49 protein-coding genes and 1 pseudogene (1 of these 50 only partly in view) are annotated in these 56,991 nt (G+C 72.1%); 37 read left to right on the forward strand and 13 right to left on the reverse strand.

Annotated elements, in window-relative coordinates; genetic code table 11:
* Positions 1-1,617 precede the first annotated feature (1,617 nt).
* Together ACIBBH_RS36720 and ACIBBH_RS36725 are read right to left on the reverse strand one after the other, a co-directional pair.
* Positions 1,618-2,107: pseudogene (locus tag ACIBBH_RS36720) on the reverse strand (Uma2 family endonuclease).
* Between the two features lie 161 nt (positions 2,108-2,268).
* Positions 2,269-2,949, reverse strand: coding sequence for an SGNH/GDSL hydrolase family protein (locus ACIBBH_RS36725; RefSeq protein WP_399412318.1), 681 nt, complete (start codon positions 2,947-2,949; stop codon positions 2,269-2,271).
* An 89-nt stretch (positions 2,950-3,038) separates the two neighbouring features.
* Between ACIBBH_RS36725 and ACIBBH_RS36730 the strand changes: the two genes are divergently transcribed.
* On the forward strand, positions 3,039-4,013 hold the full coding sequence (locus ACIBBH_RS36730) for a WD40 repeat domain-containing protein (protein ID WP_399412319.1): 975 nt from the start codon (positions 3,039-3,041) through the stop codon (positions 4,011-4,013).
* Positions 4,014-4,289: 276 nt separating this feature from the next.
* Here the strand turns inward: ACIBBH_RS36730 and serC are convergent, their stop codons facing one another.
* Positions 4,290-5,408: a phosphoserine transaminase gene (serC, locus tag ACIBBH_RS36735; RefSeq protein ID WP_399412321.1), complete on the reverse strand. Its 1,119-nt coding sequence runs from the start codon at positions 5,406-5,408 to the stop codon at positions 4,290-4,292.
* 101 nt (positions 5,409-5,509) lie between these two features.
* Here serC and ACIBBH_RS36740 point away from each other — a divergent pair, with 101 nt between their 5' ends.
* From ACIBBH_RS36740 to ACIBBH_RS36820, 17 genes are all read left to right on the forward strand, one after another.
* The gene (locus tag ACIBBH_RS36740) at positions 5,510-8,308 is read left to right on the forward strand and encodes an FAD-binding and (Fe-S)-binding domain-containing protein (protein WP_399412324.1); all 2,799 of its coding nucleotides are present in this window, start codon (positions 5,510-5,512) and stop codon (positions 8,306-8,308) included.
* A gap of 26 nt (positions 8,309-8,334) precedes the next feature.
* The gene (locus ACIBBH_RS36745; RefSeq protein WP_399412325.1) at positions 8,335-9,096 is read left to right on the forward strand and encodes a metallophosphoesterase family protein; all 762 of its coding nucleotides are present in this window, start codon (positions 8,335-8,337) and stop codon (positions 9,094-9,096) included.
* A 37-nt stretch (positions 9,097-9,133) separates the two neighbouring features.
* Positions 9,134-10,255, forward strand: a complete 1,122-nt coding sequence (locus ACIBBH_RS36750; protein WP_399412327.1) for a lipid II:glycine glycyltransferase FemX — start codon at positions 9,134-9,136, stop codon at positions 10,253-10,255.
* Positions 10,256-10,459: 204 nt separating this feature from the next.
* Positions 10,460-10,588, forward strand: coding sequence for a hypothetical protein (locus ACIBBH_RS36755; protein ID WP_399412329.1), 129 nt, complete (start codon positions 10,460-10,462; stop codon positions 10,586-10,588).
* 112 nt (positions 10,589-10,700) lie between these two features.
* Positions 10,701-12,779 carry an ABC transporter ATP-binding protein gene (locus ACIBBH_RS36760; protein WP_399412331.1) on the forward strand — a complete coding sequence of 693 codons (2,079 nt, stop codon included), beginning with the start codon at positions 10,701-10,703 and terminating at the stop codon, positions 12,777-12,779.
* Between the two features lie 38 nt (positions 12,780-12,817).
* Complete coding sequence (locus ACIBBH_RS36765; protein WP_399412333.1) at positions 12,818-13,768, forward strand: EamA family transporter; 951 nt, start codon at positions 12,818-12,820, stop codon at positions 13,766-13,768.
* Between the two features lie 38 nt (positions 13,769-13,806).
* The gene (locus ACIBBH_RS36770) at positions 13,807-14,001 is read left to right on the forward strand and encodes a hypothetical protein (protein ID WP_399412336.1); all 195 of its coding nucleotides are present in this window, start codon (positions 13,807-13,809) and stop codon (positions 13,999-14,001) included.
* 159 nt (positions 14,002-14,160) lie between these two features.
* Positions 14,161-14,337 carry a hypothetical protein gene (locus tag ACIBBH_RS36775; RefSeq protein WP_399412338.1) on the forward strand — a complete coding sequence of 59 codons (177 nt, stop codon included), beginning with the start codon at positions 14,161-14,163 and terminating at the stop codon, positions 14,335-14,337.
* Entirely contained in the window at positions 14,334-15,731 is a 1,398-nt protein-coding gene (locus tag ACIBBH_RS36780; RefSeq protein ID WP_399412340.1) for a glycosyltransferase, read from the forward strand. Before ACIBBH_RS36775 ends, ACIBBH_RS36780 begins: the two co-directional genes overlap by 4 nt.
* A 123-nt stretch (positions 15,732-15,854) precedes the next feature.
* Positions 15,855-16,658, forward strand: coding sequence for a TIGR03084 family metal-binding protein (locus ACIBBH_RS36785; protein WP_399412342.1), 804 nt, complete (start codon positions 15,855-15,857; stop codon positions 16,656-16,658).
* Entirely contained in the window at positions 16,655-18,358 is a 1,704-nt protein-coding gene (locus ACIBBH_RS36790) for an acyclic terpene utilization AtuA family protein (RefSeq protein ID WP_399412344.1), read from the forward strand. The genes ACIBBH_RS36785 and ACIBBH_RS36790 overlap by 4 nt, the downstream gene beginning before the upstream one ends.
* Complete coding sequence (locus tag ACIBBH_RS36795; protein ID WP_399412346.1) at positions 18,355-19,953, forward strand: acyl-CoA carboxylase subunit beta; 1,599 nt, start codon at positions 18,355-18,357, stop codon at positions 19,951-19,953. Before ACIBBH_RS36790 ends, ACIBBH_RS36795 begins: the two co-directional genes overlap by 4 nt.
* A gap of 10 nt (positions 19,954-19,963) precedes the next feature.
* The gene (locus tag ACIBBH_RS36800) at positions 19,964-21,820 is read left to right on the forward strand and encodes a biotin carboxylase N-terminal domain-containing protein (RefSeq protein WP_399412348.1); all 1,857 of its coding nucleotides are present in this window, start codon (positions 19,964-19,966) and stop codon (positions 21,818-21,820) included.
* Positions 21,817-22,977: an acyl-CoA dehydrogenase family protein gene (locus ACIBBH_RS36805; protein ID WP_399412350.1), complete on the forward strand. Its 1,161-nt coding sequence runs from the start codon at positions 21,817-21,819 to the stop codon at positions 22,975-22,977. Before ACIBBH_RS36800 ends, ACIBBH_RS36805 begins: the two co-directional genes overlap by 4 nt.
* Before the next feature lie 26 nt (positions 22,978-23,003).
* Positions 23,004-24,608 (forward strand): 4-coumarate--CoA ligase family protein, encoded by a 1,605-nt coding sequence (locus tag ACIBBH_RS36810; protein WP_399412352.1) that lies wholly within the window; start codon positions 23,004-23,006, stop codon positions 24,606-24,608.
* Complete coding sequence (locus ACIBBH_RS36815; protein WP_399412354.1) at positions 24,605-25,339, forward strand: enoyl-CoA hydratase family protein; 735 nt, start codon at positions 24,605-24,607, stop codon at positions 25,337-25,339. Before ACIBBH_RS36810 ends, ACIBBH_RS36815 begins: the two co-directional genes overlap by 4 nt.
* Positions 25,327-25,947 carry a TetR/AcrR family transcriptional regulator gene (locus tag ACIBBH_RS36820; protein WP_399412356.1) on the forward strand — a complete coding sequence of 207 codons (621 nt, stop codon included), beginning with the start codon at positions 25,327-25,329 and terminating at the stop codon, positions 25,945-25,947. Before ACIBBH_RS36815 ends, ACIBBH_RS36820 begins: the two co-directional genes overlap by 13 nt.
* Here ACIBBH_RS36820 and pdxH read toward each other — a convergent pair.
* Positions 25,937-26,611, reverse strand: coding sequence for a pyridoxamine 5'-phosphate oxidase (gene pdxH, locus ACIBBH_RS36825; RefSeq protein WP_399412450.1), 675 nt, complete (start codon positions 26,609-26,611; stop codon positions 25,937-25,939). The two genes, ACIBBH_RS36820 and pdxH, sit on opposite strands and share 11 nt — an antisense overlap.
* A gap of 183 nt (positions 26,612-26,794) precedes the next feature.
* Here pdxH and ACIBBH_RS36830 point away from each other — a divergent pair, with 183 nt between their 5' ends.
* The 3 genes from ACIBBH_RS36830 to ACIBBH_RS36840 all read left to right on the forward strand — a co-directional run bounded on the left by ACIBBH_RS36830 (position 26,795) and on the right by ACIBBH_RS36840 (position 30,462).
* Positions 26,795-27,895, forward strand: a complete 1,101-nt coding sequence (locus tag ACIBBH_RS36830) for a citrate synthase 2 (protein ID WP_399412358.1) — start codon at positions 26,795-26,797, stop codon at positions 27,893-27,895.
* A 303-nt stretch (positions 27,896-28,198) separates the two neighbouring features.
* Entirely contained in the window at positions 28,199-28,951 is a 753-nt protein-coding gene (locus ACIBBH_RS36835; RefSeq protein ID WP_399412452.1) for a GNAT family N-acetyltransferase, read from the forward strand.
* A 122-nt stretch (positions 28,952-29,073) separates the two neighbouring features.
* Positions 29,074-30,462, forward strand: coding sequence for a PAS domain-containing protein (locus ACIBBH_RS36840; protein ID WP_399412360.1), 1,389 nt, complete (start codon positions 29,074-29,076; stop codon positions 30,460-30,462).
* 15 nt (positions 30,463-30,477) lie between these two features.
* Here the strand turns inward: ACIBBH_RS36840 and ACIBBH_RS36845 are convergent, their stop codons facing one another.
* Positions 30,478-31,233: an SIS domain-containing protein gene (locus tag ACIBBH_RS36845; RefSeq protein WP_399412361.1), complete on the reverse strand. Its 756-nt coding sequence runs from the start codon at positions 31,231-31,233 to the stop codon at positions 30,478-30,480.
* Between the two features lie 227 nt (positions 31,234-31,460).
* On the opposite strand from ACIBBH_RS36845, the gene ACIBBH_RS36850 reads away from it, so the two are divergent.
* Together ACIBBH_RS36850 and ACIBBH_RS36855 are read left to right on the forward strand one after the other, a co-directional pair.
* Positions 31,461-32,153: a metal-dependent transcriptional regulator gene (locus ACIBBH_RS36850; RefSeq protein ID WP_399412363.1), complete on the forward strand. Its 693-nt coding sequence runs from the start codon at positions 31,461-31,463 to the stop codon at positions 32,151-32,153.
* A gap of 428 nt (positions 32,154-32,581) precedes the next feature.
* Positions 32,582-33,487 carry an alpha/beta fold hydrolase gene (locus tag ACIBBH_RS36855; protein ID WP_399412365.1) on the forward strand — a complete coding sequence of 302 codons (906 nt, stop codon included), beginning with the start codon at positions 32,582-32,584 and terminating at the stop codon, positions 33,485-33,487.
* 143 nt (positions 33,488-33,630) lie between these two features.
* On the opposite strand, the gene ACIBBH_RS36860 is transcribed toward ACIBBH_RS36855, so the two are convergent.
* Genes ACIBBH_RS36860 through ACIBBH_RS36870 form a run of 3 tightly spaced genes read right to left on the reverse strand, consistent with a single transcriptional unit; the run spans position 33,631 to position 36,709 of the window.
* Positions 33,631-35,217 (reverse strand): transporter, encoded by a 1,587-nt coding sequence (locus tag ACIBBH_RS36860; RefSeq protein WP_399412367.1) that lies wholly within the window; start codon positions 35,215-35,217, stop codon positions 33,631-33,633.
* Complete coding sequence (locus ACIBBH_RS36865; RefSeq protein ID WP_399412369.1) at positions 35,214-36,005, reverse strand: ABC transporter ATP-binding protein; 792 nt, start codon at positions 36,003-36,005, stop codon at positions 35,214-35,216. Before ACIBBH_RS36865 ends, ACIBBH_RS36860 begins: the two co-directional genes overlap by 4 nt.
* 38 nt (positions 36,006-36,043) lie before the next feature.
* The gene (locus tag ACIBBH_RS36870) at positions 36,044-36,709 is read right to left on the reverse strand and encodes a bifunctional DNA primase/polymerase (RefSeq protein WP_399412371.1); all 666 of its coding nucleotides are present in this window, start codon (positions 36,707-36,709) and stop codon (positions 36,044-36,046) included.
* Positions 36,710-37,146: 437 nt separating this feature from the next.
* Here ACIBBH_RS36870 and ACIBBH_RS36875 point away from each other — a divergent pair, with 437 nt between their 5' ends.
* Together ACIBBH_RS36875 and ACIBBH_RS36880 are read left to right on the forward strand one after the other, a co-directional pair.
* Positions 37,147-38,532: a transcriptional regulator gene (locus ACIBBH_RS36875; RefSeq protein WP_399412373.1), complete on the forward strand. Its 1,386-nt coding sequence runs from the start codon at positions 37,147-37,149 to the stop codon at positions 38,530-38,532.
* A gap of 199 nt (positions 38,533-38,731) precedes the next feature.
* Positions 38,732-40,330, forward strand: coding sequence for a hypothetical protein (locus ACIBBH_RS36880; protein ID WP_399412375.1), 1,599 nt, complete (start codon positions 38,732-38,734; stop codon positions 40,328-40,330).
* 65 nt (positions 40,331-40,395) lie between these two features.
* Here the strand turns inward: ACIBBH_RS36880 and ACIBBH_RS36885 are convergent, their stop codons facing one another.
* Positions 40,396-41,706: an ABC transporter substrate-binding protein gene (locus tag ACIBBH_RS36885; protein WP_399412377.1), complete on the reverse strand. Its 1,311-nt coding sequence runs from the start codon at positions 41,704-41,706 to the stop codon at positions 40,396-40,398.
* 117 nt (positions 41,707-41,823) lie between these two features.
* Here ACIBBH_RS36885 and ACIBBH_RS36890 point away from each other — a divergent pair, with 117 nt between their 5' ends.
* Together ACIBBH_RS36890 and purU are read left to right on the forward strand one after the other, a co-directional pair.
* Positions 41,824-42,324: a hypothetical protein gene (locus ACIBBH_RS36890; protein WP_399412378.1), complete on the forward strand. Its 501-nt coding sequence runs from the start codon at positions 41,824-41,826 to the stop codon at positions 42,322-42,324.
* A 47-nt stretch (positions 42,325-42,371) separates the two neighbouring features.
* Entirely contained in the window at positions 42,372-43,253 is an 882-nt protein-coding gene (gene purU, locus ACIBBH_RS36895; RefSeq protein ID WP_399412380.1) for a formyltetrahydrofolate deformylase, read from the forward strand.
* 24 nt (positions 43,254-43,277) lie between these two features.
* Here the strand turns inward: purU and ACIBBH_RS36900 are convergent, their stop codons facing one another.
* A complete protein-coding gene (locus ACIBBH_RS36900) occupies positions 43,278-44,570 on the reverse strand; it encodes a maleylpyruvate isomerase N-terminal domain-containing protein (RefSeq protein ID WP_399412382.1) in 1,293 nt (430 codons plus the stop codon).
* Complete coding sequence (locus tag ACIBBH_RS36905) at positions 44,567-45,160, reverse strand: sigma-70 family RNA polymerase sigma factor (RefSeq protein ID WP_399412384.1); 594 nt, start codon at positions 45,158-45,160, stop codon at positions 44,567-44,569. Before ACIBBH_RS36905 ends, ACIBBH_RS36900 begins: the two co-directional genes overlap by 4 nt.
* Before the next feature lie 399 nt (positions 45,161-45,559).
* On the opposite strand from ACIBBH_RS36905, the gene ACIBBH_RS36910 reads away from it, so the two are divergent.
* Both ACIBBH_RS36910 and ACIBBH_RS36915 read left to right on the forward strand, forming a co-directional pair.
* On the forward strand, positions 45,560-45,940 hold the full coding sequence (locus tag ACIBBH_RS36910; protein ID WP_399412386.1) for an STAS domain-containing protein: 381 nt from the start codon (positions 45,560-45,562) through the stop codon (positions 45,938-45,940).
* A gap of 133 nt (positions 45,941-46,073) precedes the next feature.
* Positions 46,074-46,586 (forward strand): EF-hand domain-containing protein, encoded by a 513-nt coding sequence (locus tag ACIBBH_RS36915; RefSeq protein WP_399412388.1) that lies wholly within the window; start codon positions 46,074-46,076, stop codon positions 46,584-46,586.
* On the opposite strand, the gene ACIBBH_RS36920 is transcribed toward ACIBBH_RS36915, so the two are convergent.
* Positions 46,565-48,085 (reverse strand): class I adenylate-forming enzyme family protein, encoded by a 1,521-nt coding sequence (locus ACIBBH_RS36920; RefSeq protein ID WP_399412390.1) that lies wholly within the window; start codon positions 48,083-48,085, stop codon positions 46,565-46,567. The genes ACIBBH_RS36915 and ACIBBH_RS36920 overlap by 22 nt on opposite strands.
* Positions 48,086-48,253: 168 nt before the next feature.
* Here ACIBBH_RS36920 and ACIBBH_RS36925 point away from each other — a divergent pair, with 168 nt between their 5' ends.
* From ACIBBH_RS36925 to ACIBBH_RS36945, 5 genes are all read left to right on the forward strand, one after another.
* Positions 48,254-49,447, forward strand: a complete 1,194-nt coding sequence (locus ACIBBH_RS36925; protein WP_399412392.1) for an amidohydrolase family protein — start codon at positions 48,254-48,256, stop codon at positions 49,445-49,447.
* A complete protein-coding gene (locus tag ACIBBH_RS36930) occupies positions 49,447-50,580 on the forward strand; it encodes an acyl-CoA dehydrogenase family protein (protein ID WP_399412394.1) in 1,134 nt (377 codons plus the stop codon). Before ACIBBH_RS36925 ends, ACIBBH_RS36930 begins: the two co-directional genes overlap by 1 nt.
* A gap of 7 nt (positions 50,581-50,587) precedes the next feature.
* Positions 50,588-51,451: an acyl-CoA dehydrogenase family protein gene (locus ACIBBH_RS36935; protein ID WP_399412454.1), complete on the forward strand. Its 864-nt coding sequence runs from the start codon at positions 50,588-50,590 to the stop codon at positions 51,449-51,451.
* A gap of 397 nt (positions 51,452-51,848) precedes the next feature.
* Positions 51,849-51,986 carry a hypothetical protein gene (locus tag ACIBBH_RS36940; RefSeq protein WP_361805511.1) on the forward strand — a complete coding sequence of 46 codons (138 nt, stop codon included), beginning with the start codon at positions 51,849-51,851 and terminating at the stop codon, positions 51,984-51,986.
* An 18-nt stretch (positions 51,987-52,004) separates the two neighbouring features.
* Positions 52,005-52,469 (forward strand): ATP-binding protein, encoded by a 465-nt coding sequence (locus ACIBBH_RS36945; protein ID WP_399412456.1) that lies wholly within the window; start codon positions 52,005-52,007, stop codon positions 52,467-52,469.
* A 314-nt stretch (positions 52,470-52,783) separates the two neighbouring features.
* Here ACIBBH_RS36945 and ACIBBH_RS36950 read toward each other — a convergent pair whose 3' ends face one another.
* On the reverse strand, positions 52,784-53,719 hold the full coding sequence (locus ACIBBH_RS36950; protein ID WP_399412397.1) for a cyclase family protein: 936 nt from the start codon (positions 53,717-53,719) through the stop codon (positions 52,784-52,786).
* A gap of 85 nt (positions 53,720-53,804) precedes the next feature.
* Between ACIBBH_RS36950 and ACIBBH_RS36955 the strand changes: the two genes are divergently transcribed.
* From ACIBBH_RS36955 to ACIBBH_RS36965, 3 genes are all read left to right on the forward strand, one after another.
* Positions 53,805-54,716: an SDR family oxidoreductase gene (locus ACIBBH_RS36955; RefSeq protein ID WP_399412399.1), complete on the forward strand. Its 912-nt coding sequence runs from the start codon at positions 53,805-53,807 to the stop codon at positions 54,714-54,716.
* Positions 54,717-54,888: 172 nt separating this feature from the next.
* On the forward strand, positions 54,889-56,037 hold the full coding sequence (locus tag ACIBBH_RS36960) for an acyl-CoA dehydrogenase family protein (RefSeq protein WP_399412401.1): 1,149 nt from the start codon (positions 54,889-54,891) through the stop codon (positions 56,035-56,037).
* Positions 56,038-56,049: 12 nt separating this feature from the next.
* On the forward strand, positions 56,050-56,991 hold the 5' portion of the coding sequence (locus ACIBBH_RS36965; RefSeq protein ID WP_399412403.1) for a Zn-dependent alcohol dehydrogenase. Its footprint extends 108 nt past the window's final position; the window shows 942 of its 1,050 coding nt (coding positions 1-942); it begins with the start codon at positions 56,050-56,052; its stop codon lies beyond the right edge, outside the window.

Consider the following 56,991-nt stretch of genomic DNA (forward strand, 5'->3'; position numbering starts at 1 on the left):
GGCCGAGGTGGGCCTTCCCTTGGGTGGGCTGCGTCGCGGGCCGGGGTGTGGGGGCGCGGTCGCGTCTCGCCTGCACGCCGGGTGGGTTTGGCGGCATGGGGGTGAGTGGGGGGTGGGGGTTGGGTGCGCGCTGGGTGGGTGGGGGTATGCCGGGCGGGTTTAGCGGCTTGCGGCCGGTGGGAGTGGCGGCATGGGGTGAGTGGGGGTAGGGGCTGGGTGCGCGCTGGGCGGGTTGGGGCACGCCGGGCCGGCTAAACGGCGAGCGGTCAGTGGGAGGTGGCGGTGGCATCCGGTCGGTGGCGGCACGCCCGGCGGGGATGGCGCTTGCGGGCGGTGGCGGCACGCCGGGTGGGGGCGGCGGCTTGCGGTGAGCGATCGAGGTCGCCTCCGCGATGATTGGCGGACGGTCCGGCGTCCCCAATCCCGGCAAATCCGGCACAGAGGTGGTGAGTGGCGGATTTGGGCCATGCCGATCCTCGCCCACCTGCACTTTGTCGTCCCGCCCCGGCCCCAATCCTCCTATTGCTCGGCGACCGTGGCTGGTGAGCCCCACCCACCGGCCGTGAGCCGCCGGGCTGTCCAGGCGTGCCCCTCTCATCCAGCGCGCCCATCCACCACTTACCGTGAGCCGCCGGGCTGTCCAGGCGTGCCCCTCTCATCCAGCGCGCCCAACCCCCACCCCCACTCACCGATCGCCGCCACTCCCACCCGGCGTCCGGGCGAGACGCGACCGCGCCCCACCCACCGGCCGCAAGCCGCTAAACCCGCCCGGCGTGCCCCAACCCGCCGGACGCGCACCCAACCCCCACCCCCACTCACCGATCGCCGCCACTCCCACCCGGCGTGCAGGCGAGACGCGACCGCGCCCCTCCCACCGGCCGCAAGCCGCTAAACCCGCCCGGTGTGCCCCCACCCACCCAGCGCGCACCCCACCCCCACCCCCCACTCACCCCCATGCCGCCACTCCCACCCGGCGTGCAGGCGAGACGCGACCGCGCCCCCACACCCCGGCCCGCGACGCAGCCCACCCAGGGGAAGACCCACCTCGGCCCCCCGCTCTCCCCGGGCCGCCCGCACGCTTCTCCCCCGTGCTGGAGCGAGCCGAGTCAAGGGTGGCCCGCAGGGCCATCGCCGCAGGCGACGCGAGAGCGCAGCGCAGCGGAGCGGAAGCGCCCTTTACTCGGCTCGCGCAAGCACGACACTGACAAAGAAGCGGGCGGCCCCCACGGCAACCATCTCAACAGGGCCCAGCCTCAGCACCCACCCCACACCCGGCCCACCCCACACCCCACCCAAGGGAACACCCACCAAGCCCCCGCGCTCTCAACGCCGGGTCCGGCATCACGACACTGACAAAGAAGCGGGCGGCCCCCACGGCAACCATCTCAACAGGGCCCAGCCTCAGCACCCACCCCACACCCGGCCCACCCCACACCCCACCCAAGGGAACACCCACCAAGCCCCCGCGCTCTCAACGCCGGGTCCGGCATCACGACACTGGCAAAGAAGCGGGCGCCCTCCACGGCAACCACCCCACCCACAGCCCAGCCGCAGGACCCCACCCCACCCACAGCCCAGCCCTCAGCCCGGACCCCGCAACCCGCAACCCGCTCCCACTCAGTCGCGGGGAAACTCCTCCGTCTTGAGGGCGCGGCCGACCACCGTGTCGGTGAGGTCCATGTCGTCGCCGAAGTCCACCTTCGTCTCGGTCGCGTAGTCGTCGCCCTTGGGGTGGGTGTAGAGGTGGCAGCGGCGCTGGTAGGGGTCGGCCACGAGGTACACGGGGACCTCGGCCTTGGCGTAGGCGCTCTTCTTCGGGCCGTAGTCGTTGGCGGCGGTGCCCTTGGAGATGACCTCGGCGACGAACTCGACGTCCTCGTACCGACAGCGGCCTTCTTCCGTCTTGACGGCGCCTTCGGCCATCACCGTCACGTCGGTCGCGAACCCGTTGAGGTGGCCCGGGTGGCGACATGAAGACGGTCCCCTCGACGATCTCGACCTTGTATTCCTCGGGGACGGGCATCTTCTCGAGCCGCTCGAACATCTCGTCCAGCGTGCTCGTGTGGTCGCTCTCGGCCATCGCGATCCTGTCTTCGAGGACGGTCATCGTGGCGCTCCTCCTCGGCTGCCCCCGTACGAGTGCAGCCGCGCAGTACAACGATATGCACGGTCACCAGGACGCGAAGGAGCCCGCGAAGGAGTACAAGAAGAAGCCCTCTGAGGAGCCCGCACAGGACCCCACGCAGGAGCCCAAAGACACGGGGAGTATCAGTCCTGCGAGGAGTACTCGCCCCCGACCCCCCACCCCTCCCGCATCGCCCCCGCGAACGCCCCCGCCAGCTTCCGCTCCCCGCTCTCGTTCGGGTGGGTGCCGTCGTACGTGTCGGTGTGGATGTCGTACGACTCCGGGATCGACGCCAGCAGCAGCGGCGACGTCGGCTCGTCCAGGTCCGCCGCCGTCTTGGCCAGCAACTCGTTGAACCGGGCCACCTCGTCCGCGAAGGCCCCCTCCGCCTCCGCCCGGATGTTCGGGATCACCGGCAGCAGTACCATCCGTACCCGCGGCTTCGCCTCCCGTGCCTGCGCCACGAAGCGTCGTACGTTCTGAGCCGTCTGCTCGGCGTTCGTGTAGAAACCCAGGTCGATCAGGCCCAGGGACACCAGCAGTACGTCCGCCCGGCTGGACCGCACCGCCTCGCCGATCAGTGGCGTCAGGTGGGCCCAGCCCTCGCCCCAGCCGGCCAGGTGGGCGCGGGGGAAGTCGGGGTCGGCGTAGGCGTACGAGGTCGGGGTGTCCGTCGACTTGTCGTAGAGCGTCTCGCGTGGGCCGACGAACGTGAAGGGGCCGCCGTACGTGGCACACAGGTGCTGCCACAGCCGGTACCGCCATGTGTGCTCGCCCGCGCTGCCGATCGTCATGGAGTCACCGACGGGCATGAACCTAAGCATCCGCTCATGATGGACGATCACGGGAGCCGGTGGGGTGTGAGGCCCACCACGCCCCCTCAATGGCGCAGCGGGATGGCAGGCTTGGGGCCATGCGCCGATCGCTCGCCCTGCTCGCCGGGGTCCTGCTCACGGGTGTGCTCACCGCGCCCGCCTCCGCCGCCGACGGCGACCAGGGGTTCACCATCAAGGATCCCCGGATCACCGAGTCCAGCGGCCTCGCCGCCTCCCGTCTCCACCCCGGGATCTACTGGACGCACAACGACAGCGACGACGGCCCGTACCTCTACGCCGTGGACAGCGGGACCGGGAAGACCGTCGCCACGGTGACCATGGAGGGCGTCGGCTCGCCGCGGGACGTCGAGGCCATCTCCATCGGGCCCGGCAACCAGATCTACGTCGGGGACATCGGCGACAACTTCGGCGGCAAGTGGTCCTACGTCTGGATCTACCGGTTGCCCGAGCCCAAGGTGCTGCAGGACCAGACCGTCCGGGCCACGCAGTACGTCGTCAAGTACGCGAACGGACCCCGGGACGCCGAGTCGCTCCTCGTCCACCCGAAGACCGGGCACGTGTACATCATCGACAAGAAGGAGGACGGCGGACATCTGTACGAGGGCCCGGCCAAGCTCTCCTCCTCCGGCACCAACATCTTCGAGCCCGTCGCCACCATCGACCTGTGGGCGACGGACGCGGCCTTCTCGCCCAACGGCCGGCAGCTCGCGGTACGCGGCTACCTCGGCGGCATCTACTACGACTGGAACAGCGGGAAGATCAAGCGCAAGGGGCGGCTGGACATGCCGCTGGGGCAGGGCGAGTCCGTCACCTACTCGCCCGACGGGACCAAGCTGATGTACGGCAGTGAGGGCGCCGGCAGTTCCGTGCAGGCGCAGGACGTCCCCGATGGCGCCTCGTCCGGCACGTCTCCTTCCGGCAACGGCAGTTCCGCGTCCGGCGGGAGCGGGGGCAGCGGTGCCTCCACCGACGGCTTCAAGGTCGGCGCCGTCGCCGTCGCCGCGGGAGTCGTCGCCCTCTTCGGGCTGCGCAGGCTTCGGCGCCGGGGCTGAGGCGGACACCGGCCGGATGTCCTGACGTGAGCATGGGCTCAGTCTCCTGGATGGTACGCGGTCCATGAGAGCGCTCCCTTGTACGGGCCGCGGATCACGGCCGTCAACGCCGACCACAACGGGTCACTCGCCGCGGGCGGTTCGGCGAGCTTCGGCTTCGGGGGTGCGCCCGGTGGCGGGGGAGCGCCCACCGTGAGTCGCAGCGCGACATGAGAGAAGGGCGCCCGGTGATCACCGGGCGCCCTTCACGTCGTGCCGTCGTCGTGCCGCCGGCGACTACAGCTTCTCGATCACGTAGTCGACGCACTTCGTCAGCGCCTCGACGTCCGCCGGGTCGACCGCCGGGAACATGGCGATGCGCAGCTGGTTGCGGCCGAGCTTGCGGTACGGCTCGGTATCGACGATGCCGTTGGCGCGCAGCACCTTGGCGACGGCCGCCGCGTCGATCTCGTCGGAGAAGTCGATCGTGCCGATGACCTGGGAGCGCTTGGCCGGGTCGGAGACGAACGGGGTCGCGTACTTCGACTCCTCCGCCCAGCTGTACAGGCGGGTCGAGGAGTCCTTCGTGCGGGCCGTGGACCAGGCGAGGCCGCCCTGGCCGTTGAGCCACTCCAACTGCTGGTTCAGCAGGAAGACGGTGGCGAGGGCCGGGGTGTTGTACGTCTGGTTCTTGCGGGAGTTGTCGATCGCCGTCGGCAGGGAGAAGAACTCCGGGACGTGGCGGCCGCTCGCGTGGATGCGCTCGGCGCGCTCGATCGCGGCCGGGGAGAAGACGCCGATCCACAGCCCGCCGTCGGAGGCGAAGGATTTCTGCGGGGCGAAGTAGTAGACGTCGGTCTCGGCGATGTCGACCGGCAGGCCGCCGGCGCCGCTCGTCGCGTCCACGAGCACCAGCGCGCCCTCGTCGGCACCGGCCACGCGCTTGAGCGGCATGGCGACACCGGTGGAGGTCTCGTTGTGCGTGAAGGCGTACACGTCGACGCCCGCCTCGGCCTGTGCCTGCGGGTGCGTGCCCGGGTCGGCGGAGATCACCGTGGGCTCGGCCAGCCAGGGGGCGAGCTTGGCGGCCTTGGCGAACTTGGAGGAGAACTCGCCGAAGCTGAGGTGCTGCGACTTGTTCTCGATCAGGCCGTGGGTGGCGATGTCCCAGAACGCGGTCGAGCCGCCGTTGCCGAGGATGACCTCGTACCCGTCAGGGAGCTGGAACAGCTCGGAGATGCCCTCACGGACCTGGCCGACCAGGTTCTTCACCGGGGCCTGGCGGTGGGACGTACCGAGCAGGGACGTACCGGTGGCGGCCAGCGCCTCCAGCGCCTCCACCCGCACCTTGGAGGGACCCGCGCCGAACCGACCGTCCGCGGGCTTGATGTCAGCAGGAATCTGGATCTCAGCCACGAAGCGAGGTTAGCGGCTGGGGGAAACCTGGGCGAAACGTGGTCCGTCCGGTGAGACGGCGTTTCTCCCGGCGTGGGCCGAGGGGCTGATTGAGTGGTCCCATGACAGAGCTCGAAGCGGAGCTGCGTGCCGCCGTCCGCGGCGAGGTCGGGTTCGACGTCACCTCCCGCGCGCTGGTCACCATGGACGCGTCGAACTACCGGCGGATCCCGCTGGGCGTGGTGGCCCCCAGGGACGCCGACGACGTGGCGGCGGTGCTCGAGGTGTGCCGGGCCCGCGGGGTGCCGGTGGTGGCACGCGGCGGGGGTACGTCGATCGCGGGGCAGGCTACGGGTACGGGCGTGGTGCTGGACTTCACCCGGTACATGAACCGGCTGCTGGAGCTCGACCCCGGCTCCCGTACGGCGGTCGTCCAGCCGGGCCTGGTCCTGGACCGGCTCCAGGAGGCGGCGGCCCCGCACGGCCTGCGCTTCGGCCCGGATCCCTCCACCCACAGCCGGTGCACGCTCGGCGGGATGATCGGCAACAACTCGTGCGGCTCGCACTCGGTGGCCTGGGGGACCACGGCGGACAGCGTCCGGGAACTGGACGTACTCACGGCGCGCGGGCAGCGGCTGCGGCTCGGCAAGGGCTGGTCCGGGGCGCCGGACGGCCTGCGCGCCCTGGTGGAGGGGGAGCTGGCCCGCCTGCGCACCGGCTTCCCGGAGCTGCCCCGCCGTATCTCCGGGTACGCGCTGGACGCCCTGCTCCCCGAGAAGGGTGCCGACGTCGCCCGCTCCTTCTGCGGCTCGGAGGGGACGCTCGGCGTGCTCACGGAGGCGGTCGTCCGGCTGGTCGAGGCACCACGCGCGCGTGCGCTCGCCGTACTGGGTTACGCCGGCGAGAGCGCCGCCGCGGACGCCGCCGCCGGCCTGCTGCCGCACCGCCCGCTGACCGTGGAGGGCATGGCCGCCGACCTGGTGCCGAGTGCGGCCGGGCTGCCCGGGGGCGCCGCCTGGCTGTTCGTGGAGACCGGCGGCGGGACGCCGCAGGAGGCACGCGCGCGTGCGGAGGCGATCGTCCGCGCCGCCGACGTCGTGGACGCCCTCGTGGTGACCGAGGACGCCGCCCAGCGGGCCCTGTGGCGCATCCGCGAGGACGCGTCCGGCACGGCCACCCGGATGCCTGACGGCAGCGAGGCCTGGCCCGGCTGGGAGGACTGCGCGGTACCGCCCGCCCGGCTCGGCGCCTACCTGCGCGACTTCCGGACCCTGCTGTCCGCCCACGGCCTGCGCGGCACGCCGTACGGCCACTTCGGGGACGGCTGCATCCACGTCCGTATCGACTTCGACCTGCTCACCGAGGCGGGCATCGGCCGTTTCCGCCGTTTCTCCGAGGAGCTCGCCGGCCTGGTGGTGAGCCACGGCGGCTCGCTGTCCGGGGAGCACGGCGACGGGCAGGCCCGCGCCGAGCTGCTGCCCCGCATGTACGGCGACGAACTGGTGGCCCTCTTCCAGCGCGCCAAGGGCATCTGGGACCCCGACGACCTGCTCAACCCGGGCATGCTGGTCCGCCCGGCACCGCTGGACACCAACCTCCGCTTCTCCCCCCTGCCGCGCCGCCCCGTCGACGTGGCCTTCGGCTACCCGGCCGACGGCGGCGACTTCACCGCCGCGGTGCGCCGGTGCGTCGGGGTGGCGAAGTGCCGTACGACGGTGACGTCGGGCCCCGCCGTCATGTGCCCGTCGTTCCGGGCGACCGGCGAGGAGGCGCACTCCACGCGCGGGCGGGCCCGGCTGCTGCACGAGATGCTCGCGGGCGAGCTGGTCACCGACGGATGGCGCTCCACCGAGGTCCGGGACGCGCTGGACCTGTGCCTGTCCTGCAAGGGCTGCCGCTCCGACTGCCCGGTCGAGGTGGACATGGCCACGTACAAGGCGGAGTTCCTGCACCACCACTACCGGGGGCGGCGCCGCCCGGCCGCCCACTACACGATGGGCCGGCTGCCGCTGTGGCTGCGCTGGGCCGCCCGGACGCGCACCGCGCCGCTGCTCAACGCCCTCGTCGGGGTACGGCCCCTCGCGCGGGTGGCCCGGCTGCTGGGCGGGATCGCGGCCGAGCGGGGGATTCCGCCGGTGGCGGGGGAGACGTTCAGCCGGTGGTGGAGGCTTCGCAAGGGCGGGGTCACCGGCACCGGACCTCTCGTCGCCCTGTGGCCGGACACCTTCACCGAGCACCTCTCGCCCTCCGTGGGCCGGGCGGCCGTACGCGTGCTGGAGGCGGCCGGGCTCAGGGTGGCGCCGGCTCCGCGGGGCTGCTGCGGGCTGACGTACGTCTCCACCGGCCAGCTCGACCACGCCCGCAGGGTCATGCGCCGCACCCTCGACCTGATGGACCCGGTCCTGCGGGCCTCGGCCCCCGTCGTCGTCCTGGAGCCCAGCTGCGCCGCCGCCCTCCGCGGTGACCTGCCCGAGCTGCTGCACGACGACCCGCGCGCGGCCCGGCTGGCGTCGGCGGTCGTCACCTTCGCGGAGGCGCTGGAGCGGTACGCCCCCGACTGGACCCCGCCGCCCGTGAACCGCCCGGCCGTCGGCCAGACCCACTGCCACCAGCACGCGGTCCTCGGCGACCGCCCCGACCGCCGGCTGCGCGCGGCAGCGGGCCTGACCGGCGAACTGAGTGGCGGCTGCTGCGGGCTCGCGGGCAACTTCGGCTTCGAGAAAGGCCACTTCGAGGTGTCGAAGGCGTGCGCGGAGGAACAGCTGCTGCCGTCGGTACGGCAGGCGCCGGAGGACGCGGTGGTGCTGGCGGACGGCTTCTCGTGCCGTACACAGCTGGAGCAGCTGGGCGGAGTGCGGGGGCGGCATCTGGCGGAGGTGCTGGCCGAAGCCCTGGAGGCGGTTGAAAAGGACGGGAGTTGAGCCGGCCGGTGCACGAGGATGCTCGCATGCCTCTCGACCGCGTAGCCGTCCTCTCCGACATCCACGGCGTCCTCCCCGCTCTGGAAGCCGTCCTCGCCGAGCCCGAGGTGGCCGCCGCCGACCGCATCGTGCTGACCGGGGACATCGCGGCCGGTCCGCAGCCGGCCGAGGTGATCGAGCTGCTGCGGGAGCAGGGCGAACGGGTGCTGTGGGTTGCGGGCAACGCCGACCGCGAACTGGTCGAGTACCGGCGGGGCGACCGGGAGGAGATCCCCGACCCGATCGGCCCGTTCGCGGCCGGCCGGCTCCGTGCGGAGCAGGTGGACTTCCTGGCCGCCCTCCCCACCACGCTCACCCTCGACGTCCGGGGCTTCGGCAAGGTCCTGTTCTGCCACGCCACGCCCCGCGACGACGAGGAGATCGTCCTGGTCGACTCCCGGCTCGACCGGTGGGAGGAGGTCTTCGCGGGCCTGGACGCCGACGTGCGCACGGTGGTGTGCGGCCACACCCACATGCCGTACGTCCGCCTCGCCCACGGCCGCCTGGTCGTCAACCCGGGCAGCGTCGGCATGCCGTACGGCCGCGCGGGCGCCCACTGGTGTCTGCTCGGGCCGGGGACCGACCTGCGGGTGACGCCGTACGACGTACCGGCGGCCGTCGCCCGTCTGGTCGCGGAGTGCCACTACCCCGGCATCACGGAGTGGGCCGACTACTTCCTGCACGCCCGTGCGACGGACGCGGAGGTATTGCGGGCGTGGGGGCCACGGGACGGCAGGACGGCTTCGTAGGCTGACGCGATCAGCCACCCCCTCGAAGGAGCCGCGCATGACCCTCACCCTTCGGCCGATCACCCGTGCGGAGCACCTGGCGTTCGTAGCGACCCGCCCGTCGGTGAGCCACATGCAGCTCCCGTCCTGGGGTGACGTGAAGCCCGACTGGCAGGCGGAGAGCCTGGGTTGGTTCGACGCGGAGGGGCGGATCGCCGGGGTGGGGCTGGTGCTGCTGCGGCCGCTGCCGAAGCTGAAGCGGTATCTGGCGTACCTGCCGGAGGGCCCGGTCATCGACTGGCACGCGCCCGACCTGGAACGCTGGCTGGACCCGCTGCCGGCGTATCTGAAGGGGCGGGGGGCCTTCTCGGTGAAGATGGGCCCGCCCGTCGTCGTACGCCGCTGGAACGCGGACGCGGTGAAGGCGGCGATCGCCGACCCGGAGGCGCGAAGACTGCGGGACGCGGAGGCGACGGCGTGCGAGCCGGCCGCCTTGGACCTCGCGGAACGGCTGCGCCGTATGGGCTGGCGGCAGACCGAGCCGGGCGGTGAGGACGGCTTCGCGGCCGGGCAGCCCCGGTACGTCTGCCAAGTCCCCTTCGGCGGGCGCTCGCTGGAGGACATCCACCGGGGCCTGAACCAGCAGTGGCGGCGCAACATCAAGAAGGCGGAGAAGGCCGGCGTGAAGGTCGTGCGCGGCGGCTACGAGGACCTGCCCGCCTTCCACACGCTGTACGCCGAGACCGCCGAACGCGACCGCTTCGTCCCGCGCCCGCTGCCCTACTTCCAGCGCATGTGGACCGCGCTCACCGCCGAACACCCCGACCGCATGCGGCTCTACCTCGCCCAGCACGAGGGCGACCTCCTCGCCGCCGCCACCATGATCACCGTCGGCACCCACGTCTGGTACTCCTACGGCGCCTCCACCAGCCGCAAGCGCGAGACGCAGCCCAGCAACGCGATGCAGTGGCGCATGATGACCGACGCCCACGAACTCGGAGCCGCCGTCTACGACTTCCGGGGCATCACCGACACCCTGGAGGAGTCCGACCACCTCCTCGGCCTGCTCCGCTTCAAGGTCGGGGCGGGCGGCGAGGCCGTGGAGTACCTGGGCGAGTGGGATTTCCCGCTGAACCGGCTGCTGCACAAGGCACTTGACGTCTACATGGCCCGACGCTGAGGGCCGTTCTCAGGCTTTTCCAAGAAACCCCCGGTTTCTCAAAGCAACTCCCAGCTTCTCCCAGGGAATTCACAGCGCTCCTTTGCCATTTTTGCCTCTCCGGAACATGGGAAGCGTGTAGGTTTCTCGGTGTCGGAATCCGGACGCGGAATCCGGACGCGGAATTCAGCACCTCGAGTACAGTGCGACACAAAGGAGTCGGAAATGAGCCTCAAGAAGCTCGCCCCGCTGCCCCCGAAGTCGAAGCAGCTGCCGCCCCCGCCCAAGCCGAAGCCCAAGAGGAAGCACCACCAGGCGCCGGCCCCCAAGCCGCTGCCCGGCCAGCACCGCTGAACCGGCCTGTCCGGCTGATGGAGCGATAAAGAAAAAGGGGGTCGATGGTGCACCGTCGACCCCCTTTCTCGATTCGGAGAATTGTGGCCACGGAAAGCGGAAGGGAATTTGAATGGATGTGGATGAGGGCGACGAACTCGAATACGAGGACACCCCCACCATTCCCGCCCGCACCGCATTCCGCCGTTTCTGGCCGCTGGCCAGAGGTCTGCGCCGCCGGCTGCTGATCGTCTGGGTGTGCACGGTGCTCGCCGCGCTCGCCGAGACCGAGGTCATCCTGCTGTTCGGCGACCTCACCGACCACGCCCTGCAGAAGGGGTCGCTGAGCGCGTTCTGGTCCCCGGCCGTCAAGTGGCTGGGCACAGCCGTCGTCGGCGCGGTCGTCGCGTACGCGGGCAACTCCCTCGCCGCCTGGACGACCGAACGCTTCGTGATGCGGCTGCGCGAGCACGTCTTCGACCATGTGCAGCAGTTGCCGCCCCACTTCTTCCAGCGCCACCGCCAGGGCGACCTGCTCTCCCGCCTGACCAGCGACGTCGAGGCGATCGAGACGATGGTCGTGTCGGGGCTGGTCGGCGCCGCCTCGGCGGCCTTCTCCGCCCTGTTCTACGCGGCCGCCGCGTTCTGGCTGCGCTGGGATCTGGCCACCGCCACCTTCGTCCTCGCCCCCCTCTTCTGGCTGGCGGCCCGCCGCTTCTCCGGCGCCATCAAGGACGTCTCACGCGAGGGCCGGGTCGCCGACGGCGCGATCACGTCGGTGGTCGAGGAGTCGCTCGGCAACATCGTGCTCACCCAGGCCTACGACCGCCGGGACGCGGAGCGGCGCCGCCTGAACGAGGAGGCGACGGCCTGGTTCCGCGCCTCGGTCCGCTCGACCCGCCTGAACGAGGCCTACGAGCAGCTGGTGCAGGTCATCGAGACCGTCTGCGTCCTCGCTGTGATCGGCATCGGCGCCTGGGAGATATCCACCGGCCGCATGACCCTCGGCCAGCTCCTCGCCTTCGCCGCCTTCCTCGGCTACCTCTACCCGCCCGTACGCGGCCTGGCCCAGCTCGGCCTCACGGTCACGGCGGCCACCGCGGGCGCCGAGCGGCTCATCGAGATCCTCGACGTGAGGCCGTCGGTCACCGATCCTCGCCCCGGCACGGAGCCCGGCCGCCCCGACGGCACCGTCGAGGTCCGGAACGTCTCCTTCGGCTACCCGGGCACGGAGAAGGCCGCCCTGAAGGACCTCTCCTTCATGGTCAGCCCGGGCGAACTGGTGATCATCACCGGCCCGAGCGGCGCCGGCAAGTCCACGGTCTCCAAACTCCTCCTCCGCTTCTACGACCCGGATGCCGGCGAGCTGCTCCTGGACGGCGCCCCGCTCCGCGACTACCCCCTGTCCCGCCTGCGCGAGTACGTGACCCTGCTCCCCCAGGAGACCCTGGTCCTGCACGACACGGTCCGCGCGAACATCGCCTGCGGCCGCCCCGGCGCCAGCGACCACGCGATCGAGGAGGCGGCGCGGGCGGCCGACGCCCACGAGTTCGTCATCCGCCTCCCCGACGGCTACGACACCAAGGTCGATCCCAACTCCGCCCGACTGTCCGGCGGCCAGCTCCAGCGCCTGGCGATCGCCCGCGCGATCCTGCGCGACGCACCGGTCCTGGTCCTCGACGAACCCACGACCGGCCTCGACGCCATGGCCGCCCGCCGCGTGGTCAAGCCCCTGCGCCGCCTGATGACCGGCCGCACGACCATCATGATCACCCACGACCTCAACCTCGCCCCCGACGCCGACCGCATCCTGGTCGTCGACCGGGGCCGCATCGTGGAGACCGGTCGGCACGAGGAGCTGCTGGCGTGGGGAGGGGCGTATGCGCGGCTGCACCGGTCGCAGAACAACGCGGTGATGGACACCGGGGAGCTGCGGTTGCCGTTGTCGTTCGAGACCGGCCAGGGCTCCTGCGCGCACGGGCAGGAGTACGGGACGGGAGCGGGGTCGGGGACGGAAGCGGAGGCGGGATACGGCTATGACGCGAGCGCTGCCTCCGCCGCTTGTGCCGCTGCCGCGGTCTGGCCCGAGCCTGTGTACGAGCCGGTGCCCGCGCACGACCCCTACGCGACCGTACCCACGGCCCTCCCTGATGGCCGCCCCCTGTTCCGGGACGAGACGGTCCATTACCCTGGACCTGGAAGTACATCGTGATGCACGATCGTTGATCCGTACCAGCGTCAGGACCGCCAGTGAGCACCTCCCGCGCCGCCACGCCGTCGTCCCCGCCCGCCACTCCGACCGGGGGCAATGGGTCAACTCCGGGCGGCGGCGGGCCCCGCCGCTTCGGCTCGTCCGGCTCACTGGGGCCGGTCGGGCTGGTCCTGGCGGGTGGCGTCTCCGTGCAGTTCGGTGGCGCGCTCGCCGTGACCCTGATGCCCCGGGCGGGCGCGCTCGGCGTGGTGACGCTGCGGCTGCTGGCGGCGGCGCTGATCCTGCTGCTGGTCTGCCGCCCCCGGCTGCGCGGCCACTCGCGCACCGACTGGGGGACGGCGATCGTCTTCGGCATCACGATGGGCACGATGAACGGCCTCTTCTACGAGGCGGTGGCCCGGATCCCGCTGGGACCGGCGGTGACCCTGGAGGTACTGGGCCCGCTGACCCTCTCGGTGCTGGCGTCCCGCCGCGCGATCAACGCGGTCTGGGCGGGGCTGGCCCTCCTCGGCGTCTTCCTGCTCGGCGGTGGCGGCTTCAGCGACCTCGACGCCGTCGGGGTCGCCTTCGCGCTGGGGGCGGGGGCGATGTGGGCGGCGTACATCGTCTTCAGCGCCCGTACGGGCCGCCGCTTCCCGCAGGCGGACGGGCTGGCGCTGGCCGTGGCGGTGGCCGCGCTGCTGTGCCTGCCGGTGGGCATCGCCGAGTCGGGCGGCAGACTCCTCGACCCCACGACCATCGCCCTGGGCTCGGCGGTCGCGATCCTCTCCTCCGTCCTCCCCTACACCCTCGAACTCCTCGCCCTCCGCCGCCTCCCCGCCTCCACCTTCGCCGTCCTCATGAGCCTCGAACCGGCGATCGCGGCAACGGCCGGTTTCATGATCCTTGACCAGACCCTCTCCCTCACACAGGCTGCCGCGATCACCCTGGTCATCGCCGCGAGCATGGGGGCGGTGCGGACGCAGGCGGGGCGGGGGTCGGTCGGGTAGGCGTTCCCTTGGGAGGGCTGTGGTGCGGGAGGCGTGGGGTGCTGAGGCCGGACCCGGGCGCGCCCGTGCTGCCGCCCGTCCACGACCTGCGGGAGACCTCGGCGGCGGTCGCTGCGGCCGCGGCTACGGCGACCGCCGAGGACGATGTCGCGCGGGCCGACCTGGTCGACGTAGAGGCTGCGGTACGGGCGGTGATGTGGCAGCCCGTCTATCCGCCGGTGGAGGCGGTGTGAGCCGCGCGGCAGGGCGGCGATGACTTCCCCACGCGGTGGGCCCTGATCGAAATGCGTCTCGAACTTGATCACCCGCCCAGGGAACCGCCGGACACGCCCGTGGCCGTGGCCTGACTCTGTGTTTCGGGCAAGAACGCTCTGCCAGAGAAAGGCTGCTGGATGAACTACACAGGGGGGAACGGCTCTCTCGCCGCCACAGGAGCCGGGGCCATCACTATCGGAGGGATCGCTTTCCAGCAGTTGTGGCTGCTGGGTCTGGCGGCCCTCGTGGTCGTCCTGGGGGCCGTACTCGTACGAACGTCGTTCCGGCGGGGGAAGGCGGTCTCCGAGCGGTGAATACGATCCGGGTACGCCGTACCCGGACCCGCATCCTGGTTGGGGCCGCCCTCTCGGTGGCGGCCCTTTCCGTTTGGCTGGTCCGGCACATCTACTCCAGCATCAGCACCTGGCAAGGCCACGGGCAGCATTTCGCCACGGTGTACGCACTCGCCTTCCTGCTGCTCATGTGGCAGTGCGTGCTCTACTTCTGTGAGCGGCCGCGGAAGGTGACTTCCGAACAGCAGTCCCTGCTCGACGAGTTGAGGGTCACCGTGCCCGTGCCGGTCCGCAACGAGGGCCCCAACGCCTTCAAGGTCTGTCTGGCATCCATCGCCGGCCAGACGCGCCTCCCGGAATGTGTCGTCGTCGTGGAGAACGACAACTCCGTCGACTACTCCGCGGTCCGCTCGTGGTTCGAGGGGGTGTGCGGGGAGCGGGGCATCCCGTTGCTCTGGGAGAGCACTCCGGTGCCGGGAAAGCGCCACGCACAGGGCATGGCCCTGGCTGCCGCACGTCGTGCCGGAATCAGCAGTGACGTCTATGTCACCGTCGACTCCGATGCCAACCTCGACTGCCAGGCGATCGCGGAGATCCTCAAGCCCCTCGCGGACCGGGAGATCCAGTCCGTGGCCGGCATCGTGCTCGCCTCGAATCTGCGCGGCAACGTGAACGGCAAGGGCGAGCGCAGGCGCTGGCGGGACGTGCTGGTCCGGCTCACCGACCTGTGGTTCGTCGTCGGCCAACTGGTGGACCGCTCGGCACAGTCGGCCCTGGGCGGCGTCCTGGTCAACTCCGGTGTTCTGGCCGCCTACCGTGCCCACGTCGTCGAGGACAACCTCGAGGGCTACCTCAACGAGACCTTCCTCGGACGGAAGGTGGAGTTCTCCGACGACTCCATGCTGACCATCTACGCCCTGCAGCACGGCAAGGCGGTGCAACAGCCCACGGCCTTCGCCACCACCCTGATGCCCGACAACTTCTCGCAGCTCTTCCGCATGTACACCCGGTGGATGCGGGGGGCCTTCATCCGTACCTTCTGGCGGTTCAGGTACCTGCGCCTCAACAACTACGCCTACTGGGGCCACCTCATCGGATGGATCCAGATGATGCTCTCCACGGTGATCTTCATCGTCCTGTTTCTGTACCTCCCGGCCGTCCGGGGCGTGTGGGCGTGGGAGCTGCTCCTCATCCCCGTCCTGGTCGGCTACGGCCAGGCGCTCCGCTACCTCAGTTTCCGGCGGAGCGACGAGCCCTTCTGGGCGCAGCTCCTCACTTTCGGGGCGGCTCCCGTCGCCCAGCTCTTCGCGTTCACCGTCTTCCGTGTCGTCCGCTGGTACGCCATGGCGACGTGCTACCGGACGGGGTGGGGCACGCGGCAGAAGGTCGAACTGGACCTGGCTGCGAGTGGTTGAGGGGTATCGGCGGGTCGGTGTGCGGGCGGCCCGGAAGGACCGGTGGCCGAGGCGGTTCGGGCCGTTACCGGAATTCATGCAAGCACGCTTGATTGTTTCCGGTCCCGCTGCCATGCTCCCCCCATGTCCGACCCGACACGCGTCTTCGACGACCTGCGTGCGGAGAGCGAGGAACTCGACCGGCTCGTAGCCGAGTTGAGCCCAGAGCAGTGGGCGCTCGCGACCCCCGCACCGCGCTGGACCATCGCCCACCAGATCGCCCACCTGGCCTGGACGGACCACTCCGCCCTGCTGGCGGTCACGGACGAGAAAGGCTTCCGCGCGCTGGTCGAGAAGGCCCTGGCCGCACCGGAGTCGTTCGTGGACGAGGGTGCGGAGGAAGGGGCACAACTACCTCCCGCCGAGCTGCTGAGGAAATGGCGCGAGGGCCGCGGCGCCCTCGGCCGCGCCCTCCGCCAAGCGCCCCCCGGCACCCGTTTCCCCTGGTACGGCCCACCGATGTCCGCCGCCTCCATGGCGACCGGCAGGCTCATGGAGACCTGGGCCCACGGCCAGGACGTGGCCGACGCCCTCGGTGTGGTCCGCACCCCCACCGACCGCCTGAGGCATGTGGCCCGCATCGGTGTGCGCGCACGGGACTTCGCCTTCGGTGTCCATGGGCTCCCCGCACCCCCCGCCGACGCGATCCGGGTCGAACTCACCGCCCCCTCCGGTGCGGGCGACTCCTGGACGTACGGGCCGCAGGACGCCCCCCAACGCGTCACCGGTCCCGCCCTCGACTTCTGTCTCCTGGTCACCCAGCGCGCACACCGGGCCGACCTCACCCTGCACGTCGAAGGGCCGGACGCCGACCGCTGGCTCGACATCGCCCAGGCCTTCGCGGGGCCGCCCGGCACCGGCCGCCGGCCGAAGGGAACGGCAGGGTGACCCTCCGCATAGGCAACTTCTCCGGCTTCTACGGCGACCGCTTCGACGCCCTCCGCGAGATGCTCACCGGCGGTGAGGTGGACGTCCTGACCGGCGACTACCTCGCCGAGCTGACCATGCTCATCCTCGGCCGGGACCGTCTGAAGGACCCCGCCGCCGGTTACGCCCGCACCTTCCTGCGCCAGCTGGAGGACTGCCTCGGCCTCGCCCACGAGCGCGGCGTACGGATCGTCACCAACGCGGGCGGCCTGAACCCCGCCGGACTCGCCGACGCCATCCGTCACGTGGCCGGCCGCCTCGGCATCCCCGCCCGCGTCGCCCATGTCGAAGGCGACGACCTCACCGCCGGCCACCCGGGCAGCCTCGCCGCCCACGCCTACCTCGGCGGGTTCGGCATCGCCGCCTGTCTGCGCGAGGGCGCGGACATCGTGGTCACCGGGCGGGTGACGGACGCGGCCCTGGTCACCGGGCCCGCCGCCGCACACTTCGGCTGGCAGCCGGGCGACTACGACCGTCTCGCGGGCGCCGTCGTCGCCGGGCACGTGCTGGAATGCGGGGCCCAGGCCACCGGCGGGAACTACGCCTTCTTCCAGGACGACGACCGGAGCGGCGGCCGGGACCTCCGCCGCCCCGGTTTCCCCCTCGCCGAGATCCACGCCGACGGCACCAGCGTCATCACCAAGCACCCCGGCACCGGCGGCTTCGTCGACATCGGCACGGTCACCGCCCAGCTGCTGTACGAGACGGGCGGCGCCCGGTACGCGGGACCCGACGTCACCGCCCGGCTGGACACCGTACGGCTCACCCAGGCCGGCCCCGACCGCGTCCGTATCGACGGGGTACGCGGCGAGGCCCCGCCCCCGACCCTCAAGGTCGGCCTCAACCGGCTCGGCGGCTTCCGCAACGAGGTCGTCTTCGTGCTCACCGGGCTCGACATCGAGGCGAAGGCCGCGCTCGTGCAAGCGCAGATGGCCGACGCGCTCGCCAAGTCCCCGCCGGGCGAGGCCCGCTGGGATCTCGTCCGCACCGACCGCCCGGACGCCGGCACCGAGGAGACGGCCAGCGCCCTCCTCCGCCTCGTCGTGCGGGACCCGGACCAGAAGGTCGTGGGGCGGGCGCTCAGCGGAGCCGCCATCGAGCTCGCGCTCGCCAGTTACCCCGGCTTCCATATGCTCGCGCCACCCGGGAAGGGCGCCCCTTATGGGGTCTTCGAGGATGTGTACGTCCCCCATGGTGCCGTCGACCATGTGGCCGTCCTCCACGACGGTCGCCGTGTCCCTGTACCCCCGGCCCACGACACCCTCGTACCCGCAGAACCCGAAGAAGACATACCGCAGCTGTCCCTCCCGGAGTCTCTGCTCCCGGGTGCCACCCGGCGTGCGCCCCTCGGTCTCATCGCCGGAGCCCGCAGCGGTGACAAGGGCGGCAACGCCAATGTGGGGGTCTGGGCGCGTACGGACGACGCCTGGCGGTGGCTGGCGCACACCCTCACGGTCGACCGGTTCCGGGAGCTGATCCCCGAGAGCCGCCACCTGCCCGTCACCCGGCACGTGCTCCCCAACCTCCGTGCCCTGAACTTCGTCGTCGAGGGACTCCTCGGCGAGGGCGTCGCCGCCCAGCACCGTTTCGATCCGCAGGCCAAGGCGCTCGGCGAATGGCTGCGCTCCCGGCACCTGGACATCCCGGAGGTCCTGCTGTGACGGTCATCCCGTCCGCCCTGGACACCAAGAGCCCCGACTACACGGCGAACCGCGAGGCCATGCTCGCCGAGCTCGCCGACCTGGACGCCGAGCACGCCAAGGCGCTCGCGGGCGGCGGCGAGAAGTACGTCCAGCGGCACCGGAAGCGCGGCAAGCTGCTCGCCCGGGAGCGGATCGAACTGCTCCTCGACCCGGACACGCCGTTCCTGGAGCTGTCGCCGCTGGCGGCCTGGGGGAGTGACTACGCCGTGGGCGCCTCCCTCGTCACCGGCATCGGGGTGGTCGAGGGGGTCGAGTGTCTGATCACCGCCAACGATCCGACCGTGCGCGGCGGTGCCAGCAATCCCTGGAGTCTGAAGAAGGCCCTGCGGGCCAATGACATCGCGCTCGCCAACCGGCTGCCCTGCATCAGTCTCGTCGAGTCGGGGGGCGCCGATCTGCCCTCCCAGAAGGAGATATTCATCCCCGGGGGCGCGATCTTCCGGGATCTGACCCGCCTCTCCGCCGCCGGGATCCCGACCGTCGCCGTCGTCTTCGGCAACTCCACCGCCGGCGGGGCCTACATCCCCGGCATGTCCGACCACGTGATCATGGTCAAGGAGCGGGCGAAGGTGTTCCTCGGCGGGCCGCCGCTGGTGAGGATGGCGACCGGGGAGGAGAGCGACGACGAGTCCCTGGGCGGTGCGGAGATGCACGCGCGCGTGTCGGGGCTCGCGGACTACCTCGCCGTGGACGAGCCCGACGCGCTGCGGCAGGCGCGGCGCGTGGTCGCCCGGCTCAACCACCGCAAGGCGTACCCGGATCCGGGGCCCGCCGAGCCGCCCGAGTACGACCCCGAGGAACTGCTCGGCATCGTCCCGGGCGACCTGAAGACCCCCTTCGACCCACGCGAGGTCGTCGCCCGCCTCGTCGACGCCTCCGACTTCGACGAGTTCAAGCCGCTGTACGGGACGAGCCTGACGACCGGGTGGGCCACCCTGCACGGTTACCCGGTCGGCATCCTGGCCAACGCGCGGGGCGTGCTGTTCAGCGAGGAGTCGCAGAAGGCCGCCCAGTTCATCCAGCTGGCCAACCAGCGGGACATCCCCCTGCTGTTCCTGCACAACACCACCGGCTACATGGTCGGCCGGGAGTACGAGCAGGGCGGGATCATCAAGCACGGCGCGATGATGATCAACGCCGTCTCCAACTCCCGCGTCCCCCATCTATCCGTCCTGATGGGGGCCTCCTACGGTGCCGGGCACTACGGCATGTGCGGGCGCGCCTACGATCCGCGCTTCCTGTTCGCCTGGCCCAGTGCCAAGTCGGCCGTGATGGGCCCGCAGCAGCTCGCGGGCGTGCTGTCGATCGTCGCCCGCCAGTCGGCCGCCGCGAAGGGACAGCCGTACGACGAGGACGCGGACGCGGCCCTGCGCGCCATGGTGGAGCAGCAGATCGAGTCCGAGTCGCTGCCGATGTTCCTGTCCGGGCGGCTGTACGACGACGGCGTCATCGACCCGCGCGACACCCGCACCGTCCTCGGCCTGTGCCTGTCCGCGATCCACACGGCGCCCTACGAGGGCGCGCGCGGTGGGTTCGGCGTCTTCCGGATGTGAGGGACCCCCAGTGATCACTTCTGTGCTCGTCGCCAACCGGGGCGAGATCGCCTGCCGTGTCTTCCGGACCTGCCGTGAGTGGGGAATCCGGACGGTCGCCGTGTATTCGGACGCCGACGACAGCGCTCTCCACGCGCGCGTGGCCGACACGGCCGTACGACTGCCGGGGGCGGCGCCCGCCGAGACGTACCTGCGCGGCGACCTGATCGTGAAGGCCGCCGTGGCGGCGGGCGCGGACGCCGTGCACCCGGGCTACGGCTTCCTCTCCGAGAACGCCGACTTCGCGCGCGCCGTCCTGGACGCCGGCCTGGTGTGGATCGGCCCGCCGCCGGAGGCCGTCGAGGCGATGGCGTCCAAGACGCGCGCCAAGCAGCTCCTGGGCCTTCCGCCCCTGGCCCGGGTCACCGAGGCGGACCTGCCGGTGCTGGTGAAGGCGGCGGCGGGCGGCGGCGGGCGTGGGATGCGCGTCGTACGGCGGCTGGCGGACCTGGACGCGGAACTGGCCGCCGCGCGTGCCGAGGCGGCGAGCGCCTTCGGGGACGGCGAGGTCTTCGTCGAGCCGTATGTGGAGAACGGCCGCCACGTCGAGGTCCAGGTCCTCGCCGACACGCACGGCACGGTGTGGACGCTCGGCACCCGCGACTGCTCCCTCCAGCGCCGCCACCAGAAGGTCATCGAGGAGGCCCCCGCGCCGGGTTTGCCTCCCAAACTCGTCGAGGAGCTGTACGAGATGGCCGTCCGCGCCGCCCGATCGGTCTCCTACGCCGGCGCCGGCACCGTCGAGTTCCTCGTCGCCGACGGCAAGGCCCACTTCCTGGAGATGAACACCCGCCTCCAGGTCGAACACCCCGTCACCGAGGCCGTCTTCGGCCTCGACCTGGTCGCCCAGCAGATCCGGATCGCCGAGGGCCACGCCCTGGACCCCGAGCCGCCCCCCGCGCGCGGGCACGCGATCGAGGCCCGCCTCTACGCCGAGGACCCCGCCCGCGACTGGGCCCCGCAGACCGGCACCCTGCACCGCCTCGCCGTCCCCGAAGGCGTCCGCCTCGACACCGGCTACACCGACGGCGACACGATCGGCGTCCGCTACGACCCGATGCTCGCCAAGGTCGTCGCCCACGCCCCCACGCGCGCGGAGGCCATCCGTACCCTCGCCGGCGCCCTGGACCGGGCGGCGATCCACGGCCCGGTCACCAACCGCGACCTCCTCGCCCGCTCCCTGCGGCACGAGGAGTTCACCGCCGGCCGCATGGACACCGGCTTCTACGACCGCCACCTCGCCGGCCTCACCGCGCCCGCGCCGGACCCGTACGCCCCCCTGGCCGCCGCCCTCGCCGACGCCCACGGCCGTTCCCGCTTCGGCGGCTGGCGCAACCTTCCCTCCCAGCCGCAGACCAAGCGCTACCTGATGGCGGGCGAGGAGCACGAGGTCCGCTACCGGCACACCCGGGAGGGGCTGACGGCGGACGGGGCCCGGGTCGTGCACGCGGACGGGCGTGCCGTCGTCCTCGAAGTGGACGGCGTACGGCGCAGGTTCGACGTGGCCCGCTACGGCGACGAGCAGGTCCACGTCAACACCACCACCCTCACCGCGCTGCCCCGCTTCCCCGACCCCACCACCCACCAGGCCCCCGGCTCGCTCCTCGCCCCCATGCCCGGCACGGTCGTCCGCGTCACCGAGGGCCTGACCGAGGGAGCCGCCGTACGGGCCGGAGAACCCCTGATCTGGCTGGAGGCGATGAAGATGCAGCACCGGATCGCGGCACCGGTCACGGGGACGCTCACGGCCCTGCACGCCGTGCCTGGTCAGCAGGTCGAGGTCGGCGCTCTGCTCGCCGTCGTACAGGAGGAGGTTCAGGATCAGTGAGTACCACCCTGGAAACCGAAGAGCACAAGGCCCTGCGAGCCGCCGTCGCCGCCCTCGGCAAGCGCTACGGCCGCGACTACATCACCCGCGTCGTCGCCGACGGCGGCCACCCCGGCGAACTCTGGTCCGAGGCAGCCAAGCTCGGCTACCTCGGCGTCAACCTGCCCGAGCAGTACGGAGGCGGAGGCGGCGGCATCATCGAACTCTCCCTCGTCCTGGAGGAACTCGGCGCCGCGGGATGCCCCCTGCTGATGCTCGTCGTGTCACCCGCCATCTGCGGAACCGTCATCGCCCGCTTCGGCACCGAGCAACAGAAACAGACCTGGCTGCCCGGAATCGCCGACGGCACCCGCACGATGGCCTTCGGCATCACCGAACCCGACGCCGGCTCCAACTCCCACCGCATCACCACGACGGCCCGCAAGGACGGCGCCGACTGGCTGCTCACCGGCCGCAAGGTGTTCGTCTCCGGCGTCGACATCGCGGACGCCGTCCTGATCGTCGGCCGCACGGAGGACGCCCGTACCGGACGCCTCAAGCCCTGCCTGTTCATCGTCCCGCGCGACGCCGAGGGCTTCACCCGGCGCCCCATCGACATGGAGCTGAACACCGCCGAGAAGCAGTTCGAACTGGTCCTGGACGACGTACTGCTGCCCGCGGAATCACTCGTCGGGGACGAGGACGCGGGGCTGCTGCAGCTGTTCGCCGGACTCAACCCCGAGCGGATCATGACCGCCGCGTTCGCGATCGGCATGGGCCGGTACGCCCTCGCCCGCGCCGTCGAGTACGCCCGCGACCGCACCGTCTGGAAGACCCCCATCGGCGCCCACCAGGCCATCGCCCACCCCCTCGCGCAGGCGCACATCGACCTGGAACTGGCCCGCCTGATGATGCAGAAGGCCGCCCGCCTCTACGACGCCGGGGACGACGCGGGCGCGGGCGAGGCCGCCAACATGGCCAAGTACGCGGCGGGCGAGGCCTGCGTGAAGGCGGTCGACCAAGCCGTGCACACGCTCGGCGGGAACGGCCTCACCCGCGAATTCGGACTCGCCTCCTTGATAACGGCCGCACGCGTGGCTCGTATTGCCCCGGTGAGCCGGGAGATGATTCTCAACTACGTCTCCCACCAGACCCTGGGCCTGCCCAAGTCGTACTGAGCCCGCCCCCGGCGCGAGGAGGAACCATGTTCCGCAGCGAGTACGCAGACGTCCCGGCCGTAGAACTCCCCATCCACGAGGCCGTCCTGGGCCGCGCCGCCGAGTTCGGCGACCTGCCCGCCCTCGTCGACGGGACCGACGGCACCACACTCACCTACGGACAAGTGGACCGCTTCCACCGGCGCCTCGCCGCCGCCCTCGCCGACGCGGGTGTACGCAAGGGCGACGTCCTCGCCCTCCACAGCCCCAACACCATCGCCTTCCCCACCGCCTTCTACGCCGCCACGCGCGCGGGTGCCACCGTCACCACCGTGCACCCGCTCGCCACGGCCGAGGAGTTCGCCAAGCAGCTGCGGGACTCCGCCGCCCGCTGGATCATCACCGTCTCACCGCTGCTGGAGACCGCCCGCCGGGCCGCCGAACTAGCCGGCGGAGTGGGGGAGATATTCGTCTGCGACAGCGCGAGCGGACACCGCTCCCTCATCGACATGCTCGCCTCGGCCGCACCCGAGCCCGCCGTAGACATCGACCCCGCCGAGGACCTCGCCGCCCTGCCGTACTCCTCCGGCACCACCGGCATTCCCAAGGGCGTCATGCTCACCCACCGCCAGATCGCCACCAACCTCGCCCAGCTCGAACCCGCCGTCCCCGCCGGACCCGGCGACCGCATCCTCGCCGTACTGCCCTTCTTCCACATCTACGGGCTGACCGCCCTGATGAACGCGCCCCTGCGCAAGGGCGCCACCGTCGTCGTCCTGCCCCGCTTCGAACTGGAGACCTTCCTCGCGGCCATCCAGACCCACCGCATCACCGGCCTGTACGTGGCCCCGCCGATCGTCCTCGCCCTGGCCAAGCACCCGGCCGTCGACCACTACGACCTGTCCTCGCTCAAGTACGTCATCAGCGCCGCCGCACCCCTCGACGCCGCGCTCGCCGCCGCCTGCGCGCAGCGCCTCGGCCTGCCCTCGGTCGGGCAGGCCTACGGCATGACGGAACTGTCCCCCGGCACACACGTCGTCCCCCTGGACGCCATGCGGAAGGCGCCCCCCGGCACGGCCGGCAAACTCATCGCCGGCACCGAAATGCGGATCGTCTCCCTCGACGACCCCGGCAAGGACCTCGGCATCGGCGAACCCGGCGAGATCCTCATCCGGGGACCCCAGGTGATGAAGGGCTACCTCGGCCGCCCCGACGCCACCGCCGCGATGATCGACCGCGACGCCTGGCTGCACACCGGAGACGTCGGACACGTCGACCCCGACGGCTGGCTGTTCGTCGTCGACCGGGTGAAGGAACTCATCAAGTACAAGGGTTTCCAGGTCGCCCCCGCCGAACTGGAAGCCCTGCTCCTGACCCACCCCGGCATCGCGGACGCGGCCGTCGTCGGCGCCCGAAACGACGAGGGCAACGAGATCCCGCACGCGTACGTCGTCCGCCGGCCCACCGCACCCGGCCTCTCCGAGGGCGAGATCATGATGTACGTCGCCGAACGCGTCGCCCCCTACAAACGCGTCCGCCGGGTCACCTTCACCGACGGGGTGCCCCGGGCCGCCTCCGGCAAGATCCTGCGCCGGGAACTGCGGGAACGACGGGAACGACAGGAACCGCGGAAACTCAGGGAGCAGCCGTGACGTTGATCGGCCGTACACGCGCGCGTGGCACCGAGACACTCAGCCTCGACTCGGCCGACACCCGCAACGCCCTGTCCGCCGCCCTCGTCGGCGAACTCGCCGACGCGCTGACCGACTGCGCCAGGGACACCGGCGTACGCGCGGTCGTCCTCACCCACACCGGCACCACCTTCTGCGCGGGCGCCGACCTGCGCGATCCACCCCACCCGGACGCCCTGGTCCAGCTGCTCCGGCAGATCGTCGAAACCCGCAAACCGGTCGTGGCCCGCGTGACCGGGCACGTCCGCGCGGGCGGCCTCGGCCTGCTGGCCGCCTGCGACATCGCGGTCGCCTCGACCGGGGCCGACTTCGCGTTCACGGAGGTACGGCTCGGCGTGGCCCCGGCCGTCATCTCCCTGCCGGTGCTCCCGCGCACCGACCCGCGCGCCCTCGCCCGCTACTACCTCACCGGCGAACGCTTCGACGCCACGGAGGCGACCCGCATCGGCCTGCTGACGGCGGCGGGCGACGACGTCGACGCCGTACTGGAACCCATCCTGGACGGCCTGCGCCGCTCCTCGCCCCAGGGCCTGGCCGAGACGAAACAGCTGCTCACGGCTAGGGTGCTGGAGGCATTCGACCGGGACGCGGCCGACCTCACCGCGCTCTCGGCCCAGCTGTTCTCCTCCGCGCAGGCCCGCGAGGGGATGACGGCCTTCCTAGAACGACGGGATCCTTCATGGGTGCTGTGACCACAGACGAACCGGTCGAGCGCGTCGAGCGCGTCCCCAAGCAGGACCGCAGCCGGGCCACCCGGCAACGGCTCCTCCAGGCCGCCGTGGCCTGCCTCGCCGAACACGGCTGGACGGGCTCCACGGTCGCCGTCGTCGCCGAGCGCGCCGGCGTCTCCCGCGGCGCCGCCCAGCACCACTTCCGCACCCGCGAGGACCTCTTCACCGCCGCCGTCGAATACGTCGCCGAAGAACGCTCCACCGCCCTGCGCGCCCTCTTCCCCCAGGGCGCCACCAACCGCCGTGCCGTCGTCTCCGCCCTCGTCGACCTCTACACCGGCCCCCTCTTCCGCGCCGCCCTCCACCTCTGGATCGCCGCCTCCAACGAGGACCAACTCCGCCCCCGCGTCACCGAACTCGAGGCCCGCGTCGGCCGCGAGACCCACCGGATCGCGGTGGAACTGCTCGACGCCGACGAGTCCCGGCCCGGCGTGCGCGAGACCGTACAGGGCCTGCTGGACATGGCACGGGGCCTGGGCCTGGCCAACCTGCTCACGGACGACACCGGGCGGCGAGAGAGGGTCGTGGCGCAGTGGGCGGAGATCCTGGACACGGTCCTCAGGGACTGAGCCGCTCCACCCGCCAGCTCCCGTCCGCCTCCGCCACATACCGCAAACGGTCGTGCAGGCGGTTCACCCGCCCCTGCCAGAACTCCACCGTCCGCGGGGCAACGCGGAAGCCGCCCCAGTTCGGCGGGACGGGCACCTGTTCGCCCTCGGGATAGCGGGCGCTGAGCTCGGCGTACGAGGCGTCCAGTTCCGCGCGGGAGGCGATCACCGAGGACTGGGCGCTGGCCCAGGCGCCGAGCTGGGAGCCGTGCGGACGGGTGCGGAAGTAGGCGGCCGTCTCGTCACGGCCGGTGCGGCGGGCGGTGCCGGTGACGATGACCTGGCGGGCGATGGGATGCCAGGGGAAGAGCAGGGAGACGTGCGGGTTCTCCGCGAGGTCGCGGGCCTTGCCGGAGTCGTAGTTGGTGAAGAAGACGAAGCCATGCGCGTCGTACTGCTTCATCAGGACCGTACGTGAGCTGGGGCGGCCGGCGGCGTCCGCGGTGGAGACGACCATCGCGTTCGGCTCGTGGAGCGTGCCCTGAAGAGTCGCCTGCGCGGCGTCCTCGAACCAGCGGGTGAACTGGTCCATCGGGTGCGGGGCCAGCTCGTGCTCGTCGAGGCCCTCCGCGCGGTACTGCTTGCGCATCGCGGCGGGGTCGCGGAAAGTGTCTCGGTCGGTCACGTCACGGTCGGTCACGCGGTCATCTTGCCGTATCCACGTACGGTCTGTGTGGCACTCAGTGCCGTACGGTCTCCCCAAGGATGGCACTCGCCGATATCGTGCCCCTGGGACGTGGAATCCGGGGCGGCTCATGTGCCGCACCACTCGCACAGACCTCAAGCACACCTCACTAGGAGCCGCCTGATGTCCGACTTCGTACCCGGGCTCGAAGGAGTCGTCGCGTTCGAGACGGAGATCGCCGAACCGGACAAGGAGGGCGGCGCCCTCAGGTACCGGGGCGTCGACATCGAGGACCTCGTCGGCCACGTCTCATTCGGGAACGTCTGGGGACTGCTCGTCGACGGCGCCTTCAACCCCGGCCTGCCACCCGCCGAACCGTTCCCCATCCCGGTCCACTCCGGGGACATCCGCGTCGACGTCCAGTCCGCACTCGCCATGCTCGCCCCCGTCTGGGGCCTCGAACCACTCCTGGACATCGACGCCGAACAGGCCCGCGACGACCTCGCCCGCGCCGCCGTGATGGCCCTGTCCTACGTCGCCCAGTCCGCGCGCGGCCAGGGACTGCCCATGGTGCCCCAACGAGAGATCGACAAGGCGCACTCCGTCGTCGAACGGTTCATGATCCGCTGGCGCGGCGAGCCGGACCCCAAGCACGTCGCCGCCGTGGACGCCTACTGGACCTCCGCCGCCGAACACGGCATGAACGCCTCCACCTTCACCGCCCGCGTCATCGCCTCCACCGGCGCCGACGTCGCCGCCGCCCTCTCCGGCGCCGTCGGCGCCATGTCCGGGCCACTGCACGGCGGCGCCCCCTCCCGCGTCCTGCACATGATCGAGGAGATCGAGCGGACCGGCGACGCGGAAGCCTACGTCCGGCACGCCCTCGACCGCGGCGAGCGCCTGATGGGCTTCGGCCACCGGGTCTACCGGGCCGAGGACCCACGCGCACGCGTCCTGCGCCGCACCGCCCGCGAACTGGGCGCACCCCGCTTCGAGATCGCCGAAGCACTGGAGAAGGCGGCCCTGGAGGAACTCCACAACCGGCGCCCCGACCGCGTACTGGCCACGAACGTGGAGTTCTGGGCGGCGATCATCCTCGACTTCGCCGAGGTCCCGGCCCACATGTTCACGTCCATGTTCACCTGCGCCCGCACGGCCGGCTGGTCGGCGCACATCCTGGAGCAGAAGCGCACGGGCCGGCTCGTACGGCCGTCCGCGCGTTACGTGGGCCCGGGCCCGCGCGGCCCGCAGGAGATCGAGGGGTACGCGGACATCGCGCACTAGATGTTCCGGACGCCGAAGAAGCACAACGCGGACGACCCGCGAGCTCAGGTCCCTCCGCCTCATGGCGGGGAAGCCGGCCGGACGTACCGGCGAGCTCGCGGGTCGGGTGACTGCGTTGGATTAGGCCGGCTGCGTGGATCTGGCCACGCTGGTCCGGCACCGCACTGAGTGGTGACGGGCCACTAGCCCGCAGCCACCTCTTCCGTCCGGTATGCATACATCTGCCGAACCACCTCCCTTCCGAAGTAACAGCCACCCTAAGAACTTCGGTGCCGCCGTTCAACGGGTTTTTCGAGATGTGGACTGCGTTGCCTCTGGACGGGTGCTGTACCCGTGCCACCGGGTGGAGTTCATGGCGGCGGCGTCGTGGAGCGGTGTCCTGACCTGCTGGAGGATCATTGCGAGGCCCTCGTCGAGGCGGGGTGCACGCTCGCCGATGTCGTCCGGGTGCGGTATCTGCTGCCCGAGCGGGGCGACTTCGAGCCCTGCTGGCCGGTGTTGCGGCGGGTGTTCGGCGAGGTGCGGCCGGCGGCGACGATGATGGTGTGCGGGCTGGCGGATCCCCGGATGAAGATCGAGATCGAGGTGTACGCGCGGCGGCGGGGGCTGAGGATCGAGCCGGTGGGGAGTGAGCTCCCGCTGGAGCAGTGGCGGCATGTGCACAACGTGATCGTGCCGCCCGCGGCCATGTCGCTGGAGGAGGCGCGGGGGCGGCTGGGGCGCTACCGGTTGGTGAACGCGTATGCCGGGGACGTTCTCGTGGGCTGCTCCACCGTGCGTCCGCCGCAGGGGGAGGAGGCCGTGGCCACGGTGATCGCGCGGGTGTTGCCGGAGTACCGGGGGCGGGGGTACGGCGCGGCGCTGTACGGGGACGGGCTCGCCCACGCGCGTGTGCTGGGTGCGAGGGCGGTGGTGACCTGTGTGCCGGCGGTCATTGAAGAGGGGCTGCGGTTCGCGGAGAAGCGTGGTTTCGTCGAGGTCGAGCGGTATGTGCTGGATGGTGAGAGCGACGAGTGGATCGACCTCAGGCTGGGCAGCCTTGAGATGAGCGGTTGATCTACAACGATTCCCTCAATCTTGCGGGAACCAAGTGTGCGCTGCGTCACGTTCGAGTTGAATGAAGGTGAGTGAGCGAACCGTCGTGCCGTAACCGCGGACGCAGCCTGCAGGGGGTCCAGGTGAGTGCTTCCCGGCGTAGTGGGACCACCGATGAGCTGGGGCCCGATGGGCCCGAGCGGGACGGCTCCGATCTGCTGGCCGCCCTGCTGGACGGAATGGACGCGGCCCTGTGCGCCTTCGACGCGGACGGGATCGTCACGCACTGGAACCGTGAGGCGGAGCGCATTCTGGGCTGGACCGCCGCGGAGGCGGTGGGGCGCAAGGGGTTCGCGGGCTGGGCGGTGCGGACCGCCGACGCCGAGGAGGTGGAGGCGCGGCTGTTGTCCGCGATGCAGGCTCCGGGGCGGCAGGTTCATGAGTTCGCGCTGGTCACGAAGGATGGGGGGCGGGTTCTCGTACGGACCCAGTCCGCCGCCGTGCGCGGGCCCGACGGCAGGCCCGCGGGGGTGTACTGCGCGTTCAGTGAGGTGCACGCGCAGATCGATCTGGAGCGGTCCATCGCGCTGAGCGAGGCGTTGTTCGAGGATGCCTCGTGGGGTGTGGTGCTCGTCGACGCCGATCTCAGGCCCGCTGTCGTGAACGCGTACGCGGCGCGGGCGCTGGGTATCGGGCGTACGTCCGTGCTCGGTCGGCCGCTGGGGGAACTGCTCTCCCAGGGTGTGGAGGAGCTGGAGGGCGCGCTCACGCATGTGCTGGCCGAGGGTGCGCCGCCCGCGCCCGCCGAGATGTGGGTGAGCGTGCGCACGTCGGAGGGTGAGAAGCGGCGTTGCTGGCGCAGCTGGTTCCTGCGGCTGGCCTCGCCGCTGGCGGAGGAGCCGGTGCCGCTCGGCGTGAGCTGGATGTTCCAGGACGTGACGGACGCCAAGCAGGGTGAGCAGGAGGCGGCGCAGCTGCGCTTCCGTACCAACCAGTTGCACCGGGCGGCGCGGGCGGCGGCCGAGTGCGAGGATCCGGTGGAGGCGGCCACCGTCCATCTGGATTTCGCCCTGGCCGGGTTCGCGGATCACGCCCTGATCGACCGGGTGGCGGGCGTCTCCGCAGCCGGTGCGGAGGGGGCGGGGCCGGTGCGGCTGGTGCGGATCGCCGCGACGCCCTCGGGGGCGCCGGGGCCCAGTCTGCTCACGGGGGCGGCCGGGCTGCCCGTGCGGTACGAGGAGGGGCATCCGGCGCTGCAGTGCGTGGAGCGGGCCGGGTCGGTGCGGGCGGATGCGGGTGATGTGCCGGCCGAGCGGTCCCGGGAGTGGGCGCTGGCCCGGCAGTGGCCGGCCGACAGTGTGCATGCCCTGTGCGCGGTGCTGCGCAGCCGGGGGCGGACGCTGGGCGTGGTGACGTTCCTGCGGGGGCGGGGGCGTAGCCGGTTCGAGCGTTCGGACGCGGCGTACGCGGAGGATGTGGCGGTGCGGATCGCGGCGGCGGTGGATCTGGCGGGGGCTGCGGGGGAGGAGTGAGCGCCGCCTGACGCCTCAGCGCTGGTAGAAGATCCGGTCCCGGTACTGCTCCAGCACGTGGGCGTTCCACTCGTGGCCGCCGTCGACGTTGCCGGAGCGCAGCAGTGGGGGTTCGATGCCGCGGTCGGCCAGGGTGGCGGCCGTGGTGGCCATGACCGCCTGGAGGAGGGCGGTGGTGACGACGGTGGAGGCGGGGGCGAAGGGGGCGGGGACGGTGTCCAGGGTGAGTTCGGCGTCGCCGACGGCGATCTTCGTGTCGAGGACGATGTCGCAGTGGTCCTTGAGGAAGGTCCCGGAGGTGTGGCGGGATGTGGTCTCGGCGGTGTACGCCACCGATGTGACGCCGATGACGCGCACGCCTCGGGCGCGGGCGTTGAGGGCCATTTCCACCGGGAGGGCGTTGCGGCCGGAGAGGGAGATGATCACGAGGGCGTCGCCGGCGCGGATCGGGGAGGTGTCCAGGACGGCGGCGGCGAGGCCGTCGACGCGTTCCAGGGCGGAGCCGAGGGTGGCGGGGACGACGTCGACGCCGACGACGCCGGGGACCGCGAGCAGGTTCATGAGGGCGAGTCCGCCGGCGCGGTAGACGACGTCCTGGGCGGCGAGGGAGGAGTGGCCGGCGCCGAAGGCGAACAGGCGGCCGCCGGCCTGGACGGTGTCGGCGAGGAGTGTCGCGGCGGCCGTGATGGTCCGGGACTCCTGGTCCTTGACCCGGCGCAGCAGGCCGATGGCGGCGTCGAAGAACTGGTCGGCCGGTGTGCCGTCGCTCATGCGGTGCCCCTTCGCAGCGTCTGTGTCGCGGATCACCGTGCGGTCTGGACCAGTGTGCTGTCAATACGGGGTGGTGACCTGGGGCGGGCGGTGAGTGCGCGTGGTTGTCACCGCGTGGTTTCGACGGCGCGGCACGGTTGTCAGTGCTATGCGTCAGAATTGAGGTCAGGGCCAGCGCAGGCGCCGGAGAGCGGCGAGCTTCCGGCAGAAGCAATCGAGGGGCACGTATGTCCGGACTGATCGACACCACGGAGATGTATCTCCGCACCATCCTCGAGCTCGAGGAGGAAGGCGTGGTCCCCATGCGCGCCCGGATCGCCGAGCGACTCGACCAGAGCGGGCCGACGGTGAGCCAGACGGTGGCGCGGATGGAGCGCGACGGTCTGGTGTCCGTGGCCAGCGACCGGCATCTGGAGCTGACCGACGAGGGCCGTCGGCTGGCCACGCGGGTCATGCGCAAGCACCGGCTGGCGGAGTGTCTGCTGGTCGACGTGATCGGCCTGGAGTGGGAGCAGGTGCACGCGGAGGCGTGTCGCTGGGAGCACGTGATGAGCGAGGCCGTGGAGCGCCGTGTGCTGGAGCTGCTGCGCCACCCGACCGAGTCGCCGTACGGCAACCCGATCCCGGGTCTGGAGGAGCTGGGCGAGAAGGACGGCGCGGATCCGTTCCTGGACGAGGGCATGGTGTCGCTGGCCGACCTGGATCCGGGTGCGGACGGCAAGACGGTGGTGGTGCGCCGGATCGGGGAGCCCATCCAGACGGACGCGCAGCTGATGTACACGCTGCGGCGGGCGGGTGTGCAGCCCGGTTCGGTGGTGAGCGTGACGGAGTCGGCGGGCGGTGTGCTGGTGGGCAGCGGCGGTGAGGCGGCCGAGCTGGCGGCGGATGTGGCGTCCCACGTGTTCGTCGCGAAGCGCTGATTCGCCACGAAACGCCGACGGGCCGCGAGGCGCTGTCGTCGCCAGGGCGTCCGATTCGTCGTCAGGCGCTGACGCCGACTGCGCGGAATCGCAGCGCGGGGGCTGTTCGCATGCCAGGCTGTGCCGCGAGGCACAGGACCTGAGGGGGCCAGGATGATGCGGCCGCAGACATGGGATGGCCCCGGCACCTTGTGGCGCCGGGGCCTGTCCTCCCCTGTGCTGACCCGGAGCCCCGAGCTCTCAGGGTCATTCCCCGCGGACCGTTTTCCCCGAGCGGTCCGCCCCCCGCTGAAGAGATCCCCTCGGTGGCGGTGATCATTCCTTGAAGGGTGTCACTCGATTGAGGGGTGTTGACCGCAGGGACGTAATTTTCGAATAACCATTCGATAGTGTGCGGGTGTCCGAGCGGAGCTAGGGGGGCCAGACCCATGGCACGGCGCATCGATGTGACGGGAGCGGGTGGCGTGCGGCTCGCCGCCTGGGAGTTCGCGGACCCTCCCAAGAACGACCAGCCCCCGACGGACCCCGACGGGGCGGACCTCGGCGGGGCGGATCCCGGCCGCACGCAGCCCGGCATGCTGTTACTGCACGGACTGATGGGCCGCGCCTCGCACTGGGCCTCCACCGCCCGCTGGCTCTCCGAGCGCCACCGCGCCGTCGCACTGGACCAGCGCGGTCACGGCCAGAGCGACAAGCCCCCGCAGGCCGCCTACACCCGCGAGGCGTACATCGAGGACGCCGAGGCCGCCGTCGAGCAGCTCGGCCTCGCGCCCGCCGTCCTCATCGGCCACGCCATGGGCGCGCTGACCGCCTGGCAGCTCGCCGCCAAGCGCCCCGACCTGGTGCGCGGGCTGATCATCTGTGACATGCGGGCCTCCGCGCTCGGCGCGGCCTCGCAGCGCGAGTGGGCCGACTGGTTCAACTCCTGGCCCGTCCCCTTCGCCACGCTCGCCGACGTACGCAAGTGGTTCGGCGAGGACGATCCCTGGGTGGAGCGCCCGAACCCGTGCCGGGGCGCGTTCTACGCCGAGGTCATGCACGAGTCCCCGGACGGCTGGCGCCCCGTCTTCGGACCCGAGCAGATGCTCGCCTCCCGCGAGACCTGGGTGTACGACGCCCACTGGGAGGAGCTCGCCCAGGTCCAGTGCCCCGCGCTGGTCGTGCGCGGCCTCGACGGGGAGCTGGGGCGCGCCGAGGCGCAGGAGATGGTCCGTGTCCTGCCCCGCGGCGAGTACGCGGAGGTCGCGGACGCGGGGCACCTTGTCCACTACGACCAGCCGGAGGCTTGGCGGGCGGCTGTGGAGCCGTTTCTGGACGGGGTGCTCGGGGTGTGAGCGCCTTCTCGTCTGCCTGGTTCTGCCGTATGGCGCGTGCGGGCGCGTTGCGGCTTGTCGCGCCCACGCGGCGGTAGCCGCATACCGGCACAGCCCCGCGCCCCTTCGGCGGGGTTGCGGGCTCCGCGTGCCAAAAGGCTCCGTCAGCCCTTGCTGACCGCCGTCAGGATCTCCGGGAGCCTCGCCGCTGTCCGCGGGGCCGCCAGCCGTAGTCCCGCCCAGGTGATCCCCACCCCGTACATCGCCCCCACCGGCAGCAGAAGCCACGTCCACGCGTCGCCGCCCGCGCTGACGTTCAGTGCGATGGTGAGGGCGATGACGGGGGCGCACAGCAGGGCCGCCGCGACCATGCCGCCGAAGATGGAGATCCAGGCGAGGCCGGCCTGCCCGGGCGCCACGTTCTTGTAGCCCTCGCGCGGGATGGAATACGGGAAGCGGGCCGAGGTCCACGCGCCGGTCGCCAGCATCGCGCCGAGCAGCGCGAAGGACAGGCCGAGCGCCTCCGGCAGCCGGGCCCAGTCGCCCAGGAGCGCCGTGGTCAGCACGGTCACGAGGGTGGCGTACGGCAGGGTGATCACCAGCAGCGCCAGCGCCCGCGCGTGCAGCTCCACGTACGCGTCCCGCGCCGAGGAGATGGTGGTGGCGATCATCCAGAAGGCGGAGGTGTCCTGCCCGAACTGGTTGTACATCTGGATGCCGAGCATGCCGGCGGCGAAGCACGCGAAGTAGATCGATCCGGTGCCCTGCGCCGCGTTGAACACCGGCACGATCAGCCCGATGGCCAGTGAGGTCACCCACGCCGCCTTGGTCTTCGGATCGCGCCAGACGTAGCGCAGGCCGCGCTCCATGACCGTGCCCGTACGCCCGGCCGGCAGCAGGCGCCCGAGCCCGCTCGACGGCCGTTGCCGGTCCCGGGTGTGGGGGGCCGGGAGGGTGGAGCCGTCGGGCGAGACCATCAGCCGGGTCAGGCTGCGCGCCCACGCCGCGACCAGCAGCGCCAGCATCCCGGCGGCCAGCAGCAGTTGGGCGACGGCCACCCCGTACGACCCCTGACCGGCCGCCCGCACCGCGCCCACCGCCGACGCGGGCGGCAGCCAGCGCAGCACGTCGGCCACCGGCGCGAGCTGCCCGAGCCCGGCCGAACCCAGCCGCCGCGCGCCGAAGTTGACCAGCTGGGCGCCGACCGCGATGACCAGCCCGCTGAGCACGGCCAGGTCGCGGCCCCTGCGGCTGGTCAGGAGCCGCACGTTGGCGGCGGCGACGGCCCGCGCGAGCGCCACGCACACCAGCAGTGCGAGGCCGACGGCGACGACGGCGACGACGTACGCCCCCGCTCCCTCGGCGACGGACAGCGCGCAGCCCACGAGCAGGATCAGTGTGAACAGCGGGCCGATGCCGACCAGTGAGGCGACCAGCAGGGCCCGTACCAGCGGGCGTGGCCGGAGCGGGAGCAGCACCAGGCGGGTCGGGTCGAGGGTCTCGTCGCCGCTGGGGAAGAACAGCGGCAGCACCGCCCAGCCGAGCGCCAGTACGGCCGTGCCCAGGAGGGCGACGGCATCGGCGTGCGCGTGGCCGCGCAGCGCGAGCAGACCGAGCAGTTGCAGCGCGGCGAAGAGAAGTGCGGCGACGGCCGACGCGACGAACGCGGCCCGCCGGCCGCCGGACTGCCGCAGCCCGCCCCGCAGCAGGGACAGCTTCAGTCGTACGACGGTGGAGGTGACGCCGGTCATCGGGCCCCGCCGCCCAGCCAGTCCAGGCCGGACCCGGCGTCCCGCCCCCGTGCGCCGACCAGTTCCAGGAAGGCGTCCTGGAGGGTGGGGTGTGCGCCGCGCACCTCGGCGAGGGTGCCGTGTGCGCGGATGCGGCCCGCGGCCATGACCGCGACCCAGTCGCACAGCGACTCGACCAGCTCCATGACGTGGGAGGAGAAGACGACGGTGGCGCCGGAGGCGGTGTAGCGCTCCAGGACGCCCCGGATGGTCTGCGCGGACACCGGATCGACGCCCTCGAACGGCTCGTCCAGGAAGAGGACTTCCGGGTTGTGGAGGAGAGCCGCCGCGAGCCCGATCTTCTTGCGCATGCCGGTCGAGTAGTCGACGACGAGCTTGTGCCGCGCGCCCGCCAGGTCGAGCACGTCCAGCAGCTGGTCGGCCCGCCGGTCCACCTCGGGCCCCGGCAGCCCCCGCAACCGGCCGGCGTAGCCGAGGAGTTCCGCTCCCGACAGCCGCTCGAACAGCCGCAGTCCCTCCGGCAGCACCCCGGTCCGCGCCTTCACGGCCACCGGGTCCCGCCACACGTCGTGCCCGACGACCTCGACGGACCCCGCGTCGGGCCTGAGCAGCCCGGTCACCATGGAGAGGGTGGTGGTCTTCCCGGCCCCGTTGGGCCCGACCAGCCCGATGAACTTCCCCGAGGGCAGATCCAGATCGATCCCGCCCACGGCGACCTGCTGCCCGAACCGCTTCCAGAGCCCCCGCAGACGAACGGCGACCGCACCTGCCACTGCATCCTCGGCCATGCCAGAACCCTACGGGCCTCCCGGTCGGAAGAGGAGGGTCAGCGATCGCGTCCGCAGGCGTAGGCGAGGGGTGAGATCAACTCCTCCGCGTCGGGCAGCCACCGGTTCGCCGGCGTGGGCCGGCACGCCCACTGCACCGCGCCCCGGGAGCCGAAGCGGGTGGGCGGCGCGGCCACGTACGACCCCTCGCCCAGCGCCACCAGATCCAGTGACCCGAGCGACCACCCCAGCTTGCGCACCAGTTCCGGCACCTTCACCGAGGCCCCCGGCAGCACGAAGAAGTGCATCCGCTGATCGGGAGAGAGCGTCACCGGCCCGAGCGTCAGCTCCATCCGCTCCATCCGGGCCAGCGCCAGGAACCCCGCCGTCTCCGGGACGGACAGCGTGTCGAAGGTCCGCCCGGTCGGCAGCAGGATCGACGCCGTGGGCTGCTTCTGCCACATCCGGCGCGTGACGGTCGCGCTGCCGGTCGCCTGCGTCGCCCAGTCCGGACGCGCCGGATGCGCCCCGGGCGCAGGGCAGGCGGCGTCTCCGCAGGAGCAGCGCTGCACCCCGTCGGCGGCTTCCAGCCAGGTGCCCGGGACCACGTCCCAGTGGCGCTCCTCGACGTAGCGAACAGCTGTCTCCAGCAGCGATTCCCCGCGCTGCTTGGGAATCTGACCGGCAATATGGACGGCTTCGGTACCCGCGATCGTCTCTTCCACGTTCCACTCAACTCCCGCACCCACCTCGGGTTACGGGCGGGCCCTGTCCTCGGACCGACTTCTGCCCCGCGACGCCTGGCACGCGCGCTCGCTGCGTTGCCGAAGGCCCGAGCAGCTCCGCCACCAGGACCTTTCGGCGCCTTGCGATCGCCCGTAGCCAGACGCCGGGGGGCCCGCCCTGCGGGCGGACGAAGCCAGTCCGAGGACAGGACCCGCGCGCGCGGGGGAGGAGCATCGATTCCTCGGCCGGGGCGCATGGGTGCACGGGTGGGGGCGCGCGGGAGGAAGTGGGGCGTGGGTGGGGTAGCCAGGGGTGGGGTCGGCATCTTCCTTTACCCCGGCAATCTCAACATGCCTCACATGACGCGCGTTTTCGACATGTCCGCTGGGCATTGATCTTCCCGGCCGGATCTTTTCGCTTCGCCAGGGGGTACGCCATGGCCGCCAGGCCTCTCGTCGCGCGGCAGCCGAACGAACGGTTGCAGGCGCTCATCCAGGAAGCAGGGTGCTCGAACGCCGGGCTCGCCCGCCGGGTCAACATGTGCGGCGCCGAGCACGGTCTCGACCTGCGGTACGACAAGACGTCCGTGGCCCGCTGGCTGCGAGGACAGCAGCCGCGCGGGCGCGCGCCGGCGATCATCGCCGAGGCTCTCGGACGCAAACTCGGCCGTACGGTCACGATCGACGAGATCGGCATGGCCAACGGCAAGAACCTCGCCTCGGGCGTGGGTCTCCAGTTCTCGCCGACGGTACTGGGGGCCATCGAGCAGGTCTGCGAGCTGTGGCGCAGTGACGTGGGCCGCCGGGACTTCCTGTCCGGCTCGTCCGTCGCCGCGTCCGCGCTGGTGGAGCCCAGCCGGGACTGGCTGATCTCGGCGCCGGACCCACAGGTGGCGCGCTCGGCGGGGCCGCGTGTGGGGCAGTCCGACGTGGCGGCCGTCACCGCGATGACCCAGGCGCTGACCGACCTCGACCACCAGTACGGCAGCGGGCACGTGCGCCCGGTGGTCGTGCACTACCTCAACAGCGTCGTCTCCGGGCTGCTCGCCGGCTCCTACCGGGAGGCCGTCGGCCGCGACCTGTTCGCCGCGGTGGCCCGGCTGACCGAGCTCGCCGGGTACATGGCCGTGGACACCGGGCAACCGGGCCTGGCCCAGCGCTACTACATCCAGTCGCTGCGGCTGGCGCAGGCGGCGGGCGACCGCGGATACGGCGGCTACGTCCTCGCGGCCTCCATGAGCCACCTCGCCGCGCAGCTCGGAAACCCGCGGGAGATCGCGCAGTTGGCGCGGGCGGCGCAGGAGGGGGCGCGTGGGCGCGTGTCCCCGCGCGCGGAGGCCATGTTCCATGCTGCGGAGGCGCGCGGGCACGCCCTGCTGGGCGACGCGCGCGGGGCGCAGCTGGCCTCCGGGCGGGCGGTGGCGGCCATGGACCGGGCCGACGCCGACTCCGGGGACGACCCGGCGTGGATCGCGCACTTCGACGAGGCCTACCTCGCCGACGAGCTGGCGCACTGCCACCGCGACCTGGGACAGGCCGAGGCGGCGGCCCGGTGCGCGCAGGAGTCCCTCGACGGGCACCCCGGGACCCGGGCACGCCGGAGGGCCATCGGCTATGTGCTGCTCGCCACGGCACAGGTGCAGCAGCGCGAGATCGAGCAGGCGTGCAGCACCGGGATGAAGGCGGTCGAGCTCCTTCAGACGCTGCGCTCCAACCGGGGTGCCGAGTACCTGGAGGACTTCCAGCAGCGCCTTGAGCCGTTCCGGGAGGAGGCGGTGGTACGCGAGTTCGGGGCGCGGCTGGAGTTGCAGCAGGCCGCGTGAACGGGTGCCCCGCGGATGTGTGAACGCACGGCAAACGAACCGGGGACGCGGGGGAGGTGCCGTGAACAGCGCACCGCGGGGCGATTTGTTACGGCTGTCACAGGGCAGGAGGTCAGGCCCTGAGCTGCGTGGCATCGGGCTCAGGGGACCCGGTAGCGTGAGCCGACGTTCCGAAGGTCCCCCAATCGTAGGAGTCCCGGTGACGCAGAGTGGACAGGGCGAGGAGCCCTCGGCGCGGCCCGCGCGCGAAGGCATCGTGCTGCCCTCCGACGGTGGCGAGCCCCTGCTGCCGGGCATGACGGGCGGACCCGCCTCGCACCCGGCCGCCCCGGCGGGCCAGCCCCCGGCCGGCCCGTCCGGCGGCCAGGCCTGGGGCCGGCCGTGGGGCCCCGAGCAGCAGCAGGCGCCCCAGCAGGGCCAGGGCCGGCCCCCGGCGGCCGCCCAGCAGTGGAACACCCCGGAGCAGCCCGCCGCGTGGACCAGCCGGCCCCCGGGCACCGCGGGCGCGGGCCCGCTGCCCCCGGAGGGCGCCCCGGCGCCCACGTACGGGGGGCGGGTACCGGACGACCAGGGGTACGGCGCCGGTGGCCAGGGCGCGCAGAACCCGGCGTACGGCTCCGGCGCCCCCGCCCCCCAGCCGTCGTACGGCCATGGCGGCCCCGGCGCACAGAGCGCCCCCCTGCCTCCCGCCGCCGACAGCGCGACCCAGTACCTCCCGCCGGTCGCCCCGGGCCCCGCCGCCGACAGCGCGACCCGGTACCTCCCGCCGGTCGCGGCCGGGCCCGCGCCGGTCGACGAGGGGGCGACCCAGTACATACCGCCCGTGGCCCCGGGGGCGCTGCCGCCCGAGACGGGGGCCGAGGAGACGCGGTACCTGGGACGGGCGGTGCAGCCGCAGCCCGCCGTGTCCGGCCCGGACGCCGAGGCCACGCAGTACATCCCGCCGTACACCGGCGCGCCCGGCGGGGACCGGCAGCCGCCCGCCGAGTTCGACAACCTCTTCCGCGGCGGACCGGCCGACGGGCCCGCCGCGGCCACGGCGCAGCTGCCGCGCTTCCAGGAGCCGCCCGCCGCCCACCCCGGGCAGCCGCAGCCCTCCTACAGCCCGCAGGGACCGGGCGGCGGGCCGCGCGGGCCGGAGGCCGGCGGTGACGGCGGCGGCAGGGGCGGCCGTACCGGATCCCGGGTGCCGCTGATCGCGGCCGTCGGTATCGGCATCGCCGTGCTCGGCATCGGTGCGGGTGCCCTGCTCGGTGGCGGCGGCGGTGACCAGGACGACGACAACAAGACCGTCGCCGCGTCGGCGCCCGCGACCCAGGGCTCCACGTCCGCCGCCGCTGACCCGGCCCGGCAGCAGGCCGTCGCCCTGGACAAGCTGCTCGCCGACAGCGGCAACAGCCGCGCCTCGGTGATCAAGGCGGTGGCCGATGTGAAGGCCTGCGACAACCTCGGTGACGCCGCCTCCGACCTGCGCGACGCGGCCAAGCAGCGCAACGGCCTGGTCACCCGCCTGTCGAAGCTGTCCGTCGACAAGCTGCCGAACAACGCCGCCCTGACCACCGCGCTCACCCAGGCGTGGCAGGCGTCGGCGTCGGCCGACAACCACTACGCGGCATGGGCCGACCAGGTCTCCGGCAAGAAGGGCTGCAAGAAGGGCCAGGCCCGCAGCACCGGCCAGACACAGGCGGGCAACCGCGCGAGCGGCACCGCCAGCGCCCAGAAGGTCAAGGCCGCCGCGCTGTGGAACACGATCGCCAAGACGTACGGCCTCACCCAGCGCCAGCCGACCCAGCTGTGAGCCAGGGGGCGGGTCTGGTGCTGTGACCGGAAAGGTTCACCGGCTCTCCGGCAAACCTTTCCGTCCTAGCCGAGGTCCGCCTTCTCCAGCGTCCCCGTCACGTCCACGGTCCCGCCCTTGCCGGCCGTGACCAGCCGGCCGCCCTTGACGACCTGGAGGGTCACGTCCGCGTTGACCAGCCGGGTGAGGCCGACGGCGGCGAGCTCGGCGTTGCGGGGCCACTCGAGCGGGGGCGTGAGGCCGCCCGTGGGGACCTTGATGCCGTCGTCGAGGGTGCGCCGCACGGTGTCGGCGGAGACCTCGCCGGTGCCGATCTTCTCCACGACGGCCTTGAGGACGGTGTAGGCGATCCAGGTCGTCTGCACTCCGGCGTCCGCGGGGTCGATGCGGTTGTCGCCGAAGGCCTCCTCGTTGATCACCTTCTTCATCGGGTCCCAGCGCGCGTCGGAGGCCACCGGGTACCAGCCGGTGATGTACGCCCCCTCGTACGGCCCCGACGCCCCGCCCGTGGCGTTGATCGTCGTCTGGTCGACGCTGCCGATGACGGTCGCGGTGCGCACCGCCGGGTAGTCCTCGCGGGCGCGCCGGTAGGAGTCCATGAAGGTGTCGTTGCGGTCGCCGAGCGCGGGCACCACGCATCCCCTCTTCACCGGGTCGGCGGTCGCCGCCTTCAGCGCCCGGTCCGAGGTGGTGCCGTACTCGGTGGCGTCCTCGGCGGCGAGCAGGTCGTCCGCCTCCGTGTGGCCGCCGGACTTCAGGCCCGCGTCGAGGACGGCCGGCAGCTCGTCGCCGGCGATGCTGTCGGGCCGGATCAGGGCGACGGGGCCGCAACTGCCGGCGAGCGCCCTGCCGAGGCCGGCCAGCAGTGCGGGCTGGCCGCCGTTGACGGGGTAGGAGTAGGCGCGGGTGAACTCCTCGTTCGTCGCGCCGTAGCCGCCGATGTAGGGGATGCCCGCGCCCTCCAGCGGGGCGAAGTAGGAGTCGCCGAACTGGCTGTAGGAGCCGACGACCGCCACCACGTCCTCGTCGGCCGCGCGCCGGGCACATCTCGCGGCGCCCACGCTGTCGTTGTGGTCGTTGCAGGTCAGGACCTTCAGCTCGCGGCCGTTGATGCCGCCGTGGGCGTTGATCCAGCGGGCGTAGGCGAGGGCCATGGCGGGCATGCCGGGCTTGTTGGTGGCGTCGGTCCCGTCCGGCGCCCAGGTCATGACCTTGATCGGGCCGTCCCCGGAACCCCCCGTGGTACCGGGGACGACCCCGCATCCGGCGGCGAGCGACGCACAGGCGACCAGCGCGCCCGCGGACAGAGCGGTGGCCCTCGCGGGCCGGGGGAGGAAGCGGAGGAAGGTCTTGCGGATGCGTCGCCTGCCGGTCATGGACACGCACGATTCCGTCACATCGCTAACGTGGGAGTGACCTCGGGTCAACGGGTGGTGACACAGAGGTGAATTACGGGGGCCCGTGAGGCTCGCGGGACGCGGAACGTACGATCGGTGACCGTGCAAGGTTCGGAGAACTCTTCCCGTCGCGGCCGTCGCTCCTCCACCATGGGCGGCATGCCCCTGAACGACATGCCGTGGTGGCGCTGGCGCAGCAACGTGCGCTCGGCGCTGCACATGCTCTCCGATCCGGTGTTCCAGCGGGATGTCTGGCTGGCGGGTGCCGACGGGTACGGCGACGTCACCGACGCCGTGTACCGGCTGGTCGAGGACACCTGGCTGGACAACTGGTCGGCCGAGAAGTACGTCGGGACGATATTCCGGGACTCGCAGGAGGCGGCGCTGGTCGACACGGCCGTGCTGCGGGTGCTGCGGATCATGCACCAGGTGGGGCCGGACGCGCCGGTGGCCGCCTACCTCGACCACCACGCGTGGCCGGAGGCGGTGCGGGCGGCGCGGGACGCGCATGTGCGGATGGCGGCGAGCGACGGGGAGGACCCGGACGCGCCGCCGCGGAGCCTCGAGGTGCTGCGGATCATGACGCGGTCCGCGTAGCGGACGGCGGACCGCGGGCTCACTGGGGATATGGGACCCTGTCCTGCATGAACGAGCAGTCCAACCGAGCCGCGGCTCCCGCCGATCAGTACGTCCTCACGCTCTCCTGCCCGGACAAGCAGGGCATCGTGCACGCCGTGTCGAGCTACCTGTTCATGACCGGCTGCAACATCGAGGACAGCCAGCAGTTCGGCGACCACGACACGGGACTGTTCTTCATGCGGGTCCACTTCTCGGCGGAGGCGCCGGTGACGGTGGACAAGCTGCGGGCGAGCTTCGCGGCGATCGGTGACTCCTTTCACATGGAGTGGCAGATCAACCGGGCCGACGAGAAGATGCGCATCGTGCTCATGGTCAGCAAGTTCGGGCACTGCCTGAACGACCTGCTCTTCCGGGCGCGGATCGGGGCGCTGCCGGTGGAGATCGCGGCGGTGGTGTCCAACCACACCGACTTCGAGGAGCTGGTGGGGTCGTACAACATTCCCTTCCATCACATCCCCGTGGCGAAGGACACCAAGTCGCAGGCCGAGGCGCGGCTGCTGGAGATCGTGGACGAGGAGAACGTCGAGCTGGTGGTGCTGGCCCGCTACATGCAGGTCCTCTCCGACGACCTGTGCAAGAAGCTCAGTGGGCGGATCATCAACATCCACCACTCCTTCCTGCCGAGTTTCAAGGGCGCGAAGCCGTACCACCAGGCGCATGCGCGGGGTGTGAAGGTGATCGGGGCGACCGCGCACTACGTCACGGCCGACCTCGACGAGGGCCCGATCATCGAGCAGGAGGTCGAGCGGGTCGGGCACGACGTGACGCCGGAGGGGCTCGTCGCCATCGGGCGTGACGTGGAGTGCCAGGCGCTGGCGCGGGCCGTGAAGTGGCATGCGGAGCGGCGCATTCTGCTGAACGGGCGGCGGACGGTGGTGTTCGCGTAGGTTCCCAACGGCAACCGGGGCGAGCTACATCCGGCTCAGCGAAGCCGCCGCGAACAGTACGTCCCTGATCGCGTTCCGGTCGCCGAGCTGGCCCGCTGCTGCTTCCGCCGGGGAGACGTGGCCGGCCGCGAGGCGGCAGAACTCCACGCCGTCCAGGGCCACATGGGCCACCTCGTGGTCGGGGGAGCCCACCGCGGCGGGGGAGTCCAGGGGGATCAACCACTCGCCGCCGCCGGAGCCCTCGATCTCCAGGCGGAGGCTGCGTCCCGGGGCGCCCGCCGGAGCCAGGTGCCGGGCCGGGCCGGGGGAGGCCAGGCCCGAGCGGCGGCGGGCCGCGAGGACGGTGGGCAGCATGCGGGCCGCCAGGTCGATCATGTGGTGCAGATGGCGCGGCGCGGGCGGCTGGTAGGGGTAGTCCACGGCGTCCGCGATGTCCTCCGCGTGCACCCAGCACTCGAAGGCCCGGTCCAGCATCGCGTCGTGCAGCGGCAGGGTGAAGTCGCCGTAGGAGACCGGGAGTTCTCCGGCGCCCGCGGTGAAGGAGACCGTCCGCAGGAGGCTGTGGCTCTGTTCCCGCCACGGTGAGCGGACCGCGCGGGTCGGCGGGAAGCGCGAGGCCCGCCAGAAGGCCTCGGTGCGGGCGGCGGGTCCTGCCGCCTCGCCGATGTCCTTGACGTCCGCCTCCGCCAGCGGATCCTCCAGGCCCAGCGCCACCGCCACCAGCCCGTCGACGGACAGCAGATGCGCGATCACCCCGGCGACGGTGGTCCGACGGCTCGTCGCCGTGTCCCGCGCGAACCACCGCAGCCGCACCGGCGCATGCCACTCCGCGTCCCCGAAGTCCTGCAGCAGCGCGTCAAGGCGCGCGGTCTCGGCGTCGTACGGGGCCGCCCACTCCGGCACCGGGATCTCCGGCGGCCGGCGGTCGAGGCAGTTCTGCAGGACGCGGGTGCGCAGCCCCGGGTCCAGGTCGAGGCTCTCGGGCTGGTGCAGCAGGCCCACCGCCTCGCGCAGCCGCAGCGCCTCCTCCGCGCACGTGCCGCACTCGCCGAGATGCGCCTCGACGGCCGCCGTCTCCGCGGCCGAACAGGCGGCCAGCGCCCACGCGCCGAGCAGTGATTTCAGGACGTTGTGCGGGAGGTCCAGCGGCACGGGCGGCAGGTCCTCCGGGCCGGGCAGGTCGGGCAGCGGCAGCCCGGTGTCCTCCACGGAGGCGCGGGGCAGCGGTATGCGCGGCGACGGCTCCCGGCCGGGCCCGGGTGCGGTGCCGTCACCGCCGCCGCTGCCCGGGCCGTCGTACTCCTCGAAGCCCGTCACACCGCACCGCCGTATCCGGGCGGTGCCCCGGGTGCCGCCGCGTTGTGGGCGGTGGACAGCAGCTGCAGGCCCAGGCGGAGCCGGCGGCGGGCCTCGTCCTCGGTGACGCCGAGGTCGGCGGCGGCCTGGCGGTAGTCGCGGCGCTGGACGTAGGCCAGTTCCAGGGCGGCGCGCAGCGGGGCGGGCATGGAGTGGACGATGTAGTCGGCGCGGGCGGCGACCGAGGCGCGGCGCACCTTGCGCTCCAGCTCCTCCGTGCCGTCCTGCGGGGAGCCGGTCCCGCCCCGGGTGAGCGCGGCGGTCTCGGTGGCGCGCAGCCGCTGCACGGCGAGCCGGTGGGTCAGCGCGGCGACCCAGGAGCGCAGGGGGCCCTGCCGGGGGTCGTAGGCGTCCGGGTGTTCCCAGACGTGGGCGAAGACCTCGCGGGTGATGCCGTCGGCGGCCCGTTCGTCGCCGAGGACGCGGTGGGCGAGGCCGTGGACGAGTGAGGCGAAGCGGTCGTAGAGCTCACCGAGGGCCGCCGCCTCTCCGCGTGCGAGCCGCTGCTGCATCCTGCGGTCCCAGCGGGGCGGCGCGTCCTTCTTGGCCATCCGGCCCCCTCCCCCTCCCGGTGTCCGTGTCCAGCCTGGATCCACCCTGTCCTCGAATGTAGTCGGCATGTCGGACAACGCACGCCCCTTTGTGCCAATGTGCGCCCCTTGAGAGCCCGCAAGTGGTAATGGACCTTCGTCGTATCGCACGCGACCTCCACCTGGCGACCACACGATGAGCACGCCATGACCTTCCTCGATCGAACAGGATCGGAGGTGACCGAAACAAGTCCCTCGACGATCGTCTGTAGTTTGCCGTCCGGGGTTTCCGGGAACGGCCGCTGGGCAGCCGCGCGGAAAGAAGCGAAGGAACTGCTTCCGTTTCCAGATGGGTCCAGGCGGGTCCAGGCGGGTCCGGGTGGACCCGGGCGGTTCCGGGAGATCCGGCGAGCGGAGGACGTGGCCGTGGCATTCAAGGTGACCGGCGTCGAAATGGGCGAGTGGGCCGTGCTCGGGGTGTCGGGCGAGCTGGACCTGATGACCTCGCCGGTGCTGCGCCAGCGCGTGCACGACGTGGTGGCCGACGGCCATCACAGCCTCGTCCTCGACCTCTCGGAGGTCTTCTTCTGCGACTCCAGCGGCGTCGGCGTCCTCATCGCCGCCCGCCGCCTGATCCGCTCCTGTCAGGGCCGGCTGCGGCTGATCCTGCCGGCCCGCGGCGCCGTCGACGGTTCGCACGTCAACCGGGTCCTCGGCGCGCTCGGCGTGCGGCGGCTGTTCGACGTGTACGCCGACCTCGACAGCGCGGTGACCGACGAGCCCGACCCGCTGAGCGCGTGACGTTTGTCGCAGAATTCCCCCAATATTTCCCCGGTCTTGGTACAGCCGTCGCTTTCCCGCCCGGGGACCGGTCCCGGCGTCGTACGCTCCCTGCCGGACGTACCCCCACGTGACGTAAGGCGGCCCGAAAGAGATGGTCAGCACCGAGTACGAGCGCAGGATCGCCGCCCGGTTCGCCACCTTCGACCAGGACGGCAACGGCTACATCGACCGGCTGGACTTCAGCGGCGCGGCCAAGGCGCTGCTCGCCGAGTTCGGCGTGGCGGCCCGCTCCGACAAGGGGCAGGCCCTGTACGCCGGTGCGGAGGCGTTCTGGCAGGGCATGGCGGGGATCGCGGACCGGGACGGTGACCAGCGCATCACCCGCGAGGAGTTCGTCACCGGCGCGGTCAAGCGCCTGCGCGACAATCCGGAGCGGTTCGCGGAGATCGCCCGCCCCTTCCTGCACGCCGCCCTGGACGTGGCGGACACCGACGGGGACGGCGCGGCCACGGTCGCCGACATCGCGCGTGTGCTGAGGGCGCTCGGAGTGCGGGAGGACCTCGCGCAGGCGATCGCCGGCGGCCTCGACACCGACGGCGACGGCAAGGTGGGCGAGGCGGAGATCGTCCCGGCCTTCGCCGGCTACTTCACCGTCCCCGAGTAGCGTTCGCGCAGCCGGTACTTGAGCACCTTCCGCAGGGTCTCGTTCCGCGGAAGGGCGTCCACCACCTCCAGCCGCTCCGGCAGCTTGTGCACCGACAGCCCTTCCGCGCGCAGGTAGGAGGTGACGGCCTCCAGGGTCAGCTCCTCGGCGCCCGGCGGCTGTTCCACCACCGCGCACACCCGCTCCCCGCGCTCGGCGTCCGGCAGCCCGATGACCGCCACGTCGCCCACCGCCGGGTGCCGGTGCAGCAGGTCCTCGATCTCCTTCGCCGAGACGTTCTCCCCCTTGCGGATGATCACGTCCTTGCGGCGGCCGGTGAGCACCAGGTGCCCGGATCCGGTCAGATGCCCGAGGTCGCCGGTGCGCAGGAACCCCTCCTCGTCGAATGCCTCCGCCGTCTGTGCCGGATCCAGATACCCCTGGCACACGGTCTCCCCGCGCAGCCGCACCTCCCCGTCGACGATCCGCACCTCCATCTCCGCCGGCGGCCGCCCCTCGGTCGTCGCCAGGTCCTCGGCCGTGTCGTCGGGGGAGCCCATGGTGATCATCGGCGCCTCGGTCATGCCGTACCCGTGGGTGAGCTGCACGCCCATCTCCCGTACGACCGAGTGGTACAGCTCCGGCGGCTTGGGCGCCCCGCCGCCCGCGAGGAGCCGCAGCGTGGGGATCACCTTCGCCCCCGGCTGCTTGCGCTGTTCGGCCAGGAATATCGAGTAGAACGCCGTCGACCCGCCGGCCACCGTCACCCCGTGCCTGCGGTAGCCCGCCAGCGCCTCCGGCAGCGCGAACTGCTCGAACATCACCGCCGGGAAGCCGTACAGCAGCAGCATCACCGTGTAGTCGGGCCCGGCGATGTGCGCGTACGGGAAGGCCATCGAGCCCACGTCGTCCGCCGTGAGGCGCAGCGCGTGCGCGAGGCACGACCCGCCCGCGATCAGCGACCGGTCGGTGTGCAGCACGCCCTTGGGGTCGGAGGTGGTCCCCGAGGTCCAGTAGATCCAGCGCACGGAGGTGCCCTCGGCGGGTGGCGCGGGCAGTACCGCCGGGTCGCCGTCGGGCAGGTCGTCGTACGCCTCGAAGACCCCCTTGGCGCCGAGGCGCCGCGCCATCTCCGTGTGGTCGTGCCCCCGCCAGGTCCCCGGCACCGCGAAGAACTCCGCCCTGGACTCCCGCAGCGCGAAGCCGACCTCCCGGTCCCGGTAGAACGGGATGACCGGCGACTGTACGGCGCCGATCCGGGCCAGCGCGAAGGACAGCAGGGCCGTCTCGATCCGGGTGGGCAGCTGCCACGCGACGACCGTGCGGGGGCGTACGCCCATGCCGTACAGGCCGGCCGCCACGCGCTCGGCGCGGTCGCGCAGCCCGCCGAAGGTGAGGACGCGATGGTCCGGCCCGTCGTCCTGGAGCAGGACCGGCCGGTCGGGGGTGAGCTCGGCGCGGCGGACGGCCAGCTCCCACAGGGTGCGGGAGGTGCTGAGCGCGTGTGCGGTGTCGTTCACGGCGGGCCCCCAGTGACCGGCTCAGAGAACTGACGGACAGTCAGGTTCGTGGACAGAGCGTAGGGCGGTGTGCCTTGTCGGTCCAGGGGTGCGCCATTAGCCTGCTTGCCCAGGAGAATCTGACGGTCCATCAGATAAGTGGCGGCCGGACTCAGGCGGAGGGGACCCATGACCGAACTGCCCCGCATCATCAGCGTCGACGACCACGTGATCGAGCCCGCGCACCTCTTCGAGACCTGGCTGCCGGCGAAGTACCGGGACCGCGGCCCCAAGCCGCTCACCGCCGGGATCGGCGAACTCGCCTACGTGGGCGGCAAGTACCGGATCACGATGGATCCGGAGGGCCCGCCTGCCGACTGGTGGATCTACGAGGACCTGAAGTTCCCGTACAAGCGCAACATCGCCGCCGTCGGCTTCGACCGGGACGAGATGACGCTGGAGGGCATCACCCGGGAGGAGATGCGGCGCGGCTGCTGGGACCCGAAGGCCCGGCTGGAGGACATGGACCTCAACCACGTCGAGGGCAGTCTCTGCTTCCCCACCTTCCCGCGCTTCTGCGGGCAGACCTTCGCCGAGGCACACGACAAGGAGGTCGCGCTGGCCTGTGTGCGGGCCTACAACGACTGGATGGTCCAGGAGTGGTGCGGGGACAGCGGCGGGCGGCTGATCCCGCTGTGCCTGATCCCGCTGTGGGACGTGGAGCTGGCGGTGGCGGAGATCCGGCGCAACGCGGCCCGCGGGGTCCGAGCGGTGACCTTCTCCGAGATCCCCACCTACCTGGGCCTGCCCTCGATCCACTCCGGCTACTGGGACCCGTTCTTCGCGGTCTGCGAGGAGACGGGGACGGTCGTCAACATGCACATCGGCAGCAGCTCGCAGATGCCCGCCGCCTCCCCGGACGCGCCGCCGGCCGTGCAGGCCTCGCTGTCCTTCAACAACGCCATGGCCTCGATGACGGACTTCCTCTTCAGCGGGGTGCTGGTGAAGTTCCCGGCCCTCAAACTCGCCTACTCCGAGGGCCAGATGGGCTGGATCCCGTACGCCCTGGAGCGCGCCGACGACGTCTGGGAGGAGCACCGGGCCTGGGGCGGGGTGCGGGACCTCGTCCCGGAGCCGCCGTCGACGTACTACTACCGGCAGATCTTCTGCTGCTTCTTCCGCGACAAGCACGGGGTGGCGTCCCTCGACGTCGTCGGCCGGGACAACGCCACCTTCGAGACCGATTATCCGCACGTCGACTCCACCTTCCCGCACACCAAGGAGGTCGCCCTCGACCATGTGAAGGGCCTCGACGACGAGACGGTCTACAAGCTCATGCGGGGCAACGCGATCCGCATGCTGGACCTGGACCTCGACAGGTAATGGACCTGACGTACACGCCCGAGGAGGAGGAGTTCCGGGCCCGGCTCAGGCAGTGGCTGGGCGAGGCGCTGCCCACGCTTCCCGCGAAGCCCTCCCCGGACGACTGGCCGGGGCGCCGCGCCTACGACCTCGGCTGGCAGCGGATGCTGTACGGCGCCGGGTACGCCGACGTCCACTGGGACGCCTCTCCGACCATGCGGCTGATCTTCCTGGAGGAGACGGAGAAGGCGGGCGCTCCCTATGTGGGCGCGGGCTTCGTCGGGCTGCTGCACGCGGGGCCGACCATCGCCGCCGAGGGGACGGACGGGCAGCGGGCGCGCTGGCTGCCGCCGATCCTGCGGGGCGAGGAGGTGTGGTGCCAGGGGTTCAGCGAGCCGGACGCCGGATCCGACCTGGCGTCACTGCGCACGCGCGCGTGGCGGGACGGCGACGACTACGTGGTGAGCGGGTCCAAGACATGGACCTCGCACGCCGAAGTCGCCGACTGGTGCGAGCTGTTGGTGCGCACGGACCCCTCGGCGCCCAGGCACCGGGGCATCACCTGGCTCGCGATGCCCATGGACGCGCCGGGCGTCACCGTACGGCCGCTGCGGACGCTCGCCGGGTCGGCGGAGTTCGCGGAGGTGTTCCTCGACGAGGTGCGGGTGCCGGTGGCCAACCGGGTCGGCGCGGAGAACGACGGCTGGCGGGTGACGATGGTGACGCTGTCCTTCGAGCGCGGCACGGCGTTCGTCGGCGAGGTGGTCGCCTGCCGCCGGGTGCTGGGCGAACTGGCCCGCCGGGCCAGGGAGAACGGACGCTGGGACGATCCGGCGCTGCGGCGGCGGCTCGGGCGGCTGAACGCCGAGTTCCGTGCGCTGTGGCGGCTGACGCAGTGGAACGTCAGCGAGGCGGAGTCGAGCGGCGGGGTGCCCGGAGTCGGGGGTTCGGTTTTCAAACTGAGGTACTCGCACGCGCGTCAGGAGCTGTACGACACCGCGGCCGACGTCCTCGGCCCGGACTGTCTCGACCTCGACCGGCCCTGGGTCCTCGACCGGCTCTCCTCCCTCTCGTACACCATCGCGGCCGGCACCTCGCAGATCCAGCGCACGATCGTCGGTGAGCGGATCCTTGGCCTGCCGAAGGGGCGGTGAGGTGGGTTTGCGATTCCAACTGACCGAGGACCAGCGGGCGTTGCGGGACGGGATGCGGCAGCTGCTGGCCCGGCGCTTCGACCGTGAGGCGCTGCGGGCCGCGGTCACCGCGCCCGGTCTCGACCGGGCGCTGTGGCGGGAACTGGGGGAGGCCGGCTTCTTCGCGCTGCGGCTGCAGGAGGCGGACGGCGGGGTCGGACTCGGCCTGCCCGAAGCCGTGTTGGCCTTCGAGGAGGCCGGGCGGGCACTGCTGCCGGGCCCGCTGGTGGCCACCCATCTCGCGGCCGGGTCCGTGCCGGGCGCGGCCACCGGGGAGGCCGTGGTGACCGCTGTGGACGGCGCCCTGGTGGAGTGGCTGACCGAGGCCGACAGCGTGCTCGGGGACGCCTCCGGGGCCGTACCCCTGCGATCGGTGGACCCGCTGACGCCGCTGCACCGGGTGCCCCGGGTCCGCGCGCCGGATCCCGCCGCCGTGCTCCTCACCGCCGCCGAGCAGCTCGGCACGGCCACGCGCGCGTGCGAACTGGCGGTGCAACACGCCCGGGCGCGAGAGCAGTTCGGGCAGCCCATCGGGGCCTTCCAGGCGGTCAAACACCTGTGCGCGGAGATGCTGGTCCGGGTCGAGACCGCCCGGGCCGCCGTCTACGCGGCCGCCGTCACCGGCGACCCGGTGGACATCGCGGGCGCCCGGCTGCTCGCCGACGAGGCGGCCGTACGCGGCGCCCGCGACTGCCTCCAGGTCCACGGCGGCATGGGCTTCACCTGGGAAGCCGAGGTGCACCTGCATCTGAAGCGAACGTGGGTGCGAGCTCAACGTCCCGGTGGGATCACGGAGAGTGAGGAGCTGCTCGCCGCCGATCTCCTCGCCTGAACCGCTCGAAGGCCGCTGGGCTGGGAAGTCCGCGGACCGCCCGCAGGGCATGTCGCGGATCGTGGCACACAGTGATCACGGAGCGTTGATACCGGGTTGTGTCCTACGCGTGACTCGTCACGGCCCGGAGTCGGCGACCCGCTCCGGTACCTTGTGTGAGATGCGAGTGGTTCACAGCTCGAGCCATGCCGGCGCGGCCCCTGGGGCGGCCCCACAGCCGGTGGCGCGTACCGCTGCTCGCAGGGCGGACAGGGCTTCTGCCCCCGCCTGTTCGACTCCCCGTGATGAGCGTCGCACAGTATGCCGTACACGTACTCCTTCGCGCTGGAATATGCCCGAAGCGCTTGTTGAGGTGACTGTACGTCAACCATGCTGTCCGGCAAGGGAATCACGTTCCGTGACCCCTGCTCTGGCCGTTGTTCTGGCCATGCAGAAAATGGCTACGATCGTGGCCCTCGTCGTGGTGCTCGTCGCGACCCTCGTCGTGGCGTTCGCGTGGCGTGGCGTCATGTGTCCGCCGGTTCGGATGGTGTGAGCGGTGCAGGTGCTTCAAGTGCAGCTGGAGATCCGGCCCGACCCCGCGGAGGTGGGGCGAGCCAGGAGGTGGGCGCGCTCGCGGCTCGCCGGGTCCGGGATGGCGGACGACGAGTCGCTCGCCGAGACCCTGATCCTGCTCGTCTCCGAGCTGGTCACCAACGCCGTGGTGCACACCGGGACTCCGGCCGTGCTGCGGCTCTCCCTGCCCGGCGCGGCGACGGAGTCCGCCCCCGTGCGCCTGGAGGTGGCCGACGCCAGCACGCGCGCGCCCGCGCCCAGGTGCGCGGACGACGACGCGACCGGCGGCCGGGGCCTGGCCCTCGTCGACGGTCTCGCCGACCGCTGGGGCTGGAGCCAGGAGGGCGCGGGCAAGCGCATCTGGTGCGAACTGGACCGTTGCGAACAGCCCGGGGAAGGCGCGCCGCCGGCGTGCGGGGGCGGGCTCACGGCGTTCGAGGGGCTGGCCTTCGAGGCGGTGTAGCCCCGGTGCACGGGGGGCGGGGAACCCGGCCGGAGCGTGGTGGCCGTAGACCGGTGCGCCGGGGTGTGCACCCGTGCGCGTCCGCCATGAATGGGACCTAAGTAATAAATCCCCGTACGGGTGTTGACGCCTCGTGACCGTTTGATCACGCTTGTGGTCATCGATTCGCCGCGAGGGGACGGCGAGGGCCTGGGTGACGGAGGTCCTCGGCGAGTGTGGGTCGTAGGCCGGATGGCGGCGCGCGGGGCCGTGCTCGAGGCGGGTGCCGTGCCGCCATCCGGATGCCACTGGGCGTCAGAGGGTGTCCGGGGACGTCAGAGGACGGCCACCGGTGCCACCGGAGCGCCGGTCGCGCCGACGAACGGCTCGGGCATCGCGGACAGCAGGAACGCGTACCGCCCTTCTTCTCCACAGGCTGTGGACAACTCTTCGAGATTCCAGTTCTGGCCCTGGAGCATCCCCATCTCCACCAGGTCCAGGGCGTGCACGGGCAGCCACAAATCCTCTATCTCAGGCGGAAATATCTCAAAAGTCAGGGTGTCGTTGGCGACCGCGGCGACATCGCGCGCGTGGAACCACTCCGGCGTGCGCACCGAAAGCCCCGGCGACGGATAGCCGTAGCCGTGCTTGTCGCCCGCGAGATACACCTGTACCTGCCCGGTCCGTACGAGCACGACGTCCCCCGCGCGCACCCGCGTCCCGGCGAGTTCCTCGGCCTCCTCGAGATCCTCCGGGGTGACCGCGTGCCCGCCGTCCAGCCGGTCCACGCCACGCGCGCGTGCCACGTCGAGCAGCACCCCGCGCGAGACGATGTGCCGCGCCTTGTCGATGCCGCTGAACTCGGCGCCGCCGTGTGCGGTGACGGTGCCGGCGGGCCGGCCGTTGTAGAGCATCCCCGAGTGCGAGACGTGTGTCAGCGCGTCCCAGTGGGTGCCCGCCTGCAGCCCCATCGTCACGGCGTCGTCGCTGCACGCGACCGTCCCCGGGCCGAACAGCTCCTGGTTGACCTGCACCATCGCGTGCAGCGGGTTGACCCGCCCCGGGATCATCCCGGTCTGCACGCCGTCCTGCTTCAGCGGCAGCGCGAGGGGGACGCGGCGCCCGGTGCGGACGGCGGCCGCCGCCTCGCGCACCACCTCGTCGGTGATCAGGTTCAGGGTGCCGATCTCGTCGTCCGCCCCCCAGCGGCCCCAGTTGTTCACGCGCTCGGCGATGTCGTGAAACGCGGGATGAAGTGTCGGCAATGACATCCGGTCCTCCCCGGGGCTTGTCTCCGCACGTCCGGCGCGCCATAAAATCTAACGGGCCGTCAGATAGCGCGGGAAGGGGCCGGGCGTGGGGAACTTCTTGGCAGGCAAGGCCGTCGCCGTGACCGGCGCCGGGCGGGGCATCGGCCGGGCGGTCGCCCTCGCGGCGGCGGCCGAGGGGGCGAAGGTCGTCGTCAACGACTACGGGGTCTCCACCGACGGCACCTCACCCACCAGCGAGGTCGCCGACGCCGTGGCCAAGGAGATCGAGGCGGCGGGCGGCGAGGCCGTCGCGGTGGCCGACGACATCTCCACCATGTCGGGCGGGCAGCGGGTCGCCGACACGGCCCTGTCGGCGTACGGGCGGCTCGACGGGGCCGTCTGCGTGGCCGGGATCCTGCGCGAGCGGATGCTGTTCAACATGTCCGAGGAGGAGTGGGACCCGGTCGTCGCCACCCACCTCAAGGGCACGTTCACCGTCTTCCGGGCGGCCTCCGCGGTCATGCGCAGGCAGAGGTCCGGCACGCTCATCGGCTTCACCAGCGGCAACCACCAGGGCTCCGTCTCGCAGGCCAACTACAGCGCCGCGAAGGGCGGCGTCATCTCCCTCGTCCGCAGCGCGGCCCTGGGCCTGCACAAGTACGGGGTGACCGCCAACGCGGTGGCGCCCGTCGCGCGTACGCGGATGTCCGCGGGCGTCCCCGTGGAGCTGAAGGAGATCGGGGAACCGGAGGACGTGGCGGCGCTGGTCGTCTACCTGCTGTCGGACCGGGCGAGGGAGCAGCGGATCACTGGGCAGGTGTACACGATCGCGGGGCCGAAGATCGCGGTGTGGGCGCAGCCGCGGGAGCTGCGCGCGGCGTACGCCTCCGGCGGGTGGACCCCGGAGAGCATCGCGGACTTCCTGCCGGGGTCGGTGGGGGTGGATCCGATGCCGATGCTGTCCCAGCTGGAGGCGATGGAGAGGGCGGCGAGGGAGGGTTCCCGGCCGAACGCGTAGCTGCTGCAGCCGTGCCGCCGGGGCGGCACGGGTGGGCGATGGGGGTCCCCCCGCTCGAGCGAAGCCGAGAGTGGGGGAGGCACCCCGTCGGCGCGGGCGAGCGGCACCTCCCCGGCGGCAGCACCGAGCAACCATCCGAGCAACGTCCAGTCAGCCGACCAAGGCGGTAACCGTGGAGTTCGGGTTCACCGGGGAAGACGAGGCATTCCGGGCCGAGGCAAGGGCGTGGCTCGCGGCGCACGCGGGCGGTGCGCAAGACCGCCGGTCCTGGGAGCGGACCCTCGGAGCGGCCGGCTGGATAGGCCTCGGCTGGTCCGAGCCGGGCTACGGCAACCGCACCGCCACCCTCACCCAGCAGGTCGCCTGGGCCGAGGAGTACGCCCGCTCCCCGGCACCACCGCGCTCGGGGCACATCGGGGAGAACCTCCTCGCCCCGACCCTGATCGCCCACGGCACCGACCAACAGAAGGCCCGCTTCCTCCCCCCGGTCGCCGCCGGCGCCGAGCTGTGGTGCCAGGGGTACAGCGAGCCGAACGCCGGCTCGGACCTGGCGGGCGTGCGCACCGCGGCCGTACGCGAGCCGCGGGAGCCGTACTACCGGATCACGGGCCAGAAGGTCTGGACCTCACGTGCCCACGAGGCCGACTGGTGCTTCGTGCTGGCGCGCACCGACCCCGGCTCCCGCCGCCACCACGGCCTGAGTTTCCTGCTCGTGCCCATGGACCAGCCGGGCCGGATCGAGGTCCGGCCCATCCGCCAGATGACGGGCACGAGCGACTTCAACGAGGTGTTCTTCGACGGCGCACGCGCGCGCGTGGAGCACAGCGTGGGCGGCGAGGGCAACGGCTGGCGGGTGGCGATGAGCCTGCTCGGCTTCGAACGGGGCGTGTCGACGCTCGCTCAGCAGATCGGCTTCGCGGAGGAGTTGGGGCGGGTCGTACGGACGGCGCTGGACACCGGCGCGGCGGACGACCCCGTCGTACGCGACCGCCTGGTCAGGCAGTGGGCCGAGCTGCGCGTGATGCGCTGGAACGCCCTGCGCACCCTGGGCGGTTCGGGCGACCCGGGCGCCCCCAGTGTGGCGAAGCTGTTGTGGGCGGGCTGGCACCAGCGGCTCGGGGAGCTGGCGATGCTGGTGCGGGGGGCGGCGGCGAGCGCGGGCCCGGCGGACTGGTCGCCGGCGGTGCCGTACGAACTGGACGCGTTTCAGCACCTGTTCCTCTTCTCCCGGGCCGACACCATCTACGGCGGCTCGGACCAGGTGCAGCGCACGATCATCGCCGAGCGCGTGCTCGGCCTGCCGAGGGAACCGAAGGGCTGAGGGGGCTGCGGCATGCGCGGTGTGGTGTTCGACGGCAAGCAGGTGCGGGTCGTGGACGATCTGGCCGTACGGGATCCGGGGCCCGGCGAGGTGCGGGTGGCGATCTCGGCGGCGGGGCTGTGCCACAGCGACCTGTCGGTGGTGGACGGGACCATACCCTTCCCGGTTCCCGTGGTGCTGGGCCATGAGGGTGCCGGGGTGGTGGAGGCGGTCGGCGCGGGCGTCACCCACGTCTCGCCCGGCGATCACGTGGCCCTGTCCACGCTCGCCAACTGCGGGACGTGCGCGGAGTGCGACCGGGGGCGTCCGACGATGTGCCGGCAGGCGATCGGGCGGCCGGGGCGGCCGTTCGTCCGGGGCGGGGACGCGCTGTACCAGTTCGCGTCCAGCTCGGCCTTCGCCGAGCACACGGTGGTGAAGGCCGTGCAGGCCGTCCGCATCCCGAAGGACATCCCGCTGCCGTCCGCCGCGCTGATCGGCTGCGGGGTGCTGACCGGGATGGGGGCCGCGCTCAACCGGGCCCGGGTGGAGCGCGGGGACAGCGTCCTGGTGATCGGCACCGGCGGGATCGGCCTGAACGTCCTGCAGGGCGCACAGCTCGCGGGCGCCCTGCGGATCGTGGCCGTGGACGCCAACCCGGCGAAGGAGGCGGTGGCCCGGCAGTTCGGCGCGACCGACTTCCTGACCTCGACGGAGGGCGTGCAGGACCTGCTGCCGACGGGGGTCGACCACGCCTTCGAATGCGTGGGCCGGGTCGAGCTCATCCGCCAGGCCATCGACCTGCTCGACCGCCACGGTCAGGCGATCCTCCTCGGCGTCCCCCCAGCCACCGCCGAGGCGTCCTTCCTGGTGTCCTCCCTGTACCTGGACAAGGCCGTCCTCGGCTGCCGCTACGGGTCCTCCCGCCCCCAGCACGACATCGCCCTCTACGCCGAGCTGTACCGCCAGGGCCGC

The sequence above is a fragment of the Streptomyces sp. NPDC051636 genome, from assembly GCF_044453765.1.
GTDB lineage: Bacteria > Actinomycetota > Actinomycetes > Streptomycetales > Streptomycetaceae > Streptomyces.

What these genes read in the sequence shown, in the direction of transcription:
- ACIBBH_RS36725 (WP_399412318.1), bottom strand. Translation starts at nt 2,949, where the DNA reads ATGCTTAGGTTCATGCCCGTCGGTGACTCCATGACGATCGGCAGCGCG.
- ACIBBH_RS36730 (WP_399412319.1), top strand. Translation starts at nt 3,039, where the DNA reads ATGCGCCGATCGCTCGCCCTGCTCGCCGGGGTCCTGCTCACGGGTGTG.
- ACIBBH_RS36740 (WP_399412324.1), top strand. Translation starts at nt 5,510, where the DNA reads ATGACAGAGCTCGAAGCGGAGCTGCGTGCCGCCGTCCGCGGCGAGGTC.
- ACIBBH_RS36745 (WP_399412325.1), top strand. Translation starts at nt 8,335, where the DNA reads ATGCCTCTCGACCGCGTAGCCGTCCTCTCCGACATCCACGGCGTCCTC.
- ACIBBH_RS36750 (WP_399412327.1), top strand. Translation starts at nt 9,134, where the DNA reads ATGACCCTCACCCTTCGGCCGATCACCCGTGCGGAGCACCTGGCGTTC.
- ACIBBH_RS36755 (WP_399412329.1), top strand. Translation starts at nt 10,460, where the DNA reads ATGAGCCTCAAGAAGCTCGCCCCGCTGCCCCCGAAGTCGAAGCAGCTG.
- ACIBBH_RS36760 (WP_399412331.1), top strand. Translation starts at nt 10,701, where the DNA reads ATGGATGTGGATGAGGGCGACGAACTCGAATACGAGGACACCCCCACC.
- ACIBBH_RS36775 (WP_399412338.1), top strand. Translation starts at nt 14,161, where the DNA reads ATGAACTACACAGGGGGGAACGGCTCTCTCGCCGCCACAGGAGCCGGG.
- ACIBBH_RS36785 (WP_399412342.1), top strand. Translation starts at nt 15,855, where the DNA reads ATGTCCGACCCGACACGCGTCTTCGACGACCTGCGTGCGGAGAGCGAG.
- ACIBBH_RS36810 (WP_399412352.1), top strand. Translation starts at nt 23,004, where the DNA reads ATGTTCCGCAGCGAGTACGCAGACGTCCCGGCCGTAGAACTCCCCATC.
- ACIBBH_RS36820 (WP_399412356.1), top strand. Translation starts at nt 25,327, where the DNA reads ATGGGTGCTGTGACCACAGACGAACCGGTCGAGCGCGTCGAGCGCGTC.
- ACIBBH_RS36830 (WP_399412358.1), top strand. Translation starts at nt 26,795, where the DNA reads ATGTCCGACTTCGTACCCGGGCTCGAAGGAGTCGTCGCGTTCGAGACG.
- ACIBBH_RS36845 (WP_399412361.1), bottom strand. Translation starts at nt 31,233, where the DNA reads ATGAGCGACGGCACACCGGCCGACCAGTTCTTCGACGCCGCCATCGGC.
- ACIBBH_RS36850 (WP_399412363.1), top strand. Translation starts at nt 31,461, where the DNA reads ATGTCCGGACTGATCGACACCACGGAGATGTATCTCCGCACCATCCTC.
- ACIBBH_RS36855 (WP_399412365.1), top strand. Translation starts at nt 32,582, where the DNA reads ATGGCACGGCGCATCGATGTGACGGGAGCGGGTGGCGTGCGGCTCGCC.
- ACIBBH_RS36860 (WP_399412367.1), bottom strand. Translation starts at nt 35,217, where the DNA reads ATGACCGGCGTCACCTCCACCGTCGTACGACTGAAGCTGTCCCTGCTG.
- ACIBBH_RS36865 (WP_399412369.1), bottom strand. Translation starts at nt 36,005, where the DNA reads ATGGCCGAGGATGCAGTGGCAGGTGCGGTCGCCGTTCGTCTGCGGGGG.
- ACIBBH_RS36875 (WP_399412373.1), top strand. Translation starts at nt 37,147, where the DNA reads ATGGCCGCCAGGCCTCTCGTCGCGCGGCAGCCGAACGAACGGTTGCAG.
- ACIBBH_RS36885 (WP_399412377.1), bottom strand. Translation starts at nt 41,706, where the DNA reads ATGACCGGCAGGCGACGCATCCGCAAGACCTTCCTCCGCTTCCTCCCC.
- purU (WP_399412380.1), top strand. Translation starts at nt 42,372, where the DNA reads ATGAACGAGCAGTCCAACCGAGCCGCGGCTCCCGCCGATCAGTACGTC.
- ACIBBH_RS36905 (WP_399412384.1), bottom strand. Translation starts at nt 45,160, where the DNA reads ATGGCCAAGAAGGACGCGCCGCCCCGCTGGGACCGCAGGATGCAGCAG.
- ACIBBH_RS36915 (WP_399412388.1), top strand. Translation starts at nt 46,074, where the DNA reads ATGGTCAGCACCGAGTACGAGCGCAGGATCGCCGCCCGGTTCGCCACC.
- ACIBBH_RS36925 (WP_399412392.1), top strand. Translation starts at nt 48,254, where the DNA reads ATGACCGAACTGCCCCGCATCATCAGCGTCGACGACCACGTGATCGAG.
- ACIBBH_RS36930 (WP_399412394.1), top strand. Translation starts at nt 49,447, where the DNA reads ATGGACCTGACGTACACGCCCGAGGAGGAGGAGTTCCGGGCCCGGCTC.
- ACIBBH_RS36950 (WP_399412397.1), bottom strand. Translation starts at nt 53,719, where the DNA reads ATGTCATTGCCGACACTTCATCCCGCGTTTCACGACATCGCCGAGCGC.